The organism is Clostridioides sp. ZZV14-6150, from assembly GCF_020657875.1.
In the GTDB taxonomy this organism is placed as follows: Bacteria; Bacillota; Clostridia; order Peptostreptococcales; family Peptostreptococcaceae; genus Clostridioides.
The window spans coordinates 230,687-288,357 of the sequence record NZ_JAGWDA010000001.1; the positions used below are offsets into that span (position 1 = coordinate 230,687).

The following is a 57,671-nucleotide window of genomic DNA, read 5'->3' on the forward strand; positions in this document are numbered from 1 at the left end:
TTACTTATTTCTCTTAATATATCAGTCATCAAGTCTATACAACTAAGACCTTCTCTTTCGCAATATCTTTCAACAATACTGCATAATTCTTCATCAACTAATGTATATACAATCAAAGCGTTTTCAGCTTTTGCATTTTCTAACGTTTCAAGTAATACTCCCTTATTAATCATATATGGAAATCTTTTTATTTCATAAGTTTCATTTACATAAAATTGTGACATACATGCTTTTGCAACTTGTTGTGCAGTCTCCCCTACTGAGTCTGATACTGCATATATAATTAGGTTTTTCACCAGCATACCTCCTTAATTGTCAACTATTTCTAAAAATAGCTTAGTTATGTTGGTTTTTGATATTCTCCCAACAACCTTCATATGATTTTTGTCTTCTTCTTTATATTCAACAATTGGAATCGAATCTACTTCATGTTCTATTATTTTTTTTGAAGCCAATAAAACACTCGCTCCCTTATTCAAAGTAACTACGTTTGGGGTTCTTGTCATTATCATACCTATTGGCATCTTATTTATATCAGAACCTCCTATAGTTGCTTTTAATAAGTCCTTTCTAGAGACAACTCCACATAATTCTTCATTTTCATCTATAATAACTATACTCCCTACATCAGATAAAAACATAGTGACTATTACATCATATATACTTTCATCTTTCTTAGCTAGTACAGGCATGCTCATTATATCTTCTACTGTTTTTTCTTTTATACTTTTACCAATTAGATTAATTTCACTAACTCCTGAATAAAAATATCCAACTTTTGGTCTTGCATCTAGTATTCCTGTCATTGTTAATATAGCTAAATCAGATCTAAGTGTAGCACGAGTCACATTCAAGCTGGAGGCAATACTTTCACTCGTTATTGGTTCATTTTCCTTAACTATATCTATTATTTTTAGTTGTCTTTCATTAAGCTGAATAATAATCACCTTCTTTCATTGTGCTATACTTTTTATCTTTTTGTATCTTATATAGTATATTATATAACTATATATACCATTCTGTAAACAGATTTTTTACTGAATACGATATATTTTTTACTAAGTTCTTTTGCTTAAAGATATTTATTATATATTAATGGGGGATATTTCTTTAATTAATAGAACTATATTAGTATTACAGTTAATATTATAATACATAATTGGCTAATTTAATTCATTTTATATTAAAATTTTTAATTATATTGTCTTAAATATGAATATAAAATTGCAGAATTAATTTAAATTAAACCTACTAGTAAGATTTGCAACTGTAAACAAACTATAAAATAAGATTTAGTAAAACACCCTCTCAAAAAATATAAAAAAATTTAAAAGGGCTGATTTTAAAATAACCATCAACCCTCTTTTAAATAACATCATCTATATTATATTATTCTGCAATAAATTTTATCCAAATATTTTTTCTTGTAATTGTCTTAAATGATATAAAGTAGTATCTTTTTCTATCTCTACCATATCATATGTTATAACTTCACCCTTTTTAATATCTTTAATAACCTTAGTCTTTTTACTAATTAAACCAATAGGCACAGCATTCATTTCTTTTGCAACATCATATTTTTCTATAGTACCATAGCATGTATATGCACCATATCCATCCATATACTCACCTTTTTTCAAGTCTTTCTTAGCTATAGTCATAACTTCTGCAACTAATCCAGCTTTAGGCACTATTGTAGCCTTATGCTCTAAAACTGCCATTGCTGCTGATAAAGGAGTTTCTAAACTGCATAAATGATATGGTCTATATAATATGTAATTAGGTCCATCACCCATACTTAAGTATTTTAATTCATCATTAACTGCTTTTAATTTATGAGCAACTACAACGAAAACACCAGGTGCTATACCATTTACAAAATCAACTACACCATAATTATCTAATACTCCACCCTCGCTCTTTAATGCATATTTCTTAGGTACTTCATTAACTGTAGCTTCAATACCATGTCCACCTCTTACATCAGGTACAAATCCAGTTGCATTACACATTAAAGCCATTTCTACCATTGTTTTAGTACCTTCTTTAAAAGAAGCTATCATATGAGGTGAAGCTCCTTTTCTTTCTGCTTCTTCTTTAACAGTATCAGGATTACAGTCTAAATCTAATTTATTGTTTTTACCTTTACCTACTACTCTAACTTCAAATCCCATTGCATCTGCAAAATTAAATAGACCCATTACTGCCCCTGGTTCATCTCCTGCAGAACCTGTAAATATTACTCCTGCGTCATCTGCTAATTTTTTAAGTATTGGCCCAACAACACAATCAGTTTCAGCGTTTAACATTACTATGTGTTTTTTATTTAAAATAGCATTTAGTGCTATTTCTGCACCAATTGCAATACCTCCTGTTGCATCTATAACTACATCTATTGACTTTGTTTTACAAGCTACAAGAAAGTCATTACATGTTAATACTTTTCCTTCTTGTAATTTTAATTCTGCATCTGTTTCATTTGTTACATTATCTATAATTTCTTCTTCTATACCTGCATCAGTAAATGCTTTACGAGCTAATTCTAGATTTATATCTACAACAATAGATGCTTCCATTCCTTTCATATTTGCCATTTGACTTACCATTCCATTACCCATATGACCAGCACCTATAAGAGCTACTTTTATTTTTTTACCTTCTTCTTCTAACTTTGCAAGTTTTCTGTTTAAATCTAACATATCAATTCCTCCTGTTATAATAATTTTATTTTTTCAAATTAATAAATAGTTATTAAATCTCCAATCTTTATATCTGGTTTTCCAATTTCTACATGTATTTCTCCAGGTAAATTTACTTTATCTTCTCCATCAAATTTAATTGTACAGTGACCAATTTCTCTAAGAGTATTTTGAGCAATATCACCAACTGAAACTATACAATAATCTCGATTTCCTATTGTAAGTGTATCCCCTATTTCAACATCACTTTTTAATGTTGATATTGAATGAATTACAGATATATCTTTCAAATCTTCATCATTAATAGTTTCATTGTATATAATAAGACAGTTGCTTTCATTTATTAATTCTTCAACTAAACTGCCTATCCCACTTATCTTAACTTCATATTTCATGATATCCCTCCTGATAATTTATATTAGATTAATTAAAAGAAATATTTATTTTTTCTTTTATAAATTTTATAGCTTGTACAATACTTTCTTCATCTTTAAATTTTTGCTCTGCACTATATATATCTAATCCTTTTATATCTTCAATCTCTTTAAACTTAGCCATTACTGTGCGACCTTTTAAAATTTCTCCACACTTTATAAATCCCTCTGAATCTGAAGATATAATAGCTATACTTCCTTTAGAAAAATAACTTTTCTTTTTTCCTGTAGACACTATATCGCCCATTTTTTTAGCTTTATTTAAAGCTTTGAAATATAGTTTATTTTGTTTCATTACAAATAAAGTATTTAAAACATAAACAACAAATAAAATTATAAGTAGTTTCATATTTACACACCTTTCATAAATTAATTTGTTTTTTAAATCCTATACAAAACCTATATAATATTCTCAATCAATACTTTTTTAAATTCTACAAAGCTTCTACATTTACTTATCTTATTTGTTAATTTTACATTTTGTCCTATTTTTAAAACTTCTTCATAAATCTTTACCAATAAATCTGAATCCACCTTGTCCTCACATGGAAACATCGTCATAAGTATTATTTTTATACTTCTATTTGCATAAACTATTGGCTCTTCTAAAATCCCAACTGCCATTAAAAATTTATCTGACTTTTCATTTACAGCATGAGGAAATAACAAACCTTTATCAAAAACTGTAGGAGATTTTTCTTCTCTTTTGATTATATTTTTTCTAAAATTATCATCAATACATCCTAAATCCATAAGATTGTCCATCATTTTCTCTAAGGAAGCAAGTATCGTTTTTTCATTTAATATCATAAAGTTATTTTCATTTAATAAATTATTTATTAGTAAATTTGGAGAATCAGTAGTATCTATGTTGCCTTCTCTTAGGCATAATACTGTTTTTAATTCTTCCCTCAATTTATTTTCATCAAATATTGTATTGATTTTTAATACTATTGTATTTATATTTGATGTATCTAAATCAATAGTTGTAAAAACTATATCGTATTCATCTAAATTAATATTTCTCAAGTTAAAACTTGAAAGAGTATCAATTTTAGGATTATTTCCTATCAACTTTTCAACTCTTATTTTTAATAGTTTTGCTGTTCCAAGACCTGTCCCACATATAATTGCTATTTTCTTAATTGAATAAAATCTACTACTATTTCTTTCTAAATATCCACTGAAATGAATTGCTATATAACCAATTTCATCCTCTGAGACTTCTAGATTATATTTTTTCTCTATTACTTTTCCTGCTATTTGTGCCAGCTTAAATGGAAGTATATAGTTTTGTTTGATTTCTTCTAACAAGACATTTTTTAATTTTATATTAAATAATAGCCTATTTAGTGTAAAACTAAGATGATATCCAAGTCCTACCCTTAATTCATCCTCATTTATAAAAATACCCATATCAACATATATCTGATTAAATATGCTTTCCATTAAATCATCAATATTTTTATTAATTCTACTACTATTTAAAGCGCATTCTGATGCTGGTGCATTTCCACTTACTAATGGTATAGTTAAATAAATAATTTCTTCATCATTTAAAATATGTTCAAATTTTTCTGATAAAATATTCTTTATTTCCCTAGCAATAAGATACTCATCATATGACTTAAGTAAATCAAATTTTACATCGTACTCTTTTATTATCTTCTGTTCTTTTACTCTATACATTAAAACTACTATATAATTAAAAATTTCTCTGAGCATTTCATCTGTAACATAAAAATTATTATTTTTAAATAAAGTCAATAATTCTTCTTCTAAATTTACAATTTCTTCTTTTTTAATACATTTAAAGTACTTAGAATTATTTAAATCTTTTCTTGAGTCTTTATACAACTGATTTAATATAAGTAACCTAATATCAAGTTCACTGCCATGTAATTTCATTCCTGTATTTTGCTTTTTTACTAAATTCAAATTATAAGAATTTAATACCTTTTCTACATATTGAAAGTCATTTACCAAGGTAGTTCTTCCTATACACATCTCATCTGCTAGACTATCCAGTGTAATAAATCCATCTAGTTCTATCAAATAATTTAGTATAAACTCTGCCCTATCTTCCTTTGAATTTAATGAAAATACACTTTTTTTATTCACATCAATAATCTTATTGAGTATTCGCTTATCTTTTATCTCTAATTTATAGCCTTGACCTTTTATATATTTTATTATTGCTATGTCACTTCCTAAATCTTTATTCAATTGCTTTATATATGTTCTTACACTTCTAGTTGTAACATTCAATTCGTCTGCTATTGAATTAATACTTACAAACTCTTTTTTACTACACATAATCAATATCTTAAATATTTTGCGGTCAATAGAAGGAATTTTCTCAGTTACATTCATTTTGTATCTCCTCCTTGATTTCATTCTAGTACAAACTTGAAACCAAATTAATACATAAAATTTCACTTTGCTAGAGGAAAATTTAGTATTAATCTAAATCAATAATCACTCCTAATTAATAATACAAAAGCTAGTCTTTCATTAACTAAAATTTTGACTAGCTTAAGTTTGTATTTACAATTTTATTAATCAAGTTTAAATCTTATAGTAATGTTAAATACTATCTCAATGCAAATACTGCGACTCCATACGCAATAATGACAGATATTGGCCCAGTTATTAAACGAGAGTAAAATAATGCTGGTACACCATATTCCACGGTTTCTGGTTCTGCTTCTCCTAAACTTAATCCTACTGGGACAAAGTCACAACCAGCTTGCCCATTTATTGCAAATAAAGCAGGAAGTGCTAAATATGCTGGTATTGCACCAAGACCAATTTGTGTTCCTACAAGAGTACCTACTACCTGTGCTATAACTGCTCCAGGGCCTAATATAGGTGATAAAAATGGAAGTGTACAAATTATTGATATAACTAACAAGCCACCAATATTTCCTGCAAGTGGTGATATTACCTTTGCAATCCAATCACCTAACCCAGATGCCAATATAATTCCCATAAGCATACTTACAAATGCCATAAATGGTATTACGTTATTCATTATCATTTGGATAGTATCTCTACCTGCATCATAAAACTTTGATACTACCTGTCCTGCTCCTTGTCCAATAGAAAGTATTATGTTTTTCTTCGCATATTCTTCTTGAGCTTTTGATTTTACTTCATTATAATTATCAGGCTTTCTAATAGAGCTTTGGCTTTCATTTTTATTTTCTTGAGATTTTTTTGGTGTTTCTTCCCCATCTACAATACTTATGCAATTAGTATTAACATCTGATACATAGTATTCTTCAGTTATAAATTTTGCTAAAGGGCCTGTTTTTCCCACTGGATTTACATTAATTGTAGGTATTTTCTTCTTTGGATAAACCCCACATCTTGCTGTTCCCCCACAATCAATAATAACTACTGCCACCTCTTCATCAGGAATTCCAGTTTTAAATCCATCTATAACCTCACAATCCAATAATTCTTTTATTTTTAATGTCACTTCATGAATACCACCAGCAGTCATTGACAATATTTTATTTCTAGTTGCTTCTTTTTTTATGTACAAAGGTCCTCCCCAACCAGAAGTTCCCTTTTCTATTTTTAATATTCTATTTTCATCCATTTTAAATCCCTCCTAAGCCTTATTTGTTACTTTATTTTTTCTTGTTAAAAATGCATACATTTTTTCTGTTACTACACCTCTTATAAAAATCACAATTAGACCAACTATAAAATACCATAATGCTAATGTAGTTGTTTCCTTACCTAATGTAGTTAAACCTGCTGAAATACCTAGCCATACAAAAAGTTCTCCTGCATTTGCATGTGGGAAAAGTCCTGTAATTGGATGTACAAATGAAACAGCTGCATCATAAAATCCTGCTTTATGTTCCTCTTTTAGAAATCTACCAAATGTATAACACATAGGATTTCCTAAGAAAAATACTGACACTAATGGAAGTAAAGTATACCTTGTAAAAGCATTTCTTCCAAGTTTAGAAGCCCATTTATTTACTCTTTCTTCACCAACTATTTTAATCAATGAGTTAATAGCTACCATTAAAACAATTAAGGTTGGAAGAGTGCCTGAAATAAGACCTACAAATTGTTCTCCTCCCTTTTGAAATAAACCAATAAACCACTCTGCACCTTTACTTAGACCTGTAATAACGTTTTCCATAAGATTATAACCTCCCTATAATTTCTTTAAATTTTTAATTTGATTAACCAGCTTTAATTCTACAAATTACATTCTTTTTCTGTAAGATATACTATTATTATAAATGTTTTTGTTTGATTAATATCATTTTAATATAATATTTTTGATAAATTAATACATCTTTTTTCAACTTTGCAAAGGAAAAAGTTGTACTAATTAGAATTTTCAGAAATATACAAATTTTATTTCGACTATATTTTAAATTTTTCTTAAAAATTTAAGAACTTGTTTTTATTTATTTTATTATCAAAATCGTCTATAGCTGATATAAATAAAAAAATAGATGCCCTTTTCTGAGCATCTATTTTCTATTTCAATTTATTTTTAGTTTTATTTACAGTTATTTTATAGGTATACAAATATCAATCTGTGAATCTACATTATCAGGTCCTAAAAATCTTTCATCATATATTTCGAAATCATCTCTTATATCAATTTCTTCCTTTGTGCTTAAGAACCAAGTTCCCCATATATATTCATAAGTTTTATCTAGCTTGTCCAAGCTACCAGTATGAGTGAATACAGCGTATTTTCCTCCATCAATATTTTTTGAAACAAATAAACTTGGTATACTTTCATAGCTACTAACTTCAAGCCCTATTATTTCGTTAAATTCCATAGTTTCACTAAGTAGATGTATTTGTGGAGCTGCTTCACAAATTCCAAATGCTCTATTTGATGGCAAAGTGTTTGGTACCATATGATGTATTTCTCTAAATCTTTCCCATAAGCTAGGTAATGAGTCATCTTCTAATATTACTTTATCTCTTATACCAATTACTTTTATTGAATCTATCTTTTTTATAACTGGTTTGATTGTTACATTCTCGACTAAGTGTTTCATAAAATCTAATTCTAGCTTTTTCTTCTTCCCAACAAATACATCTATTCTATTTTTTCTATATTCTATAGGGCTGACCTTGTATATAGCTTTAAATGCTCTACTAAATGCTTCTGAAGATTCAAAACCACTATCAATTGCTATATCTATTACCTTTTTATCACTATATAAAAGTTCTTTTGAGCTATTAACTAATCTTCTTTTTTTTATATAGCTTCCTACACTCTCACCAAACATGGACTTAAATAAACGTGTTAAATGATAATACGAGTATCCAGATTCTTTTGCTACATCATTTACACTTATATCTTCTTTTAAGTTATTTTCAATATATATTATAGCTTTTTCAAAATATTTTAAGTAATCCAATATTATACCTCTATCCTCTTTAATATTCTCAAATATTATAATATTTCAAGTAATACTATTTTGTTTACTATACTAAAATATAATAAACAATTCAACATAATATATCACTTTCATTTTATTTTGTATACTCTAACTATCTAAGATAATTAGAGTATTTCTTATTCAATTAATTTAAAAAAATCAGCTGGTACTTTCTCTATATTTATATTTATAAGTTGCGTTGTACACTTAAAATTGTCATTTAGATAGTAACTATTCCATCCATTATCTTCTAATCCACCCCATAAGATATTAAATTTTCCCGTATTTAAGTCCATAACTATACTTTTTAAAGTTCCAAAAAAATCATTATAATAATTACAAGATAGACCTTTTGGATATTTTGAAGTCAATAAATTCATTAAATCTCTCTCGCCAATCTTTTTAGAACTCTCTATATATTCTTTAATTAATTTGTATCTATGAATAGAATTGCTCATTGATTGTGGCTCAAATTTATGAAGTTCATCAATATGGACATGATTTGTAGAATGTAAAAATGATTCTCTTTTATCTTCTGCCTTATTTATTCTATTTACTTCTTTTCTTCCATCTAAAGTTTCTACAAGTGCAATATTTCCAGACTTATCTGCAATCAATAAATTAATATTATATGCTATTGGCATATCTTCTATATATACCAATGCTTCATCTACATCCTTACAGTTTTCCAACAAATATCTAATAACAGCCCAAAATTGTAAACCTACAATAGCTGGCTTTCTCAGTCCTTCTGAATTACCTACAGGTAAACCACAAGATGACTGACTTACACCTAAACCACATTCATTCATTCCCTCAGTTCTACCAAACTGCATTACTGTAGTCCCAATATGTGCATATTTCCCAGTTACCTTAGTTTCGCATAACACAAAATCCTCCATCTTGTGTGAAAAGTCAAAATTACGTGCAAATAGTACATGACCACTTTCAGTTAATTCTGGTGCTAGTGCAACTTGACTACAACCTGGTCTAAGATATGTCATAGTATAGTATAAAATTTGATTCTGATTTACATGAATAGCATCAGCAAAACCTTGTAATTCTTCATTAAGACCTGGGCAGTATTTATCAAATATCTCTTTCATATACTTTTCTTCTTCTTTAGTTAAAACATTAGGTTTACCAATTTGACTTCCTATTAATTCTGGTATATCTACAATTGATTTTCCAAGTTCATATCCTATTTCATAATTCGTTCCACATAATTCAATATTTCTTACTTTTAAAGTTTCCATATATCTTCCTCCTCTAGTATCTATGTATATTTGATTTTAGCACCTAAAATATATCTTTTCATGATATTTTTTGCTATAACAAATTTATAAATAATAAATGAACTTATTTCTGAATTAATAGACATTACTAAACTAGTCAAAGTTATAAATACACATTTAAATAAAAAATAGTAAACTAAAACGGTGAACTTTACAAAGTTCACCGTTTATTTTCGAGATTCTATTTAATTTAAATTTAGCAAAATATATTTTAATTTAAAAGACTCAACTTTTAATATATTCTTTCTTTAAAGCCTCTATAAAAATATTTATTATCTAAAAAGGACCTAAATTAATTTGTACTGCAATCATCAAAAATACAAACCCTAAAACTAATTCCATAAGTATTATCTTTGATGCAAATTTAAACCATCTTGTATAAGGGATATGAGCAATAGATATTCCAGCCATAAGAACTCCTAGTGTTGGTACTATTCCATTTGCAAATCCATCACCCATTTGATAAGCTAAAACTGCAACTTGTCTAGGTATTCCAATAACATCTGCAAGTGGAGCCATAAGTGGCATAGTTACCATAGCTTGACCTGTACCTGAAGGTATAAAGAAATTGATTACAGACTGCATAATCATCATTGCTCCTCCACTAAAAATCCTAGGAACATAATTTAATACTAATGACAATCCATGAACTATCGAATCTAAAATTACTCCTTGCTCTAATATAACTACTATACTAGATGCAAATCCTATCAAAATAGCTGGATAGACCATCTCTTGCATTCCTTTTACAAATCCAGAAGCAATTTTATTTGGACTCATACCATAGACTATTCCACATAAAATTCCTAGAGCAAAGAAATAAGCTGATAAATCTGACATTCCTAAAGAAAATTTTACAATCAATATCATCAGAACGAGTATCCCTCCAAAGAATGTAACTAATACTCTAATATTTCCAGAAGACAACTTATCCCCAACAGAAGACTCATCAATTTGCCAGTGACTATAATCAATATCTGATACTAAGCTTTTACTTGGGTCTTTTTTTATCTTTTTACAATAAGAAATTATATATGCAGAAAGTAAAATCATTGTACAAATCCAAAATATCCATCTAAACCACATTCCTGAAAAAAGTGGTAATCCAGAAATACCTTGAGCTAATCCTACTGTAAAAGGATTAATTGTAGCTGAACCATATCCTGATGCAAGTCCCAATAAGAGAATAGCCGCAGCCACTAAAGCATCATAACCTAAAGCTATACATAATGTCATCAAAATTGGTAAAAATGCTATGCATTCTTCATACATACCTACAACTCCACCAGCTAATCCAAAAGTAAGTACTAAGCAAGTAATAATAATTTCCCCTCTTTTACTTCCCTGACTCTTAGAGATAACCCTTCCAATTAATGCGTCCAATGAACCTGTAGAATTTACTATACCAAATGCACCACCAATAATAAGTACAAAGAAAACTGTTACAGAATTTTTTCCAAGCCCACTTGGTATAGCTCTAAACAAGTCTATTAAACTAACTGGATGTTGTTCTCCATATGTAAAGCTTCCCGCTTGTACAATCATATTTCCATTATTTAAATCTTCTATTCTGTTATAGGTTCCAGAGGGAACAATATAGGTCATAATTGCTGCAAATATAATTAAACCTATCATCAAAACATATGCATCTGGGAATGCTAATTTTTTCTTTTTGCTCTCACTCTTATTAGTCATAGCCTAATCCCCTTTGTTAGAATTTACTCTTCTTTCATTTTTTTTAGTGTTTCTGGTTCTTCAAATAAACGTAATCCTGTCAAAGCTAATACTTTTATTCCATCAATTACTCTATTTTTTGCATATGGCTTTATAGCTGCTTCTAAAAATTCTTTTGTATGTAGTTCTTCACCATTTTCAGAGAATTTTATCAAAGGATGTATACATGGCATAATTTGACTAAGATTTCCCATATCAGTAGAACCAAGCATTACTTGTTCTTCTTCATCAACAATCCCAAATTCTTGCATTATATCTTTAAATATATTTATTAAAACTTTATTTTCATTCAACCCTTGACATGTAGGTTCAAAATGGTAAAAATCTAGTTCACATCCAGTTGCTATTGCTGCTCCTTTAGCACAGTTCTTTACTTTTTCTACAACCTCATCAAAATAGTCTTGTTCTTTTGCTCTTATTTCTAATCTAACTTTTCCTCTATCAGGTATTACATTTGCAGCGGTTCCTGCTTCTAATATTATACCATGGATTCTAGTTCCATCTACTAACTGTTGTCTTAGCGCATTAACATTGTTATATAATAGTACAACTGCATCTAGTGCATTTATTCCATTATATGGCTTAGCTCCTGCATGAGATGCTTTACCAGTAAATACAAAATCTAATCCACCAATAGCTATAATTTCTGGACTTACACAAGTTTTTGAATTTGGATGTATCATCATTGCAGCATCATAACCATCGAATACACCATGTTCTATTAAGTAAGGCTTTCCATCCCCAGTTTCTTCAGCAGGAGTTCCAATTATACTCACTTCTCCCTCATAAGTATCTAATATACTTGAAAGAGCTATTCCAGCTCCAACTCCCATAGATGCTATCAGATGATGACCACATGCGTGACCATTTCCTGGAAGAGCATCATATTCTGCTATAAAAACTATTCTTGGACCATCACCATTTTTCTTAGTTGCTTTAAAAGCTGTAGCCATACCTGCTAAATTTTCTTCAACCTCAAAACCTTCTTCTCTTAAAAATTCTGATATTTTTTTAGCAGATTTATACTCTTGTAGAGCAATTTCTGGTTCATCATACAAAGATTGACATAGCTCCAAAACTTTTTCTTTCTTTAAATCCGCCACTTGTATTATTTTTTCCTTCATATCAACCTTACCTCCCATTAAAATTAATTTATATATTTATTCATATAAGATAGAACAAATTTATATTTACTGCATTAAAACGATTTCTACACTTATTGTAAAACCTAACGACTTATTCAACAGTATAAATTTTTCTATCTATTATTTTATCTATTAAAATAAACAATCTTACTATATATACTATCCTTTAAAATAACAGTTTTAAATATAAATATATATTTCTACATGTATAAATCAAACATTTAATAAGTAAAAATATAAACATATCAATCAAAACTTATAATTCTACTATTATGTATTATATTGAACTTATATATCTGTGATATCTATTTTGAAAATTTAATTAAAATATCTATATAAAATACTTCACAAATAATTAATTTAATTTATGCTCACTCTCTTTTAAGCATCTATTTTCCCAAAATTCAGCATTTTTTATATCTAATTCAACAGGATTAAAAATCCTATCAGCTCTCTTTATTCCTAATTTTTTCTGTCTTAGGTAATCATAATATGCTTTTATAGCTGGCTTTTGCAGTGTAAAGATAGCAATTAAATTTATATATGTTAAAACACCTATACATATATCGCCTAATGCCCAACTTGTAAGTGGTTCTATAAAACAACACATTGCTGCACATATTATAAGCATAAATCTACAGACATTTATTATGTGCTTTTCATGTTTTTGTGCTTTAATTCTAGTTACCAAATAAGATACATTGGTCTCCATCATATATGAGAATGCTAATAATGTTGTGAAGGTAAATAATAATAAAACTATTGCTATAAAAATATCACCCAATTGAGGATGTAATGTATTTATTGCACTCTGCACATATTGTGGACCTGGCTCTACACCTGGTAGTGCAGTTAAAACTCCTGTAACATTGTATTTTCCTGTTATTATAATCATAATACCTGTAGCCATACATATTAATAATGTATCCACATAAACAGAGAAAGCTTGAACCAATCCTTGTTTAGCTGGATGACTTACTTCTGCTGCCGCTGCACCATAAGTTCCAGAACCTTCGCCTGCTTCATTTGAATATATACCTCTTTTAACTCCCCAAGATATTGCTGCACCTAACATGCCTCCAAACATTGAACCAAACCCGAATGCAGATTTAAACATCGTTATAATAGCATCTGGAACTAAATTTATATTTACTATGATTATCACTATTGTCATGATAAGATATGCTCCACCCATTATAGGTACTACTTTTTCAGCAAATAAACCAATTCTTTTAATTCCTCCAAAAATTATTATTCCCAATGCAATAGAAGATGCAACTGCAATTGTCATTCTTGAAAATCCAAATGCTTGATTCATTGCTAAGTATAGAGTATTTGATTGCGTCCCAGGCATAAAAAATGTATAACTTATAATTGCAACTACTGAAAATAAAATTGAACATCTTTTCCATCCAAGACCTTTTTCAAAGTAATATGGAGGACCACCTCTGTACTGCCCATCATGTTCATCTTTATATATTTGAGCTAGAGTAGATTCTACAAATGCAGTTGCCGATCCTAATGTAGCCATTATACACATCCATACTAATGCTCCTGGACCTCCCATTGCTATTGCTACAGCCACACCAGCTATATTACCAGTTCCAATTCTACCAGCCATTGATGTAGCAAACCCTTGAAACGATGATATACCAACTTGAGAACTATCTCCTTCAAGTAAAAGAGTAAACATCTCTTTTATGTCTTTTATTTGGAAAAATTTTAATTTCAGTGAAAAATACAATCCTATGCATAAGCACATTGCAACTAATACAGGTGACCAAACAATTCCATTAATGGTGTTAACTAAATCGGTCACTCAACTCACCACCATTCATTTTAATTTATAGACAATAATTTAAACAGCTATGTATTAATATTTTGTATAAACTTTATTTAACTCAACATATCTTATAGACTTATTTTTTATTTTATTTATCTTATTTCTATCTTCTAATATGTAAACTACAGCAATTATTACCAAAATTAAGAATATCAATTGATACATGAACATAAGTATATAAATTTTTTAACGATATGTGTTTGAAAAACAATCAAACAATATAAATTGAAATACATATAAGGAAAGCCCAATTCTACTACATAAATAGCATAAACAGTACACTATTAATACGTGGTTAGATAATATATAGTTAGATTTCATAATTTTCTTATTCATTATTAGATATAAAATTGAGTGCAAATATCATCTATTACTAAAATCCATGTAAAATTTATATTAAACAAGCTTATGTAAATATACAAATAGGTGATAATTGCTACTCAATCTTATACTTTTAGGGGTAACTTTATGCTAAAACTATATTAAAAACACTTGATAACATTTTAATTTTTCCACACTTTATTCATTAAATATAACTATAAATTTTAATTTAGTATTACTTTTTATACAGTATTTATGTCAGTAGATTATACTGAAAAAAATACTCTATTATCAAATGAAACTTTTAAACTTTTAACTTATCCAATCTTCTCTTTTTAACTTTTAATATATATAAACAAGATAATATTCCTATTACTAAAATAGCTATTTGGAATATAAATGTATACGTGTATCCTTTGTTACCATAAGTATCTATCCAATGCCCTATTAATGCAAATTGGAATACATCTGGTGAAAAACCTAAAGCTGCTGCTATACCTATAGTAGTAGCTGAATATTTAACTGGAACATTTACTTCCTCTTGAACTGCATAGTATATACCTTTTCCCATATAACCCAATATACCTACTACAAATGTTAATGCTATAAATAAAGTCATTGGTGTTGATGAAGGCAATACTAAGAATAAAATTATTACTGCTATACCAAGTACATATATTGGTAAAAGTACTTTAGTAGGTGATTTTACTTTGTCTGCACAGTACCCTCCAAATGGAGCACCAAATAATTTTAATCCATGTTGTCTTATTATAGCTAATGCTCCAGATAGTGCGACTGAACCTCCAAGTACTGATGTTATATAAGGTGTAAAGTAAGACATTGTAACTGTAAATGAATATACACAGAATATACTTATACCTACTAACCAAGTATTTGGTGATTTTAAAACTACCATAAAGTCACTAGCAGCCATTTTTTCATTTTTACCTTCTTCTTTTTCTTCGCTAATATCTACATCTTTAATGACAAACCATAATACTGGACACATCACTATAGATAATATTCCTAAAGATATCATTACCCATCTCATCCCTAAAACAGGAGTTGAAAATAATGTATAAATATATAAGAATATAGCTCCCATTACTACTCCAGAAACTCCAACCATAGCTTCATTAAATCCATAAACTTTACCTTGATTTTCTTTTCCTATAACTCTAAGTATCTTTACCATAGAAGGATAGTTCATAACTAATGATGTAATTGCACAACCTACCCAAGTTATAACAGCAAATGTATAGTTCATGTTAAATGCAAATAAAAATGATACTATTCCATTAAGAAATACAGAACCTAAAATTATCTTTCTATAATCAAATCTATCTGCTAACCATCCTCCTATAGGAGCTCCAAATATATTACCTAAACCATAAATAGTAAGTAAAAAACCTAGTTGAGTATTTGAACACTGTAATGCTTTTAAAATTGGATCATACAATGTGTATTGGATAAATGGTATAATATAAACTAATTCCCAACATATAGCTATGATAACAAGTTGAATCATTAACTTTCCAAACTTTAGCCCGTTCCCTTTTTCTCCCATAATTAAGCCCTCACTTTTAATATTTATTCACAAGCATAATTGAGTTCTTTTTTTATAACTTCTGCAAGTATTTTAATCCCTTCAACTATTTGCTCTTCTGACATTGTTGTATAATTAAGTCTCATAGTATTTTTTGGACCATTATTTGCAAAGAATGATTCTCCAGAAACATAGGCAACTCCAGCATCAATAGCTTTATCTAGTAAATTATCTACATTTATACTTTCAGGAAGTTCAACCCATATAAACATACCTCCATCTGGCTCTGTATATTTAGCTTCTTCTGGAAAATATTTTTTCATAGTTTCTAGCATCAAGAAGCATCTTTTTTTATACTCAGCTCTTATTTTTTCTACATGTTCATTTAAATTATATTTCTTTAAGAATTCTATTACTTGTACTTGAGAAAATTGATTTGATTGTAAGTCGATACCTTGCTTTAAAAGTTCTGCTTTATCTATAATATCTATATTCCCACACATCCAAGCAACTCTAAATCCTGGACATAACACTTTTGAAAATGACCCTAGATATAGTACTTTATCTTTAGTATCAAGTGATTTAAGTGTAGGTAGTGGTTCTTGTGTAAATCTTATCTCTCCATAAGGATTATCTTCTATTACTATGACATCATACTTGTTTACAACTTCCATAAAATCTTTTCTTCTTTGTAGAGACCATGTTTTTCCTGTAGGATTTTGGAATGTTGGTATTACATATATCACCTTTATGTTTGAATTTTCAGATAATAATTTATCTAAATCTTCTGTTACCATTCCTTCTTCATCTGTATCTACTCCTAAAAAATCACATTCATAAGGTCTAAATGCATTTATTGCACCCAAGTAACTTGGATTTTCTGTAACTACTATATCTCCTTTTTCTAATAAAATCATAGCACTAAGAGCTATACCTTGTTGTGAACCAGTAGTTATTATAATATTTTCTGGTTTTGTGTCAATATTTTCTTCTTCTTTCATTCTCTTAGCTATTATTTCTAACAACTCATCTTCACCTTTAGTAGGTCCATAAGCTAAAGCAAATTTTCCTCTTTCATCAAGTACTTGCTTAGTTACTTCACTTATTTCTTTTATTGGAAATAAGTTTGGGTCAGGAAGTCCTGCTGCAAAAGATATAACAGTTCCACCACTTGCCACTTTTTGAGCTATCTTCTTTTGAGAGTCTCTTATAGCTGAAGCCTTTACCATATCCATTCTTTTTGCATATTTCATAATAATTCATCCCCTTTTAAATAATTTCTTATTGTGATGCTAAGCAGGCTAATGCTATTGAATTTATTTTAATTTCGGCTGTATCAGAACGTGAACCTAAAATTATTGGATTTGTTGCCCCCAAAACTATCCCTGCCCACTTAGCTTTATTGAATCTAAGCCATGACTTTCCTAATATGTTTCCTGCCTCTATATTTGGAAATACAAGTAAGTCAACATCGCCAGCAATATTACTTTTGATACCTTTATGCTTTGCTGCATATGCATCAAATGCAACATCAAAGGCTATTGGACCTTCTACTATACAATTTGGTATTTCTCCTGATTTTACCATCTCTACAAGTGAATTAGCATCTACTGTAGATTGTATTTTGGGGTCTACCATTTCATTTGCAGTGAGTATTGCAGTTTTAGGATTTTCCATACCTATACTCTTCATAGTAAGAAGTGAATTTATCATTATATCCTTTTTCTGATTTAAATTTGGAGATACATTTATCCCACTATCTGTACAATAAAGAAGTTTATGGTATTGAGGTAATTCATATACTGCAAGTAAACTTAAAAGCCTTCCTGTTCTAAGACCAAACTCTTTATTTAATATAGCTCTCATATAAACACTTGTATTTACTAACCCCTTCATAAGAACTTTAGCATCCTTATTTTTAACTACCTCTACAGCTTTTTTAACTGATTCATCAGGATTTTGACATCCTATTATTTCATATGCTTTTAGTCCAATCTCTTTTGATATATTTTCTATTTTATCTTTATCCCCTACGAGAATTGGCTTTATAAGATTTAAATCTGTTGCTGATTTGACAGCTTTTAACACTTCTTCATCTTCTGCAACAGCAACACTTACAATAACAGGTTCAAGCTTTTTAGCTTCTTCTAATAAATTATTAAAATCTTTTAACATATTTTTTCTCCTAAATATTAATAAGTTTTTGCCATTTCTTCTCCATTAAGAACTCTAAGAGCTCCAAGAGCAAGTGCTTCCATTTCCATCTCACCTGCCACTATCTCTACTGGTGCTAAATATGAAACTTTTTCTATTATTCCTTTAGTTACCATTTCCGAATGTGATATTCCCCCTGTTAAAATAATCCTATCTATATCTCCAGAAAGTGAGGCTCCATACATAGAAATTTCTTTAGCTGTTTGATAGATAAACGCATCCATTATAAGTTTAGCTTTTTCATCACCATCTTTAATTCTATTTTCGATTTCTATCATATCTTTTGTTCCTAAATAATCGTACATACCTCCAATTGAACTTACTTTTGCAACCATTTCATCATGAGTATATTTTCCTGAGTAACATAATTCTATAAGAGGGTATGCAAGTAATCCTCCACTTCTTTCTGGCGAAAATGGACCATCAGACCTTCCACCACTTCCATCTATCATTTTTCCTTTTTTATGTGCTACAATTGATATTCCAGAACCTAGATGTGCTACAATAAAATTGTAATCTTCATATTTTCCACCTAGTTTTTGTGCTATTTTTCTTGAGACAGCTTTATGATTTAGTGCATGCAACCAGCTAGCTTTTTCTATATCTGATATACCTGTAATCCTTGATACATCATCAAATTCATCTACAGAAACTGGGTCTACTACAAATGATTGAACTCCTATTTCATCTGCTATAGTCTTAGCTAACAAGGCACCTAAGTTTGATGCATGTTCTCCATTTATTTCATTTCTCATATCCTCAATCATTTCTTTACTTACGATATAAGTACCACCTTTTATAGCCTTCATAAGTCCACCACGACCTACTACTGCGTCAAAAGAATTTATATCGTGATTTTCACTACTTAAAACATCCACTATTAATTGCTTTCTATAATCGTATTCATCAAATACCTTAGAAAAATTTTTTAAATCTTCTCTTGTATGAGTTATATTTTTCTTCAAAACTTCATCTTTATCTTGAAATACAGAAATCTTTGTAGATGTACCACCAGGATTAATTACTAAAATTTTCACTTCAACGCCTCCTCGGTTTCATACTGTAGAACGTCGTTCTGTTATTTTTTTAAAAATTTTGTCGTCCTATCACTCAGAACGACGTTCTATATTTTATTAATTAAATACTAACACATAAAAATGAGTATTTCAATAATAATTTTAAATATTTAAAATATTCACTCATAATCATATCCAGCTTCAAATGCTTCCACATTTTTTGCATTAAACTTTCCTTTACCTTGATTTTCAAAGTACTCACACATACCACTTTCAAATTCTTCTTTTGTAAATAAATCTAAATTCTTCACCATAGCACCCAACATACAAATATTAGCAGATTTTTCATTGCCTAAATTTTGAGCTATTTCAGTAACAGGTACTTTTATAACATTAATATCTTCTCTATATTTTCTATCCTTATTTACTAGTGATTCATTGACAAACATATAACCATTTGCTTTCATTAAACTTTCATACTTATCTATTGATACACTATTCATTCCCAATAATATATCTGGATTTTTTACACAAGGATTTGCAATTTTCTCATCACTTACAACAACATTACAATTTGCACTTCCTCCTCTCATCTCATTTCCATAAGATGGGAACCATGTAATCTTCTTTTCTGCCTTATATGCAACATACATTATAATTTTTCCTGCTGTAAGAACTCCCTGTCCTCCAAAACCAGCACATATAATTTCATTTAACATATTATTTCCTCCCTAATCAATAAATTCTCCAAGTGGATACTTTGGAACAAGTTCGTTTTCTATTCTCTTCATAGCATCTACTGGCTTTAATCCCCAGTTTGTTGGACATGGTACAAGTATTTCTATTAAGCAAAAGCCTTTCTTATCTTTTTGTTTTTCAAGTGCTTTTTTGATATATCTTTTTGTTGTATTTATTTCTTTAGGGTTAGTTATTGTTCCTCTTGCCAAATATGCTATATCTAAATTTCCCATAACTTTTACAACATCAAATGTTGAACCATGGTCTTCATATGTTCTACCTGCTGGAGTAGAAGCTGTATGTTGACCTTGTACAGTAGTTGGAGCCATTTGCCCACCTGTCATTGCAAACATATTATTATTCATAACTAAAAATATTACATTATCATTTCTAGTAGCAGCTGACATAGTTTCTCCAAGCCCTATTGCATAAGCTCCACCATCTCCAGCTATTGTAAATATATATTTATCTGGTCTAACTCTTTTCATAGCTGCCATAGCTGCACCCATTTTACCATGAGGAGGAACAACAACATCTACATTCATACTAAATTGAAACATATGATTACAGCCTATATCTGAGCATATAATCGTATCTTGACATATATTCATTTCTGTTAATACTTCTCCAATAATTCTATCGACTATAGAGTGTCCACAGCCTCCACAGAACATATTTTCACACATCATTATTGCTGGTGCTTTTTTAGCCATAATTAAAATACCTCCTCTTGCTTAGCTTTTCCATCTATAATCTCTTGAGCAAAATCTATTAATTGATTTACTTCTGCCATATATTGAGCTGTTGCTACTGAATATACTGGGAATCTATTATTACATGCTATAATGACATCTTCCTTCATTTGTGCCATCATGTTCATTTCAACTGTTACAAGCCCTTTTAATGAATCTTTTAATTTTTTGAAAGCTTTTCTTGGGTAAGGCCACAATGTTTTGGGTCTTATTAATCCAAGTTTTATACCTCTTGCTCTTGCATCTCTAACTGCACCTTCTGCTATTCTTGAAGAAATTCCATATGCAACAAATACCACATCTGCATCTTCTATCTCTATTTCTTCCCATCTTTGTTCATTTTCTTGAACTTTTCTCATTTTTTCTATATAACCTTTTTGCCATGTATCTTGGTCTTCAAAATATGTTATATCAGTTATTACTTTATTTTTTTCTCCAACAGGAGTTCCTTTTGCTGCCCATGGAGCTTTATCCTTATCATATTCTTTCATTGGTGGTGCCATACAAGGTTCTACCATTTGACCTATTGTAGCATCAGAAAGTATAAGTACTGGATGCATATATTTTTCAGCTAACTCAAAAGACTCATATGCCATATCCATATTTTCTTGAACACTATTAGGTGCCAATACAATTAAATGATAATCTCCATTTCCTCCACCTTTTACAGCTTGCCAGTAATTATCTTGACCAGCTCCTATAAATCCATCTCCTATACCATATCTTTGTACACATGCTACAACTGCTGGTAAACCAGCTGATACCCAATATGCAATTCCTTCTTGTTTTAATGAAAATCCAGGTCCAGATGAAGACGTCATAGCTCTTGCTCCAAGTGCACTTGCCCCCATAACCATATTTACGCTGGCTATTTCAGATTCACCTTGAATAAATACTCCTCCAACCTCTTTTTGTCTCCAAGCCATCATTTCTAATATTTCTGATTGTGGTGTTATTGGATAACCTGCATAAAATCTACATCCACCACGTATAGCTCCTTCTGCTAAGGCTTCATTTCCCTTAATTAATAAACTTTGCATACGTTTTCTCCCTTCCAATAAAAAGTTATTTATAATATCTCAAATACTAAATCAGGACACATTGTATAACAAGCGCCACATTGAACACACTTTTCTTCATCGACTTTGACTGTTACAAAACCTTTTTTATTTGTGTAATCAGAAAGACTTATTGCTTCTTTTTTGCAAGCTTCAATACAAAGATAACACCCCTTACATCTTTCAACACTCAACTTGACTTTTTCCATTTTTCAAATCTCCCCTTTTATGTAGTAATTTTTTTACTTAATTTTAAATATATAATATTTATGTGGGTTTATTATATATATTTCATTGTTGTTCTATTCTTTAGAACGCTGTTCTGTTTTGTATTGCTTAATTAAAAGATATCACATTCGCTTATATATTTCAATAATTTTTTCAATTTTAAAAATATTTAATTTTTATATTCAATAAAAAAGAGACCCTATCTAAACTGGCATTTACAAATAACAATTTAAATTTAGTCCCTTTTTATTATTCAAATTTATTTTTTAAAATTATCTAAAAAGTTCAGATATACTCTTTGCAGTTTCTATAACTCTTTTAATCTTATATTCAAGGTCTCCTTCTTGCATTCTTATAGTAGGACCTGATAGACTTATTGCTGCTATAGCTCTATTATTTTTATCCAAAATAGGTGCTCCAATACAAGTTAAACCATGTTCTAGTTCTTGGTCATCTAGAGCATATCCTTGCTCTTTTATTTTTGCCAAAAAAATCATCATATCATCCCAATTATCAATTGTATGCTCTGTATATTTGTGTATTGGAGTTTTTCTGTACTTTTCAAAATCTATAGAATCATTAAATGCCATAAGACATTTTCCAACTGCTGAACAATAACATTCACTACTGGAGCCAACTGACGGATTTACTGAGAGTAATTGATTTGAACCATATTCTTTATGTATTATGATACTTCTTGGAGAATCTTGAGCTCTTTCTTCTAGTATAGACACATTCACCACTTCGTTAAATTCTTGATTTAATTTTTTCGTATATGGTTTTACTATTTCAGTCAAAGACATTTGTTCTCCCACAACCATACCTATTGCATATAAATTTATTCCCAACCAATACTTACCATTTTCAGTGTTTTGTATAACAAAACCTTTGTTTTCAAGAGTTACTAAAGTTCTATGTACAGTACTCTTATATACTCCCATAACCTTACTTATTTCAGTTATTCCCATCTCTCTCTTTTCATGATATAATAGCAAAATTATGTCTAGGGCTCTATCTAATGCATTTATTATTTCTCCCATATACAAATACTCCTCCTGCGAATATTAAGCGTTTATTCAACACTATACTAAATATTATATATTAAAATCACAAAATTATCTATTTATCTTAATTATATTTTATAAAACAAAAATATTATACTTATTTAACAAAATAAAGAGTCATACTCAGTATATCTTCCTTATTTTGACTTTTGATAGTATTCTACTGTTATATTTTTACCATATCTAGATAATAATATATATATAATTATACAGTATATTTATTTTTATACAAGTCTAATAATGAGGTGAAATAATGGATAATTTAAAAGAGACATTGTTAAATGAACTACATAATTTTAAAGAATATTCTTTAAAATTATTGAATGGAGAAATAAATAAAATGCAATACAAAGGATTTTCTGGTGGATATGGAGTTTATGCTCAAAGAGACAAAAAATCATTTATGATAAGACTTCGAGTATCTGCTGGAGTATTGTCGAAATCTCAACTTGAAAAAATTTACCAAATGGCTACCAAACATAAGCTAGATAAGATACATTTAACAACTAGACAAGCTATACAATTACATGACTTGTCTATAGACTCTATAGTTGATGTTATGGAAGAGGGAATAAAAAATGATATCTTCACTAGAGGCGGTGGTGGTAACTATCCTAGAAATATAGGTTTATCTCCATTATCAGGAGTTGACCCTGACGAAGCTTTTGATGTTACTCCTTATGCAGTTGCTACTGATAAATATTTTATCAAAAATGCTACTACATATCACTTGCCTAGGAAACTAAAAGTTTCTTATTCTAGTTGTTATACAGATGCTGCCCATTGTAGTATACAGGACTTAGGATTTGTAGCTACTCTAAAAAATGGCGAACCATATTTTAGAGTTTTCTTAGGCGGAGGTTTAGGTAAACAACCTAAAGTTGCTTTAGAACTTGATGAAGTTATAAAACCTAAAGATGCATTATATTGTGTAGAAGGAATGATTAAATTCTTTATGGCTTATGGTAATTATGAAAATAAAAACAAAGCTAGAGTTAGATATATGGTTGAAACTCTTGGAGAGGAGATGTTTTTAGAAAAATTTAAAGAATACTATAAATTAGAAAAAGAAAAAGGTAATCTTGAACTTAATGTTGAACAAATTGATTATTCTAAGCCTGGAATTAAGATAGATTTACATGACTCTAGATTAATCCATCAAAAACAATCTGGCTTATACACTGTATATATACATCCAATAGGAGGTCTATTATTGACTAAAGATTTAAAAATTTTACTTCAAGAGTTAGATAATATTAAAAATCCTATGATTAGATTAGGTATGACAGAAGGATTGTACATCTTAAATTTAGATGGAAATGAAGCAAAAAGAATATTAGAAATAAGCAAGACTATTAGTTGCAACTCTCAATTAGAACAGAGTATCTCCTGCATAGGTGTTCCTATTTGTCAGATGGGTATACAAAATAGCCAAAAAATGTTGCATGAGATAATAGATTATTTTAGATTACAAAACAATGAAGAAATTTTAAACAAAGCTCCTAAATTATATATTTCAGGATGTCTAAATTCATGTGGTGTTCACCAAATTGGTAGTATAGGATTATGTGGTAAAAAGAAGAATGTCAATGGTGTATCTACTGATGCATTTGAATTATTTGTTGGAGGTAGTTTTGAAATAGGTAAGACTAAACTAGGAAAATCTCTAGGAGATTTTAAAGCTAGTGACCTTCCAAAGATGCTTTATGAAATAGTTGAGGTTTCATCAGGAAATTTTTATGAATGGATAAATTTAAATGATGATTTATTAAATAACATAACTGATAAATATAAAATATAAATTGATTAAAAAAATGAGATAGCTTATCGCTATCTCATTTTTTATAATCAATTGTATTTTATTTATAAACTATTTTAGATAAATCGCAAATTTCTAGCATAGTATCATATATTTGTTTAAGTAAACCAAGTCTGTTATTTTTAATAGATTCATCATTATCCATAACCATAACTGAATCAAATAGGTTATCAACTACAGGTCTTAAAGATGCAAACTCATCTAAAGCAGTACCGTATTTCTTGTCTTTTAATAATTCTTTTACTCTTACTTTTACTTGCTTAAATTCATTATAGAGCTTAATTTCAGCATCTTCTTTTAATAGATTTTCATCAATTCTATCACATTCTGCTTTTTGAGCCAAAGTAGAAACCCTATTAAATGCAGTAAGCATTTCCACTAATTCATCTTTTTCTAGCCAATTATTAAGCTCTAAAGCTCTCATATGCATATCAGAAATATCATTTATATCAGAGCTTAAAACAGCATCAACAACATCATATCTTATCCCTAAATCTTTAAATAGATTTTTTACTCTTTCATTAAAGAAGTTCATTATTTGCTCAACAACTTCCTCTTTATTAAAATCTAACTCAGAATAATTATCTAAAGCATGTTCAATAAGTACTTTTAAGTCTACAGCTACTTTTCTATCCATAAGTATACTAAGTATACCTAAAGCTTGTCTTCTTAAAGCATATGGGTCTTGAGAACCTGTTGGTTGTATTCCTATGGCAAAAAATCCTGCTATTGAATCTAATTTATCAGCTATTGATAAAGCTACTCCTGCATTAGTTTTAGGAAGAATATCTCCTGCAAATCTTGGTAAATAATGTTCAAAAATAGCCTCACTTACAACATCATTTTCTCCTCCAACCTTCGCGTATTCTTTTCCCATAAAACCTTGTAATTCGTCAAACTCTCCTACCATTCCAGTAACTAAATCTGCTTTAGATAATTTAGCAGCTCTTATAGTGTCTGCCTTTTCATCTGCTAATCCTAAACTATCAAGTATATCAGCACTTAGTTTCTCAAGTCTTAAAGTTTTGTCATAAATAGTACCCAATTTTACTTGGAAAACAACAGTTTTTAATTTTTCTATGTAGCTTTCCAAGTTTCTCTTAGTATCTTCTCTATAGAAAAATAAAGCATCAGCAAGTCTTGCTTCTAAAACTTTTTCATTTCCAGCTTTAACATTATCTATTCTGTAAGAGTCTCCATTTCTAACAGCTATAAAGTTAGGTAACAGTTTTCCTTCTTTAAGTACTGGGAAATATCTTTGATGTTGTTTCATAGGAGTTATAATAACTTCTTTTGGTAGTTTTATATAGTCTGTATTAAATTCGCCATAAAAAGCAGTTGGATATTCAACTAAGTAAGTTACCTCTTCAAGTAAATCTTCATCAAACTCAACTTCGCCACCTAAAGAGTTGGCTACTTCTATACATTGTTTTCTTATAATTTCTTTTCTCTTATTTTGGTCTAAAACTATATAATTTTTCTCTAATTTTTCAAAATATTCTTCTATAGAATTAACTTCTATTGTACTTTCCCCTAAGAATCTATGTCCTTTTGTTACATTAGAAGATATTATTCCTTCTAAATCAAATTCTAATACCTTATCATTTAACAATGTAACTATCCATCTTATAGGTCTTGCAAATTTTAGGTTTTTTCCTCCCCAACGCATAGCTTTTGGGAATACTACAGATTTTATAGTTTCTGGTAATATCTCTTTTAACACTTCTGAAGTGTCTTTCCCTGCTTGCTTTATAGTAGCAAAAATATATTCATCTTTTCCAACTTGTTTAAAATATATGTCAGATTCTCTTAATCCTTTACTTTTTATAAATCCTAAAGCTGGTTTTGTGAAATTATTTTCTGCATCAACAGCAATCTTCTTGGCAGGACCTTTTATTTCTTCTTCTAAATCACTTTGCTTATCACTTAAGCCTTCAACTACTAAAGTCAATCTTCTTGGTGTTCCATAGGCATCTATTTTATTAAAAGATATTCTATTTTCCTCAAATAATTTATTAAGATTGTTTTTTAATTGTTCTAGTGTACTACCCATAAATCTTGATGGCATTTCTTCAACACCGATTTCAAATAAAAGATAATTTTTCATTATTTGTCACCGTCCTTTAAAAGAGGGAATCCCATTTCTTCTCTTTGTTTTACAAAAGTTTCTGCAACAGTTTTTGCCATATTTCTAACTCTACCTATAAATGAAGCTCTTTGACTAACACCTATTGCTCCTCTTGCATCCAATGTATTAAATGCATGAGAACATTTTAATACATAATCATATGAAGGTATTACAAGACCGCTTTCCATAAGTCTTAATGCTTCTTTTTCATATATATCAAACAGATTAAACAACATATCTGCATCACATAATTCAAACGCATACACTGAGTTTTCATACTCAGCTTTATTAAACACTTCGCCATAAGTTATTTTATCATTCCATTTTAAATCATAAACACTATCAACTTCTTGAATGTACATAGCTAATCTTTCTAATCCATATGTAATTTCTCCTGTCTCAAGCTCACATTCAATATTACCTACTTGTTGGAAGTATGTAAATTGAGTTATTTCCATACCATCTAACCAAACTTCCCATCCAAGTCCCCAAGCACCAACTGTAGCAGCTTCCCAGTTGTCTTCAACAAATCTTATATCATGTTCACTTGGGTCAATTCCAATTTCTTTTAAGCTCTCTAAATACAATTCTTGTATATTATCTGGAGATGGCTTTAGTATAACTTGGAATTGATGATGTTGATATAATCTGTTTGGGTTTTCACCATATCTTCCATCTGCTGGTCTTCTTGAAGGCTCTACATAGCATACTTGCCAAGGCTCAGGTCCTAATGATCTTAAAAAAGTATTAGGATTCATAGTTCCAGCACCTTTTTCAACATCGTAAGGTTGCATCATGATACAACCTTGCTTTGACCAGTATTTTTGCAATGCCAGTATCATTTCTTGAAAATTCATAAAAATCCCTCCTATAACAATAAAGCCTCTCGTCTACACGAAAGGCTATTTTAATAGTTCTTCTACAACTTTTAGAATATCAAATTCTATAAAATTTGTCAATGTTAGTGATAATTCTTATAATTATCTTCTTTTCATTTTTTAAAAGTCACTTTATATCTATTTATTTTCGTCTTCGTTTTCATTATTCTTTTCAGATTCTTCTTTCATAAGATCAGCAGTTACGTCTTTATCATCTTCTTTTTTATCAACTACTACATCTTTTACATCTTTAGCTGCATTAGTTATCATATTCTTCAAAGCATGAAGTTTTTCTTCATTTAATTCACCTAAGTCTACAACTTCACCATCTTCTTCATTTTGAACTTTTATACGATATTTACTTATAACAGCTGCTGATAAACCAACTAGAGTAGCTAATGGTACAAAAGCTAATCCAACAACTCCTACTGTTAAAGGAATATTCATCATAGTTTTTCCATCTTTTTCAACTATTACTCTTACAACACTACTTTTTTTAAGAAGTTCTTTTAATTGATATTTTATATTTTCTCCATCTTTACCAAATACTTCTTCCATAGTTTCTTTAGCAGATTTAGCTTTACAATTACAAGTATTCTTTTTATTTTCTAAATATATTACTGCCTCAATTACATCTCCATTACATTCCACTAATGCTTCTTTTGCTTCTGCATAAGTTGCTCCTGGAACTCTTTCAAAGACTGAATCAACCATTTCAATAGTTATATTACTACTCATTATTATCCACTCCCTTATTATTTTTTACACTTTGCAATACGTGTAATGATTTTAGATTAATATTATCAACATAAACCTTCAAATATTTTTCTAGTATATTTTCGAGTTCATGTGTTATATATTTTGATACTTTAGCTTTGCTACATGTTAAAATATCATTCCTTAATACATATTCCATTAGACTAACAGTTGTTAAATCCAATTTTATATTATTATCAAAAAGTGTATTACACTTACTACATAGTATACCACCTTCATAAATATTAAACATAGAATTTTGCAAAATTTTACTTCCGCAATTAATACATTTATTTACTATCGGTTTAAATCCTATATAGTCCAAGAACTTTAACTCAAATGCAGCTGTTACAAATCTATTATCTGTATTCTCTTGTGTATATAAATACAGCGTCTGTGCAAGTAATATAAATAACCTATTATTAGTTTGATTTTCAAGTATAGAATTTTCAACTAATTTTGTAATATATGTAGCATAAGAAAATGCCTCTATATCGTAGGATATATTATAAAAACTTTTTATGATTTCACTTTGGGTAACCTTGTACATATTTCCTTGTTTTTTTAAAGTAAAATTGCTATAAGAAAATAACTGTGATGATGAAAGTAAAGAGCTCTTATTTTTTTTGGCTCCTTTTGCTATTGCAGATACTTTTCCAAGCTTTCTCGTAAACAGAGTAAGTATTATATCACTTTCCTTGTACCTTATAGCTTTAAGTACTATCCCCTGGGTGTTCAGGATTATCATCGTCTTCTTTTTTCTCCCTTACTTCTTCGACTTCTTCACTTAGGTTTTTGCAATCACAGAAATATAGATATGCATCTACACTACCTGTTTTTTTAAAAACTTCCCAACTGATATTGTTCATTTTTAAAAAACCCCCTTCTTACATTTATACTTATATTTTTAGTAAGAAGAGGATAAATCATACATAAAGTTATTAAACAATTTTTGACAATAATGCTGTCGTTATTATAAAATAAACTGCTATACCAGTTATATCAAGCGCTGTAGATATAATTGGTGATGAAACTGTAGATGGATCTGCATCCATCTTTTTTAATAAAACAGGCATAAATGCACCTATCGTTGCACCCAAAACCATATTTATAAATAATGATATTGAAACAATTAATACAATATCTAATTTTTTCATGACAAAGTAAATTACAATACCTGTTATTATACTACACAAAAGGCCTGTAATAATTCCTACAATACCTTCTCTTACTACATTGCTAAAATTCAAATCTTTGTTAGACAATGTTATTACTGTAACAGATGATGATTGTGTTCCAATATTACCACCCATACCTATTACTACAGGTATAAAAAATACCAACGGAGCATATATAGGATTCATTATATAATCTAAATTAGAAAGTATTAAAGAAGCTAATAGACCTCCAATTAATGTAATAATTAACCATGGCAGTCTACCTCTAAGAGCTGATATTGTCTGCTCTTTTAATGTAGGATTGTCCTTTTCAGCCACTTCTCTTTCATGCTCTGAACTTCCTGCAAATTTATACATATCTTCAGTTGCTTCTTCTTCCATAACATCTATTATATCATCTACTGTTATTATCCCTTTTAGCTTTTCTTGTCTATCTACTACTGGAATTGCTATTAAATTGTATTTCGATACTAACCTAACTGCTTCTTCTCTATCTTCATCTACATAAACAGAGATTATATTTTCACTCATTAAGTCTTCTACTATATTTGCATCTCTCGCTATTATTAACTCTCTTAACGATAATACTCCAACTAGCTTTTCTTCATCATCAACTACATATATATAATAAATAGTCTCAGCTTCATCAGCTTCTTCTCTCATATGTTCTATTGCCTCAAGAGCTGTCATATCTTTATTTATAGAAATATATCCAGTGGTCATCGTTCCACCTGCAGAGTCTTCATCATAGAATAATAATTCTTTTACATAGTCAGCGTTTTCTTGATTTAAAAGATTTATTATATGTTCTCTTTCTTCTTCTTCAAGCTCACTAAGTTTGTCTGCCATATCTCCAAGAGACATAAGTTCAAGTATGTTTTTTGCGTGTTCTACATCTAACTTAGATAAAATACTAATAAAAAACTCTACACTACCTTCTTCTAATATAGAAGATGCCATATCCAGAGGAAGTACTTCAAACAGTTGAATTTTCATGTCTTCCTCTAAATTTTCCATTATATCGAATATATCAATTATATGATATTCCTCTATTAATTCTCTTAACTCCAATACTTTATTATTATCAATTAATGATTTTACTTCATATAATAAATCTTGGGAAGCATCCAGTTTCCTATCCATATAACCCACCTTTATTTATCATTATATCCAAAATTATTTATATAATTTTGTAAATTTCTCCAATTTTCTTTAACCTTAACCCATAATTGGAGATTTATTTGTGAACCTAAAAGTAATTCTATATCTTGTCTTGCTGATTTACCTATTCCTTTTAGCTTCCTACCATTCTTTCCTATTATTATTCCCTTATGTGAATCTCTTTCACAATATATTACAGCAGATACATCTACTATTTCTTTATCATTTCTTGCTTTCATTTTTTCAATTTCAACAGCTACACCATGAGGTATTTCATCATTAAGATAATGAAGAACTTTTTCTCTTATAAGTTCTGCTATTAATACTCTCTCTGGTTGGTCTGTAATCATATAATCTGGAAAATACTTTGGTCCTTCTTCTAAGTAATTTTGTATAACTTTTATTAAAGTATCTGTATTTTGCCCTTTTAATGCTGATATTGGTACTATCTCTTTGAAAATACCTTCTCTATCATACATTTTTATTATATCAAACAATTCATCTTTTTGGCCTAGTTGGTCTATTTTATTTACAACTAGAATTATTGGTGTCTTAACAGATTTTAAATCCTCTATTATTTTTCTGTCTCCAGGACCTATTTTTTTAGAGTCATCAACTACAAATAATATTAAGTCTACATTTTTAAAAGCTTCTGTTGCTGCCTTTACCATAAATTCACCTAATTTATTTTTAGGTTTGTGAATACCTGGTGTATCTAAAAATACTATTTGAGTTTCTTCATCTGTATAGACTGCTTGTATTGTATTTCTTGTAGTCTGAGGTTTATCACTCATTATAGCTATCTTTTCCCCTACTACATTATTCATTAAAGTAGATTTCCCTACATTTGGTCTACCTACTATACTGACAAATCCTGATTTGAACATTAACTGTCTCCTAACTTTTACCTTCTTGTATTTAACTACTTTAAATTCATTTTAATTTTTTAATTTATTTTAAATCATTTCCAGAGAAATAGTTTGGTAGCAAATCTTTTATATCATGCTCAAACACCTCTCCTTTAGTATATCCTGTTATTATTTTTATATCAGAACCAAACTCTATAATTACTTGTCTACATATTCCACAAGGATATGTTTGCTCATTATTTTCTGAGTTATCACTTGCTATAGCTATTTTATATATATCTTTGTCACCTTCTGATATAGCCTTAAAAATAGCTGTTCTTTCTGCGCAATTTGTTCCACCTAATGATGCACATTCTATATTACATCCAGTATAAACTTTTCCACTCTTAGTTAAAAGAGCTGCACCCACTCTAAAACTTGAGTAAGGAGCATAAGAATGTTGTCTAGCATCTTCTGCCAACTTTAACAATTCTATGTTGTCCACAACATCTCCTCCTGTATACACTTATTAGAATTTCTTTTTATTTAATACTCTACATTATATCATAAAAATTTAATTATCACAGATTTGTTTCATTTTAAATATTTTATGTACATTCATTTTAATTATAAAACATTCCAAGCTGAAATACTAATATTGCTATTAACACGCCTAACAAAGCTCCTGCTATAGTTTCCCAGAATGTATGTATTTTTCCCTCAATCCTACTTTGAGCAACCAATACAGCCATTATATATGCAAGAGTAGATGCAACTACTCTTTCTGTCATAAGCGTAATTGCAGTTGCTATAGCAAATGCTAAAGCAGCATGACCACTTGGCATACCTCCTTTTAAAGGTGTCCCTGTTGAAGTCAATGCTTTTACTACTACTACAGCTATAAGAACCAATAATATACATATCAAGGTTATATGCAGTTCTGATTCTCTTATCTTATAAATTAGAATCCCAGATATATCTGTCAATTTATCATAAAATAAAATATATCCAACCACCACTGAGTTTAATGCTGCTACTAGTACACCACCTGCTGCAACATCTTTTGCTATTTTTGCAAGTACATGATATTCATCAGTTACCAAGTCTACTGCTTTTTCTATAGCTGTATTAAACATCTCAGCAACTACAACTAAACAGATAGACATAAGTAACATTATCATTTCCAATTTTGAAAAGTTAAAAAATAAACTTATTATAAGCACAGCAACTGAACCTAAGTAATGTATTTTCATATTCCTTTCAAATTTAAATGTATATAATATTCCTTCTATAGCTGCGTTAAAAGCTTTAATTATACCTTGACGAGTTTTTCCTGTTTTCATAAGAATTACTCCCTTGTTATGTTTAACTTATTTAATATGTATTCTTCTTTTTCTCTCATTTCCTTTGTATTTTCATCTGTATCATGGTCATACCCTAAAAGATGAAACATACTATGACATATTAAAAAACATACTTCTCTTTCAAAACTATGATTATATTCTATGCTTTGCTCTAAAGCTCTCTCAAGAGATACTACTATATCTCCTAAAGATTCTTCTTCCAATTCAATATCTTCAAAATCATCACTTAAAAGAGGAAATGATAAAACATCAGTTGGTCTATCAACCCCTCTATATTCTCTATTTAATTCATGAATCTCTTTATTATCTACAAAAGAAAGACTCACTTCATAATTATCATCATATCCTTCATAATCCAAACACTCTAAAATTATATCTTTTATTTTTTCTATTAGTTCTTCATTTACTTCTAATTTATCTTGTCTATCATCTAATATCAAATCCATTAATTACACCTACTTTTTATTCATTAATAATGCTATACATCTATATTACTACACTTTTACTTTCTTTTGAAAGTCTTTTCCTGTATTTTCATTTTTTTGCGCTCTTCTTTTTTAAATTCTTCTTTTTTATCATGCTTCTCATAAGCTCTTATTATTCTTTGTACTAACTCATGTCTTACAACGTCTCTGTCTGTTAACATTATAGAGCCTATCCCTTGAACGCCCTTAAGAATCTCTGTAGCTTGTATAAGACCACTTTTTTTATTTTGTGGCAAATCTGTTTGTGTTATATCACCTGTAACTACAGCCTTAGAACCAAATCCTAATCTAGTTAAAAACATTTTCATTTGCTCAGAAGTTGTATTTTGAGCTTCATCTAATATTATAAAAGAATTGTCAAGAGTTCTACCTCTCATAAATGCAAGTGGTGCGACTTCTATAGTACCTCTTTCTAAATATTTATTAAACTTATCAGCACCCAACATTTCAAATAATGCATCATATAATGGTCTTAAATATGGGTCGACTTTATCTTTTAAATCTCCTGGTAAAAATCCTAAACTTTCTCCAGCTTCCACTGCTGGTCTTGTAAGTATAATTCTACTAACTTCATCTCTTTTAAAAGCTTTCACTGCCATAGCCACAGCAAGATAAGTCTTTCCTGTTCCAGCCGGTCCAACACCAAAAGTTATATCATTATTTTCTATAAGCTTTATATACTCTTTTTGCCCTAAAGTTTTAGGTTGAACAGCTTTACCTCTTTGAGTTATAACAATTGTACCTTCAAGTTCTTTTATCTTTTGCTCACTGCCTTCAAGTAAAAGAGATAATGAATAAGAAATGCTTTGTTTATCTAAATGCTTACCATTTGATACAGTTTGATGCAATTCATTCATAAGTTTTAATGCAGAATCTACATTTTTTTCCTCTCCTATTAAAATTATATTACCCTCTCTAAGTATTACATCTATATTTAAAGTTTTCTCTATTAATTTTACATTTTCATCAAAGTTGCCAAATAACTCTCTTTCAAAATTGCCATCTGCTATTGTAAATTTTTTTTGTATTATCAATTGAATTAATCCTCCTCAAGTTTTAGGTTAAATTTTATTAATTGTTGTTACTATTATTATTTTGACTATTGTTACTATTTTGATTGCTATTATTTCCATCAGAATTATTTTGGTCGTTATTATCTTTATTATCCTCATTAAACTCATTTCTTATATCATTTATGGGTCTTTTTTGTGGATTAGAAGGAACTTCCTCTTCTCCTTCTTTCGGTTTACTATCTTCCTTTATAAATCTTTCTGCCTCTGATTTACTAAGAGGATAAATTTTAGCGATATTTTCACTAGTTTGAACTGTTATTAAATATTCTAACATATTTTTATTAACCTTATAGCTATGTTTTACATCTATTATTCTAGCCGAAGCTGGTATTATGTATTCTAATTCTTTTAAAGCTTTTTCAGATAGTTCTTTTTTCAACTCTTCTTTATTCTTTTTCACTTCAACTTTTTTGGTTTCATAAAAAGTACTCGTCTTTATTTTTATAGGGAAAGTATAGTCTCCCATTGAAAGTCTTTTTTCTTTATTTTCAACAACATAATTCTTATATTTTATATTTTTTCTAATTGTAAATTCTTTATCATAAAAACTTATTGTGTGTACTTTTTTCTTTTCTCCAGTTTTTTTATTTACAGTATCTACATAGCTTGCCTTTTTAGTAGATTCATAGAAAGTACTTGCCCATACTTCTGGTATTGATTTTGTATTAGCACCATTTAGTAAGACATCTCCCTTTTGGACTATATCTCCAGATTTAACAACAGATTTACCACTTCTAGGGATTACCTTTTCTATTATACCATTTTTTAAAGCAATTACATTACAATAATTTGATTGGTCTGTAGATTTTAAGGATTCAGCCTTTTTTGTAACAGTAACAAATATATTGGTTCCCTTTACATTAATAGATAAATATGCAACATCATTAAATTTTGACATCATATGGTCTCTAACTTCTTTTCTATCAACACTCTTTTTGTATACTCCTGGTCTCACTCCAACTTTATAAAGTTCACTTCTAAGAGCTTCTTTTTTTATACCTTCTGGAGATTGTATATACACATCCGTTACAAATTGTGATGTTGACATCAATAAAAGTAAAGAAACAATAGCACAAATCCACATACCTTTGTGCTTATAAATTCTTTTAATAATAAAAGGAACTCCTGTTTTTTGTTTTACCTTAATATCAAACTTACTCCCTCTATAAATATTCTTAAATTCTTTTATATCTTGTCTATTTATATTAAACTCGATTTTAGTATTTTTTATTCTAGTTACATTGTAAACATTTATCCCGTTTCTTATAAGATGATTTAAAAATTGTTCAAGCCCTACTCCTTCCACAACTATAACATAGTATCCCCTTATAAAACTTATCAAGTGTATCTCCTCCTAATCAACATACTCCACATTGTATATAATTCCCTTTATACCTATCTCACTGTCAGTAATATACTTAAGTGAAAGTTTATCCCCAGATATTTTAATTGTTTTTACCTTAGTCTTTATTTTTATTAAATCAACTTCATATTCTAGTATTGATAGATAATTTTCTATACTCATAAAAGTATTACTTGTAACAGTAACAACTGGTTGATTTACTTGTAAATCAGTGGATATTTCTAACATGAGCATTACCCCCTTAATTAATTTTATGCTTAAAATAGGTATTTATGCACTTTATTGATACTATCATGGAGTAGTTTTAAAATTTTTTAGACAGTAAATACCTAATATTTAATATATTATTTAAACAAGAAAAAGGTAATCATATTGATAAAAATCAACATGATTACCTTTTTACTTTTTTTTATATAAAATCTAAAAAGTATACAATTTTTTTATTAGTCTTGCTCTATTAAACCATATCCACCTGCTTTACGCTTATATACTATATTTATTTCAAAATTATCTTGATTTCTAAACATATAGAAATTGTGTCCTACCAACTCCATCTGAAGAATTGCCTCTTCTGAACTCATAGGTTTTACATTAAATTTCTTTCTTCTTTCTATAACTATATTTTCATCTTCCTCATCATCATAATCATAATCATTAAATTCGCCACTATTATCTATAAAGTCAATATTTTCAAATCTTATGCTCTTATTATTTTGAACTTTGTCTTTAACCTTAGTCTTATACTTTACAACTTGTCTACTTAATTTGTCACAAACAATGTCAATTGCTGCATATAAATCTTCTTCTACATCTTCTGCCCTTATTATTTGACCACTAATAGGAATTATTGTAACCTCCACTTTCTGTCTATCCTTTTTCGCACTTACTGTTACTTTCACTTCTGATTCAGGATCAAGGTATTTTTCTAACCTACTTAATTTTCCATCTACGTATCCTTTTATTCCGTCAGTTAATTTCATTTGTCTCCCAGATACTATTATTTGCATAAAAACCTCTCCCTTCGAGCCTTTCCAATTCTAATACTTTAATATGTTCATCTTTAAATATATTTTTGATACATTTATTATATTTAAATTAATATAATTGTATATGAAAATGATTATTTTTAATAGTCTATTTATTTTTTATTTGATATGATATTATTAAAAGTACGGGGTAATTTACAAAACCTTTACATTCTATTTATTAATAAACCATATAAAATAATTCAAAAATCCAGCATAAACCAACCACATTAGATAAACCAAATTTATATATCCAGCTCTCTTATCTATTTTAGAAAATTTCAAAATAACTACTATAGAAACCATAATCATTATTATGATGTCTATTAAAGCTGTAAATCTAAGTCCAAATCCAAAAAATAATATACTCCAGACAAAATTTAATGCAAGTTGTAATCCATAATAAAATACTGCATCTCTTACTTTAGGCAAGTTGTAACCTTTTTTTAATATTAGGTATGAAGATATACCCATCAATATGTACAATATAGTCCAAATTATAGGGAAGATAAAAGCTGGTGGTGCAAAACTTGGTTTTGTAAGTTGTAAATAGTACGTTGAAATATCTGTTCCACTAATCAACATGGTCAAAATACTACTTAAATAACCTATTATTAATGGTATTGATATGTTTATCAAAAAATTTCTAATTTCCTTTACCGATATAATCAAATTTTTCCCCTTCTTTCAAAATTTTCTTTGATTATAGATATGCTTAGATATGACTTGTTATTCTCAAAAATTATAAAAAGCCTAGAGATTTCTCTCTAGGCTATATCAATCTATTGTAAGTTTTGTTTTACCAACTTATTTATAAGTTTTCCATCAGCTCTACCCTTAACTTTTGGTTGAATAACTGACATTATTTTTCCCATATCTTTCATAGATGTTGCTCCTACTTCAGATATAGTACATTTTACAATTTCTTCTAACTCTTCTTCGCTTAATTGTTGAGGTAGGTACTCTTTTAAAACTTCAATTTCAGCTTCTGTTTCTTTTATTAAGTCTTCTCTTCCAGCTTTTTCAAATTCAACTAATGCATCTCTACGTTGCTTTAATTGTTTTGCTATTACATCGATAATTCCATCTTCATTAAGTTCAGTTCTATTATCAACTTCATACTGCTTTATGGAAGCTCTTATTAAAGTTACTACAGATTTTCTCACTGTATCTTTGTTTTTCATCGAAGATTTCAAATCCTCTTGTAACTTTTGCTTAAGGGACATCCCCTTCACCTCTTTATTCTTATTTACTACTATTTTTTAGCGTTTTTTCTTCTTGCTGCTTCAGCTTTTTTCTTACGCTTAACGCTTGGCTTATCATAGTGCTCTCTTTTTCTTACTTCTGACATGATGCCAGACATTGCACATTGACGCTTAAATCTTCTTAAAGCGCTGTCTAATGTTTCATTTTCTCTAACTCTTACTTCTGACATTTCTTTTTCCCTCCCTCCAATAGCGCAATTATGCTGGGACTGTAACTATGTTCTTTTTGCATAATATGCATTACAACCTAACACTTTGTTTATTATAAACTAAATTTTTACTTTTATCAAGTATTTTTATCAAGAAGGAACTCAATTTTTCAATAATTTAGTTTAGTTTTGTTCTGCTTCGTAATTAGGAAGCTTTTTACCTGCTAAAATATGATAGTGCAAATGCTTAACTTCTTGCCCTCCATCGCTTCCACAATTATTTATGATTCTGAATCCAGTTTGGTCAAAACCTTTCTCTTTAGCTATTTTATTAATAACAACATGAATATGTGACACAATATCCATTTCTATATCAGGAATATCAATTACACTATCATAATGTTTTTTAGGTACAACTAATATATGATATGGAGCAACTGGGTTCAAATCATTAAATGCCAATACTCTTTCATCTTCATAAACTTTAGTTGAAGGTATTTCTCCGTTCGCTATTTTACAAAATATACAATCCATTTCCTTCCACCTCCTATCTTATAAATATTATAATTTCTACATGTTATAGCAAAATTCCTTCTACATATTCATTTTTTACATCATTTATTTTTACTTTTAATATCTGACCTTGTATGTTTTTGTCACTTTCAACAACAACTCTTATATAATTTGAAGTTAGTCCCTCAAACTTATTCCCCTCTATATTTTGTTCAAATAAAACATCTAATTCACTGCCAATAAATTTAGTTGCAAACTTATTAAAGTTTTCTTTGCTTAAATTTAAAAGTTGTTCACTTCTAAAGTGTTTTATTTGAGGGTCAATTTGATTTTCCATAGTTGCAGCTGGAGTTCCTTTTCTTGGCGAATATTTAAAAATGTGCATTTGTGAAAGCTCTATATCTTTTAAAAACTCGTATGTTTGTTTAAATTCCTCATTTGTTTCTCCTGGAAAACCTACTATTACATCTGTAGTTATTGCTACATTTGGCATTTTATCTCTTAATCTATCCACAATAGTCTTATACTCTAAAGTTGTATATCTTCTATTCATTCTTTTTAGAGTTTCATCACATCCACTTTGAAGTGATAGATGATAATGAGGACAAACCTTCTCCATCTTTAAAACTTCATTCACAAATTCATCAGTAAACAAAATTGGTTCAACAGAGCTAAGTCTAATTCTCTCTATTGCATCTATCTCATTTATTTGTTTTATTACATCAAGAAGTTTAATATTCTTATCTTTTAAATCTTTTCCATAAGATGCTACATGTATTCCTGTTAATACAATCTCTTTATAGCCATTTTTAGCCAATTTTTTCACTTCATCAACTATACTATCAATATCCCTACTTCTAACACGTCCTCGGGCATAAGGAATGATGCAATAGGTACAAAATCTGTCACATCCATCTTGAATTTTCATAAATGCTCTAGTCTTTCCATTAGTCTGACTAATTTCTATTTCTTCAAATGCCTTTACCTTCATTATATCATCAACTGTGCTAACTTTTTTACTTGCATCTATCTTTCTAATCTCTTCAACAATCTTTCTTCTATCATTTGTACCCATGACTAGGTTTACTTCTTCTATATCCAAAATTTCTTCTGGCGATACTTGCGAATAGCATCCCACAACAGCTATTATTGCATCTGAATTTTTCTTTTTAACTCGTCTTATATATTGACGAGATTTTCTATCACTCATATGAGTTACTGTACATGTATTTATAACATAAACGTCTGCATATTCTTCACTATTAACTTGTTCATATCCATCTTTTTCAAATAGTTCTAGCATAGCTTCAGTTTCGTATTGATTGACTTTACACCCAAGTGTATAAAAAGCTACTTTTTTCAATTTATTATTCTCCTCCTAAATCACTTAGCTCATACAAAGCTATTGTTGATGCTACAACAGAAGCTGTCTCAGTTCTCAATATTCTAGGTCCTAATGATACAATGCTGCAATTATTTTTTTGAACTTGTTCTATTTCTTCCTCAGCAAAACCACCCTCTGGACCTACAAAAATTCCAACCCTATCTATATTAGAATCACAACTTTTAAGTGCCTGTTTTATTGAGACAGTTCTTTCATTTTCATAAGGGCAGATATTTACATCATTTTTTTTCATATCTTCTAAAGCTTCTTTGAAACTTAAAACACCTCTTAAATTTGGTATTTTACCTCTTTTACTTTGCTTTGCGGCTTCATAAATTATTCTTTCCCAACGTTCAAATTTTTTATCTTCTTTTTTATCATCAACTTTAGCAACACTTCTCTTAGTTTGAACTAATATTATTTCATCTACACCAACTTCAGTTAATTTTTGAAGTATCATTTCCATCTTTGGAGCTTTTGGAAGACCTTGATATAACTTTACCCTCAGTTTAGATTCTCTATTTATATCAACTTCTTCTAAAATTTTTAAATTAACCATATTTTTTTCTATATTTGTTATCTCACAAATGTACTCATTATTATCTTTATCACATATCTCAAGTTTTTCCCCTAGTTTACACCTTAAAACTTTTGAAATATGTTTTACATCTTCACCTTCTATAATGCAGGCTTTGTCTTGTAAATTTATATTATTTTTTTCAACAAAAAATCTATCCATTACACTCCACCCTGCCTTTTACTTTTTAAGTTTAGAAACTATTGCCGACCATTCGCCTAGTTTTTGAACCTCAACTATTTCAAATCCATTTTCGATTAAACTTTCTTTAACTTCCTCTACTTTGTCCAAAATTATACCTGAAGATATAAATATAGCATCTTCTTTCATAAAATTTTGTACATCTTTTGCAAGTATTTTTATTATATCAGCTATTATATTTGCAACTATAACATCAGCTTTATCCTTTATTACATCTGTTAAATTACCATGCATTACAGATACATTCTCTTCAACTTTATTTTCAAGCACATTTTCTTTTGCAACTTTTACTGCAACTTCGTCTAAATCTACAGCTACAACTTCTTTTGCCCCTAATTTAGCTGCTGCTATTGCAAGAATTCCGCTACCACAGCCAATATCAAATACTTTAGAATCTTTATTTACATATTTCTCTAATTCTCTAATACACATACTAGTAGTCTCATGTGTTCCTGTACCAAAAGCCATACCAGGGTCAAGTTCTATTATCAAATCCCCTTCTTGCATATTATAATCTTCCCATGTAGGTTTTACTACTACCCTTTGTCCTACTTTTGTTGGTTTATAGTATGCTTTCCATGCATTTGCCCAATCAGCTTCATTTACTTGGTCTAGTGACACACTTCCTTCACCTATATCTATACCAAAATCTCTTAAGCCTAAAACTTTTTGTTTTATAATTTCGACAAATTCCATCACATTTTTTTCTTCTGAAACATAAGTCTTTATTAATACATCTTCTTCTTCGTTCTTTTTAAATACTTCTTCTTCTACATAATCCCAATCTAATTCATTTTTCTTTTGAAATAAGAAATCTTTTGGGTCTTCTATTACAGCTCCTCCAGCTCCTTGTTCATATAGTATATTTGTTATTGCTTCAACTGCTTCTGTTGTTGTTTTTATAGTTACTTCTATCCAATTATTCATAAGTTTACCTCTCTTTTCTATATTAATTTTCCTATTTTTCCATAACTTTTATTATATCATAAATATCATACTTTTTTGTTTTATAAATTTTTTATTAGTTTATATCTATATTATAGTAAATTTACTTAATTTATAATAAATTGTCTAGCTTATTTTTAGCACTTTATTTGATTATACTTTTTCCTAAATGCATTTTAAACAGTGAGCATTATATTTATTACATACAAATCACCAAAATGTACATTTTAAACAAAAATTTTTAGTTATTTTATATGTTTCCTACAATAAAATCATCTGATATTATATAATTAAAATTTAAATTATTAAGGAGAACTATAATGTCAGAAGTAATATTAAAAGATATATCAAAACTTTATTCTAATGGATTTAATGCAGTAAAAAATATAAATATAGATATTAAAGACAAGGAATTTATTGTTTTAGTAGGCCCATCTGGTTGTGGTAAATCGACAACGCTTAGAATGATTGCTGGTCTTGAAGAAATATCTTCTGGAGAATTATATATTGGAGATAAACTTGTCAATGATATAGAACCAAAGGATAGAGATATAGCAATGGTTTTTCAAAATTATGCTTTATACCCTCACTTATCTGTTTATGAAAATATGGCATTTGCACTTAAACTTAGAAAAATGCCAAAAGATGAAATAGATAAAAAAGTTAAAGAAGCTGCTAAAATATTGGATTTAGTTCCTCTTTTAGATAAAAAACCTAAAACATTATCTGGAGGTCAGAGACAAAGGGTTGCTCTAGGACGTGCAATAGTTAGAAACCCTAAGGTATTCTTAATGGATGAACCTCTATCTAACTTGGATGCAAAACTGAGAACTGCCATGAGAACAGAAATAACTAAGTTACATCAACAACTTGGAACTACATTCATCTATGTAACACATGACCAAGTTGAAGCTATGACTATGGCCGATAGAATAGTGGTAATGAAAGATGGAGTGGTACAACAGATTGCAACTCCACAAGATGTATACGACTATCCAGCTAATGTGTTTGTTGCAGGATTTATTGGAGCTCCACAGATGAATTTTATTGATGTGACATTGATAGAAGAGAATGAAGAAATATATGCTAAAAACGAATACATTAAGATAAAATTAAATAGAGAAAAACACTATGATTTAATAAAAGACAACTATATTGGAAAAGAAGTTATTATGGGTATTAGACCAGAGGATATACATATAGAAGATACTTTTATTAAAGCTAATCAAGATACTTGCTTTAAGTCAACAGTTGAAATAAAAGAACTTATGGGAGCAGAGACTTATGCTCATTTAAAATTAGATGTAAATACAATAACAATTCGATTTGACAGCAAAAATAGAGTTGATGTTGGTGATAACTTAACACTTTCAGTTGATAATAATAGAATACACTTATTTGACAAAGAAACTGACTTAGCTATAAGATAAGAGTATAATCTTATTTCTAAGGAGACTTTATGGAAGACTTGAAAAGTTTTTTTGAAAAACAACTCAATAAAAAAATAAATATTTACCCTTATAAAAATCAAAGTTTAGATGCCAATAGTCATTTAGTTACTTTTAATGATACTGTTTATGTTATTGATTTTTTAGATGAAAATAACTTAGATAATCTAAATGGTCACTTTTATTTAATTTATCAGCCACATATAGATTTTGAATATTTAAAAGGTATTTTTTATAACTTATATGATGATATAAATATAATGCAACATAGTAGTTTTTTTGTAGTAAACTCTAAATATAACTTAGATATTAATGTAACTACACAAAATATAATTGAAACTGAAACTTATCAAAGTACTTATATTTTTTATCTTGGTGAGTTAGATAACAAATCTGATTTTAATTTTAGATTACAGTTATGCTCTGATTTACTATCTCATATTGTAAAAGATAATGCTAAAGATAAATTTTTAAATTTATTTGACCTTATTAGATATAAAACTTTAGACTTAATTAACAAGGACGATGTACTTAATAGACTGATAGACTTCAATAAGATAAAATCTATTGATGAAGAGCTTCTATCTACAGGAATAAAATTTATAAATAATGACTTAAACATCTCTAAAACATCTAGTGATATGTTTTTACATAGAAATACACTGGTGTATAGGCTAGAAAAAATTAATGAAATACTCAACCTTGATTTAAAAAACTTTGAGAATGCAATGATTTTTTATCTAAGTGTAAAATCTTATTTTCTATATAAAAAAATTTAACTACTAAATTAAGCAGAAATTTTGTATATTAGTTCAAATTTCTGCTTAATTTTAATTCAAAATATTGTATACCTATAAAGTATTCTGTACTTCAAGTTTATGAATATCCAATCAGTCATATTTTGCAAATAGTATTTTTAAATTTATTAAATACTAGACCTATTAAATAAATCCACTATCTTACTTTTCCTAATTCTTTCTTTAAAACAAAATTCAATAAAAAACTTATTGTACCTAAAATCACCATAACATATCCTAATATTTTAAATTGTCCTGATGTTATGGTTGCTTCAAATACCATTCCAAGTAGTACAGTAGCAAAAATAGAACCTAAATAACGGCTAGTTTGAAACAGACCAGAGGCTGTACCTATGCTCTCAGGAGGACTTTCTTTAAACATTGAAGATTGTAATGCTACATTACCAATTCCATAACTAACACCTGCTAATGATAAAATAATTCCCTTACCTATTACTGGTATATAAACAAAAATTACTGAAAGAAGTACTGCACTAATCAGCATAAAAATTGATGACATCATAAGAGGCAATCTAGTTCCAGATTTGTCTATCCATCTTCCAGTCAATGGAGATATAAATATACCTATACCAGACATGAACAACATAAATAGACCAGTTGCTTTTGCACTATAATGTAATGCATCTTGAAAATAACTAGGAAGACCAAAAAACAAAATATAATTAAAGAAATTTAATATAATAAACTGTAAGTAAACCTTTGACAATTTAGGGTTATTTACAAATAGTTTAATATCTATAAATGGTAATTTTGTTCTCAGCTCATGCCAAATAAAAAGACATATCAATATTACACCTAATACAAGTTGTTCTAAATTAAAAGACTCTTTCATAGATAGCAAGAATAGTAATAAAAAAATCATAGCAATTGAAAATAGAAGTATACCAATAATATCTAATCTTGATAAAACATTTTTTAAAGTCTCCTTTACACCTTTTTTCTCTTTTGCTTCTTTTGGAAATAAAAAATATCCTAAACATATAGAAACCACAACAATAGGTATATTTATGAGAAATATAGCATGCCATCCTCCTAAATCCAACAATAATCCCCCAAGTGTTGGACCTAATCCTGCTGTAGTTGAAGCAAAAATGGTTAGGACTGCTAAGGCAGAAGATTGTCTTTCCTTTATATTATTTTGTATAAGAGCAACCCCAGATGGATATAGGGTACTTGTTCCAATTGCCTGAATTACTCTTATAAAAATCAATATAAAGAATGATTGAACAAATGATACTATAGATGCTGATAAAATTACCAGTATCAAACCACTCAAAAATAAGATTTTTCTACCTATTAAGTCTCCTATCTTACCTGAAACTGGTTGTGCAATAGCACTAGCTAAATAAAATGCTGAAACAATCCAAGATACAGTTGTAAAACTAATATGAAAATCATTTTGTATACTATGTAAAGCAAGTGAAATCATAGAAGAATTAAGAGGATTCAGCATAGTTCCTGAACCTATTGCTATCAAAAAAAGTGTTCTTCTAGTGTTTGTTTTACCCATATATCACGCCTCCAATAAGCAATTCATTTCCCTTATAAAAAAGCAGCTCCTATAATCCCTGCGTCTGAACCTAAAGTTGCACATACAATTTTTGCTATATCTTCTTTTTTGTACAATATGTATTTTCTTACCAAATCTTCTATCCCATCAAGTATTATATCACTTGCTTTAGAAACGCCTCCTCCAATTGATATAATTTCTGGGTCTAATGTATTTATTGTATTTGCAAATGTTTTTGCTAAATAAGATTTAAATCTAGTTATTACTTCAATTGCAACTATGTCGTTTTCTCTATATGCATCAAACACCATCTTTGCATTTATTTTTTCTAAATCTCCTTCTGCTAAATCTAAAATCCTGCTTTTTCTACCTTCTTGTATAAGTTTTTGAGAATATTTTATAATGGCAGTTGCTGAACAAAAAGTTTCCACACAACCATTATTTCCACAATTGCAATCAAAATAGTTTTCTCCTATTACTTGATGACCTATTTCTGAGCCTAATCCATGTGCTCCAGAAAAAACTTTTTGATTAATTACTATTCCTCCACCTACTCCAGTTCCTAAAGTATATAAAACTCCAACATCTGCACCTTTCATACTTCCAAACTTTGATTCTCCAAGTGCTGCTACTGTTGCATCATTTTCTCCATGAATTTCAACATTTGGAAACCTTATTTTTAGTTCATTCTCAAAACTTTCTCCATCCCATTTTAAGTTTACACAAGTTACTAAACCTTTTTTATTTATAAACCCAGGTACTCCAAATCCAATAGACTTTATCTCTTTCATATTTAGATTGTTTTCTTCTAACAGTTTATCAATCATTATTTTTATATCATCTAGTATTCCTTCAAAGCCCTTTTTAACCACAGTTTTACATTCTGTTCTAAAAAGTATCTTTCCTTGATTATCAACCACACCTGCTTGTATGCCTGTTCCTCCAATGTCTACACCTATATAATACATCTTTTTCACCTTTCTCTTTTAAATTTTATTAATATATATATTTTATCATGTTTATATTATATTAAAATGTAAAACCATGCAAATTTTTAATAATATCTTTAATACAAAACAAAAGCACCTTCCCATAGTATATTTTCACTATGAGAAGGTGTCTATTTTTATAAATTATTTCAATTTATTAGATGTCAAAACAAACTATATTTAAATCAATTATTTTAAACTCTTATCTTGACTTATTTTTTTGTACTAAACAATATTTTTGCAACTATATATCAACCAAATCTTAAATATATTTTTTACAAACATAAATTAGTTTTCCATAACATAATAAGTTGCTTTTATTATTCACCAATCTATACTAAAAATCTTATACACATAATATATATTTCTTTACATATACATATATTTGACTAAATACATATTTCTTTACATACATATCTAGCCTATTACCTAACCATACATACATATTTCTTTACACATGCACATATCGAAAGCAATTTTTTACGTAAATTTTTCTAACTAAATTATAAGCAAATATGCAATTTGCAAAAGTTTTAATTCTTACAAATAACTTTAAAACTTAGATGCTTTGGCTATACAATATGACTACTTTACTACCAAAATTTTAAGTCTAGGCAATTCCAATAATTATCCCAGCTTTTGAGTTTTTCCAGTACTTAATATAGCACTAAAAGCATCTAACTTTATTTCATAGATTATAATTGAGTTTTCTTCATCATTTGGCTGTGCCACATCCGTTCCCACTGGAATCACCCCTTTCTCTTATTTGATTATATTATAGCATATTATATATGTAGGGACAAGCATTTTTCAGAAAATTATTTATATTCAGTTTTATTTTTTTTAATAAAAACTATTTTTATATATTTATAAAATTAAAAATAGCCAATATAAAAATCATATTATATTAATTCAAAATCTTATAACTAAATAATTTAGATTCTAAAGAATATGATTACATTATATTGGCTATTTTAACTACTTTTTCTTAAACATATCTTCTATTTTCTGTCCGAATGTTTTTTTCTTTTCGTGGACGTTCGACCCGCACTCCTTCGCAAATTCTCTTAATAGATCTTTTTGCTTATCATTTAATTTTTTAGGAATCTCGACTACAACTTTAACATATTGGTCTCCTCTTGAATTACCTCTAATTCTAGGAATTCCTTTTTCTTTAAGTCTAAATACAGTTCCAGTTTGTGTTCCTTCTGGCACACTATACTTAACTTTTCCATCCAAAGTAGGTACTTCTATCTCATCACCTAAAGTTGCTTGAACAAATGTAATTGGCATTTCAAAGTAAATATCATTTCCATCTCTAGTAAACAGTGGATGAGACTTTACATTAACTACAATGTACAAGTCTCCTCTTGGAGCACCTTTTTCTCCCACTTCACCTTGACCAGCAAGTTTTATCATTTGACCATCATCTATACCTGCAGGTATATCTACTTCTATAGTCTTAACTTTTCTTGTATTTCCAGTTCCATGACATTTGCTACAAGGAGATTCAATTACTTCTCCAGTTCCATTACAAGTACTACAAGGTCTTGAGCTTGCTATATTTCCAAATGGAGTTCTTTGAACAGTTCTAACTTGACCAGTTCCATTACAAGTTGAACAAGTTTTCTTTGATGTTCCTGGTTTTGCTCCAGTTCCATCACACTCATCACATTCTTCACTTCTATTTAACTTTATAGACATTTTTTTACCAAATGCAGCTTCTTCAAAAGATATAGTAACATTTTGTCTTATATCTGCACCACGTTGAGGACCTCTTCTTCTTTGTCTTCCACCTCCGAAGCCTCCTCCAAACATGTCGCCAAATATATCTCCAAACATATCTTCAAATCCACCAAAGCCTTGGCCATTAAATCCACCTTGGCCTCCAAAGCCTCCTTGACCATTTAGCCCATCATGTCCAAATTGGTCATAAGTCTTTCTCTTTGTATCATCTGAAAGTACTTCATAAGCTTCATTTATTTCTTTAAACTTTTCCTCAGCCTCTTCATCACCAGGGTTTCTATCTGGATGGTACTTCATTGCTAACTTTCTGTAAGCTTTTTTTATCTCTTGAGCTTCTGCACCTTTACTGATACCTAAGACTTCATAATAATCCCTTTTTGTACTCAAAAATTGACACCACCTTCATTTTACAAAATGATAGCTTGTAGAATAATAAACTACAAGCTATCATTAATTCTTATATTCTACTTTAAGTTATATAATCTATGATATATTATATTCTTTATGATGTATATTGTCCATATATCTTTAATATCTATATGATTTTCATAAATAATCTATTCTTCAATTATCATTTGATGTTATATTATATAGCTTATTTATCTTCATCTACTTCTTTAAAGTCAGCATCTACTACATTGTCATCTTTAGGTCCATTATCTTGAGCTTGCTCTGCACCTTGGGCTGCTTGCTGTTCTTGTGCTGCATTTTGGTACATTTCTTGAGATACTTTTTGGAACTTAGTCATTACTTCTTCTGTAGCTTTCTTAAGCTCTTCTGCTGTAGCATCTTGATTGTCTTTTACAACTTTTAAGTCTGCTATTGCTTTTTCTATATCTTCTTTATCACTTGCACTTATTTTATCTCCAAGTTCATTTAAAGTTTTTTCAGTTTGATATATAGTAGATTCAGCTTGGTTAAATGCTTCTATTTTCTCTTTCTTTTGTTTGTCAGCTTCTGCATTCATTTCAGCTTCTTTTATTTTTTGTTCTATATCTGCTTCTGATAAATTAGTGTTTGACGTTATAGTTATTTTTTGTTCTTTTCCTGTACCTAAATCTTTAGCTGAAACATTAACTATACCATTTGCATCTATATCAAATGTAACTTCTATTTGAGGTATTCCTCTTTGTGCTGGTGGTATATCAGTTAATTGGAATCTTCCTAAAGTTGTGTTGTCATAAGCCATACTTCTTTCACCTTGAAGTACATGTATATCAACAGCTGTTTGATTATCAGCAGCAGTTGAGAATACTTGTGACTTCTTAGTTGGTATTGTAGTGTTTCTTTCTATTATCTTAGTCATTACATTACCCATAGTTTCTATACCAAGAGATAATGGAGTAACGTCTAGTAGTAATAAGTCTTTAACATCTCCTGCTAAAACGCCTGCTTGTATAGAAGCTCCTGCTGCAACACATTCATCTGGGTTTATACCTTTATGAGGATCTTTTCCTATAAATTTCTTAACAGCATCTTGAACTGCTGGTATTCTTGTAGAACCACCAACTAGTAATACATCATCTATTTCACTTGTAGAAAGTCCTGCATCTTGTAAAGCTCTCTTAGTTGGTTCCATAGTTTTTTCAACTAAACCTCTAGTTAATTCTTCAAATTTAGCTCTTGATAAATCTATATTCAAATGTTTTGGACCTTCTGCTGTAGCAGTTATGAAAGGTAAGTTTATGTTTGAATTCATTGTTGATGATAATTCTTTCTTAGCCTTTTCTGCTGCTTCTTTTAATCTTTGAAGAGCCATCTTATCATTTCTTAAATCTACACCTTCAGCCTTTTTGAATTCATCTGCTAAATAGTCTATTACTATTTGGTCGAAGTCATCTCCACCTAATCTATTGTTACCAGCTGTAGCTAAAACTTCAAAAGTACCATCACCTATTTCAAGTATAGATACGTCAAAAGTTCCTCCACCTAAGTCAAATACTAATATTTTCTTTTCTTGGTCTAATTTGTCCATACCATAAGCAAGTGCAGCTGCTGTTGGCTCGTTTATTATTCTCTTAACATCTAACCCTGCTATTCTACCAGCATCTTTAGTAGCTTGTCTTTGAGCATCTGTAAAGTACGCTGGAACTGTTATAACTGCTTCTGTTACTGTTTGTCCTAAGTAACTTTCTGCATCTGATTTTAATTTTTGTAATATTATTGCTGATATTTCTTGTGGAGTATATGATTTTCCATCTATATTTACTTTGTAATCAGTTCCCATGTGAGTTTTTATTGAAGTTATTGTTTTATCTGCATTTGTAACTGCTTGTCTTTTTGCAGGTTCTCCAACTATTCTTTCACCATCTTTTGTAAATGCCACTACTGATGGAGTAGTTCTCATACCTTCATTATTTGCTATTATTTGTGCTTCTCCACCTTCTAATACTGCAACACATGAATTTGTTGTTCCTAAATCTATTCCTATTATTTTTCCCATGACTAAAAATCCTCCTTGAGTAATTGTATAATTAAATTTTACTTATTTGTGTATTTTATATTAGGCTAAATATTTTAACCTTAATTTATATACTTAGCAAGAAACTTTAACCATTGAAGGTCTTATAACTTTAGTTCCTAGTTTATATCCTTTTTGAAGTACCATCACTATTTGATTTGCTTCTACTCCATCTACACTCTCTTGCATAACTGCTAGATGTAAGTTTGGGTCAAATTCCTTAGATTCTGCTTCTATTTCTTCTACTCCAAATTTTACTAGAGTATCTATTAATTGCTTATGTACAAGGCTTATACCCTTATACATAGTATCTTCCTTATCTTCACATGCATCTAAGGCTCTTTCCATACTATCTATAACTGGTATTAACTCAGTTATTATTTTCTCATTTGCAAACACACCAATTGTTTCTTTTTCTTGTTGAGTTCTTCTTCTATAGTTTGCATATTCGGCTTGAAGTCTTTGATATTTGTCATTTAATTCATCTACTTCATCTTTTAATTTTTTTTCTGCTAATTTAGAATTTATATCTGTTACATTTTCATCATCAGCTTTTTCTTCATCAGTTTTTTCGCTTGACTCTTCACATTCTTCATTAACAACTTCATCTTCTAACTCTACTTGAGTTTCAGATTCTTGGTTAATAGAAGTATCATTTTCTTCTTTTACTTCTTGTTGCTCATTTTTTTTATCCAAGACTTTACACCCCTCAATTTAAAATTTCTTTACTTTCTATTAATTAATAAACTCATATAATTTATTATAGAGTAAATTCTAGCGTAATCCATTCTTGTAGGTCCTATGAAGCTTATTCGCCCAACTAAGTCTCTGTCTACATTATAAGTTGCTGTAACTATACTACAATCCTGTGCCAATTTACAATCATTATCACTACCAATTATTATATTTAGATTTTCTTTTTGTATTCCCTTTGATTTAATTATGTCAGCTATTGTTTCCTTTCTTTCTAACATATTTAAAAATGACTTTGCTTTTAACACATCATTGAATTCTGGATAACTAAATATATTAGTGGCTCCATTTAATGATAGAGAAAAATCTTCTTCTTCCATATTTGAGTTTAGGGCATTTAAAAGTTCATCTATAAACCCTGAATACTCACTTATTTCATATTTAATAAAAGCAATCAGATTATCATCTAAATCTGTTATACTTTTTCCTGAGAGCTTCTTTGTAAGATTATCAGAAATCAAATTTAACTTAGATTGATCTAAATATACATTAGTTGTAAGGTTAGCTTTTTTTAAGTCCCCTTTATCTGTTACAACTATAAGTAAAATATTATTGTCATTCATAGCAACTAACTGTATATGCTTTATGACGCTTTGATTTATCAAACTCTTAGTAACTGCTACAGTTGTGTAGTTAGTTAATTGAGATAATAGCTTAGACGTTTCATGAATTAATTCTTTTATATGATTTATGTTATGATTCATACATTGTTCAATAAGAATCTTATCATTATCATCCAATTCACTTTTACTCATAAGAGAGTTTACATATAACTTATAGCCTTTTTCAGATGGTACTCTACCCGCAGAAGTATGTGGCTGAATTAAATATCCTAATTCTTCAAGGTCAGCCATTTCATTTCTTATGGTGGCAGCACTAACACCTAAATCATGCCTTTTAGATATTGTTCTAGAACCTATAGCTTCAGCTGTTTCTATATAATCTTTAACTATAGCTTTGAGGATATTTAATTTTCTTTCATTTAATTCCATATTATTATACCTCCTAGCTGTTAGCACTCACTAAGTTCGAGTGCTAAAAAGATTATATATATTATATACCATTATAAATTTATTTTGTCAATACCTTAAAAATCATTCCATAAATTCTATAAATATACTATTAGATATTTCTCTTCCCTTTTGAGTTAATTGTATGCCCTCAAAGCTTTGGTTTATAAGGTTTCTAGCTAGTAACATTTCTATCTGCTTACTGTATTTTTCTCTAAAATCTATTCCAAATTTTTTTTCAAAATCTTTAAATTTTATTCCCTTATTCATTCTAAGACCCATAAATATCTTTTCTTCTATCATATCTTTTATAGAAAGATTTTCACTATCTTCTATTGGCTTCTCTCTTTTAATCAGACTTAAATGATAATCCTCTAAAGATTCTAAATTATTATATCTATTATTATCAATATAACCAGAAGCTCCTGCTCCAAGACCTATATAATGTTCACATTCCCAATATAAAATATTATGTTTACAATTATAGCCTTCTTGTGAGTAATTTGATATTTCATATTGGTTGTATCCTTTTGACTTTAAATAGTTTATTGTATACTCATACATTTCTATATCTATATTTTCATCTATAAGGTCAAATTGATTATTTTCATACATATTATATAGTTCAGTACCTTCTTCTAATATAAGAGAATATGCTGATATATGTGTTGGATTTAAATCTGTAACTTTTTCAAGAGTTTCCTTCCAATCACATAGTGTCTGATTAGGAAGACTATACATTAAATCTACATTAATATTTTTAAATCCTACACTCAGTGCATCCATATAGTTTTTCTCAAATTCTTTATAACTATGTATTCTTCCTATAAAGTTCAAATGCTTTTCTTGGACAGCTTGTAACCCTATGCTAAGTCTATTGATACCAACTTCTTTCATAGTTTCTAATTTTTCTAGTGTAAGTGTACCAGGATTACATTCTATAGTTATTTCTGCATTTTTATCTATATTGAATTTTTCTTTTATACTTACAAATACTTCTCTTATTTCTTCAGATGTCAAAATACTAGGTGTTCCTCCACCTATAAATATACTTGTTATTATATTGTTTTTGTCTAAATTGAAATCTTCTTTATTTTTGTATTTATCATCTCTATTTAATTTATTGCTGTGTAACTCCATTTCTATTTTCAAATCTTCTATATATCTTTTTTTTGAATCTAGGTCCATTTTATAAGAATTAAAGTCACAATACTTACATTTTTTCACACAAAATGGTATATGTATATAAAGTCCTAACATTTTATATTCCTCATTTCTTAAAATTATCTTAAAGCATCAGTTATTAAATTATAAATCAAACAAAATAACTCATCAAGCCACATATAAAACATTTTCACTATGTAATATCATAAAAAATTTGGATAAAAGTAGATTTTTACTTTTATCCAAATTTTTTAACTTAAAACAAATGATTATCTTTTCTTCATATAATAATAAACTGGTAATCCAAGTATGGTTATGAATATACCACCTAAGGATATTGCTGTTGAAGTCAATATTTGATTTATTATTACAAATAACCCACCTAATATAGCTATAATTGGTATTATTGGATATAAAGGAACTTTATATGGTCTGTGTAAATCTGGTTGTTCTCTTCTAAGCCTTATAACCCCAACAAAAGTCAATACGTAAAATACCCATATTGAAAATATAGTTAAGTCTGTCAAAAGATTAAATTGACCAGATAAAGCATATATACATGCTAATACAGTTATAAGCAGTATTGAATTTACAGGAGACCCACCAGAATTTACTTTTAATAAAACTTTAGAAGCTGGCAAAGTTCCTCTTTCAGCTAATGTATATGGTATTCTTGACCCTGTTAATAAATATCCATTTAATGTACCAAACACTGATATTAATATACCCACAGTTATTACTTTTCCACCTAAATTTCCAAATAATTTTGTTGCAACTAATGTTGCTGGTGAAGTAACAGTTGCTAATTCACTTGCTGGTACAACCCGAAGATATGCTACATTTATTATAATATAGACTGCCATAACTAATGATAACCCACCAACTATTGCTCTTGGTAAATCTTTTTCTGGCGATTTCATCTCGCCTGAGATAGCCCCAACATTTATCCATCCATCATATGCAAACAATGTTGCTATTAATACTTGTCCAAGTGCGCTTGATACATTAACTCCATCACCTACAAATGGATTTAATACTTCACTACTTTGACCTTTAATAAATCCAAAGATTATTATTAGAGCTAATGGTATCATTTTTCCAATAGTAGCTACAGTCTGAACTTTTCCTCCCAATGATGAACCTATTATGTTAAGTAATGATAAAAACAGTATTACTCCAATTGCTATTGGAAGCACAACTGACATATTGTTCGGACTCATATTTAAAAGTTCAGATGCTTGTTGGGCAAATATTACCCCTAATGCGGCTGATGTGCCTGGAAAAAATAATACAGTTTGCATCCATCCAGTTAAAAATCCTAGTTTTTCTCCATATATCTCTTCAATATAAATCATCATACCGCCAGTTTTTGGGATAGCAGCTGATATTTCTGTAGCTGTAAGTCCAGCAGTTATTGTTATAAATCCACCTAAAAGCCATGCTATAATACCTAGACCTGGAGCTCCATTAGTTGTAGTATATATTGCCTGTGGCTTAAAAAAAACTCCCGAACCTATAACCATACCTACAACAGTAGAAAGAGCTGCTGAAAGACCAATAGTCTTTTGTAGTTGAGTACGCATGATGTCCCTCCTCACTGTTTTATAAGTGCATAAAATATTAATTTTATAAATTTATGGTTTTAGTATTCCCAAAGTTTTTTTTTATATTAATTTACTAATTTTATATTAACTTACTAGTTTTATATTAATTTGCTATACATTTAAAATTATAGAATATCAATCTTTAAAGATTGTCTATTTTTTAAATGTGGATTATATTTTCTATCTTAAATTAAAGTTTAATCTTCTAGCTTAAAATGTGTATATATCTAATACTCTTTCTTTTAAAATTTCTTTTTCATTTAGTTCTGGATTATTGATGACAATTTCAAGCATCTTATTTAATAGATACCCTATATCTTTACCTGGTTTAACACCTATAGACATTAAATCGTTTCCATTAATAGCTAAGTCTTTAATATGAAAGCATTCATTTTGGCTTATTATATGTTTAAATTCCTTTTCACTCTCAATAAGGTTTAATATTTTCTGTTTTGCATATTTTGGGTTTTTAGCAAGTGTGTCAGCCCAATTAACTTTTATTAAATCTTCAAATAGTTCAATGTCTCCCAGTTTATTTAATAACTTTTTAATAATTTTTCTTTTTGGTTCTATTCTATAATCATGATATTGTATTAATATTAGAACTTTATTAATAGTATAATTATCATACTTAAGCCTCTTTAAAATTTGCTTTGCTATTTTAACAGACTCCCTACTGTGACTATAAAAATGGTCAATTCCATTTTTATCAGTCGTTTTAGTAATTTTTTTACCCAAATCATGAAATAACATTGTAAGCTTTAGATATAATTCATCTTCAATTACTTCAGTAGCTATCAAAGTATGTTTCCCAACATTATAAATATGATATGGATTATGTTGAATAACATCTTCTAAATCACATATTTCAGGAATTATAAATTTCAATAATCCTGTTGAAATTAATAAATTTAACTTAGATGAATCAGATACTAGCATTTTATTGAATTCTACTTGAATTCTTTCCATAGACACACATTTTATTAAATCTGCTTTTTTGTATATGCTTTGTTTAGTACCTTCAGCTATTTTAAAATTAAGCTGTGCAGAAAACCTAATCGCTCTAAGCATTCTAAGTGCATCTTCTTCAAATCTGTCTATTGGATTTCCAACGCAACGAATACACTTATTTTGTATATCCTCACAGCCATTAAATGGGTCAACTAATCCAGTCTTTGAATTGTATGCAATTGCATTAACAGTAAAGTCTCTTCTTGACAAATCCTTAACTATATCATTTGTAAATTCTATTGAATCTGGATGTCTACCATCACTATAGCTTCCATCTATTCTATATGTTGTCACTTCAAATGGCTCATGTTCAATCATGACTGTTACAGTACCATGTTGTATACCAGTTGGAATAGTTCTTTCAAATATCTCTACTACTTTTTCAGGTCTTGCACTAGTTGTTATATCCCAGTCATTTGGAATTCTTTCTAATAAACAATCCCTCACACATCCTCCAACTACATATGCCTCATAACCATTTTTTTCTAATTCTTTAATTATATAATCCACTTTTTTAGGAATT

At 29.0% G+C, this 57,671-nt stretch carries 55 protein-coding genes (2 of these 55 running past the window's edge); 3 read left to right on the forward strand and 52 right to left on the reverse strand.

Annotation, left to right across the window (positions count from 1 at the left end; genetic code table 11):
- The 22 genes from KGF41_RS01040 to KGF41_RS01145 form a co-directional block, all read right to left on the reverse strand.
- On the reverse strand, positions 1-302 hold the 5' end (the start) of the coding sequence (locus tag KGF41_RS01040) for a pyruvate, water dikinase regulatory protein (RefSeq protein WP_227432627.1). Its footprint begins 541 nt before the window's first position; only the first 302 of its 843 coding nucleotides appear in the window; it begins with the start codon at positions 300-302; its stop codon lies off the left edge, out of view.
- Positions 303-308: 6 nt separating this feature from the next.
- On the reverse strand, positions 309-947 hold the full coding sequence (locus KGF41_RS01045) for a helix-turn-helix transcriptional regulator (RefSeq protein ID WP_227828242.1): 639 nt from the start codon (positions 945-947) through the stop codon (positions 309-311).
- A gap of 459 nt (positions 948-1,406) precedes the next feature.
- Complete coding sequence (locus KGF41_RS01050) at positions 1,407-2,699, reverse strand: NAD(P)-dependent oxidoreductase (protein WP_227856272.1); 1,293 nt, start codon at positions 2,697-2,699, stop codon at positions 1,407-1,409.
- 38 nt (positions 2,700-2,737) lie between these two features.
- Positions 2,738-3,094 (reverse strand): PTS glucitol/sorbitol transporter subunit IIA, encoded by a 357-nt coding sequence (locus tag KGF41_RS01055; protein WP_227828241.1) that lies wholly within the window; start codon positions 3,092-3,094, stop codon positions 2,738-2,740.
- A 28-nt stretch (positions 3,095-3,122) separates the two neighbouring features.
- The gene (locus KGF41_RS01060) at positions 3,123-3,482 is read right to left on the reverse strand and encodes a transcriptional regulator GutM (protein ID WP_227828240.1); all 360 of its coding nucleotides are present in this window, start codon (positions 3,480-3,482) and stop codon (positions 3,123-3,125) included.
- 50 nt (positions 3,483-3,532) lie between these two features.
- Entirely contained in the window at positions 3,533-5,506 is a 1,974-nt protein-coding gene (locus KGF41_RS01065; protein WP_227828239.1) for a BglG family transcription antiterminator, read from the reverse strand.
- Positions 5,507-5,726: 220 nt separating this feature from the next.
- The gene (locus KGF41_RS01070) at positions 5,727-6,740 is read right to left on the reverse strand and encodes a PTS glucitol/sorbitol transporter subunit IIB (protein ID WP_227828238.1); all 1,014 of its coding nucleotides are present in this window, start codon (positions 6,738-6,740) and stop codon (positions 5,727-5,729) included.
- Positions 6,741-6,752: 12 nt separating this feature from the next.
- A complete protein-coding gene (locus KGF41_RS01075) occupies positions 6,753-7,298 on the reverse strand; it encodes a PTS glucitol/sorbitol transporter subunit IIC (protein WP_227828237.1) in 546 nt (181 codons plus the stop codon).
- A 379-nt stretch (positions 7,299-7,677) separates the two neighbouring features.
- Positions 7,678-8,547, reverse strand: coding sequence for an AraC family transcriptional regulator (locus tag KGF41_RS01080; protein ID WP_227828236.1), 870 nt, complete (start codon positions 8,545-8,547; stop codon positions 7,678-7,680).
- Between the two features lie 158 nt (positions 8,548-8,705).
- Positions 8,706-9,824 carry a C45 family peptidase gene (locus KGF41_RS01085; protein ID WP_227856273.1) on the reverse strand — a complete coding sequence of 373 codons (1,119 nt, stop codon included), beginning with the start codon at positions 9,822-9,824 and terminating at the stop codon, positions 8,706-8,708.
- A 315-nt stretch (positions 9,825-10,139) separates the two neighbouring features.
- Complete coding sequence (locus tag KGF41_RS01090; RefSeq protein WP_227856274.1) at positions 10,140-11,558, reverse strand: YfcC family protein; 1,419 nt, start codon at positions 11,556-11,558, stop codon at positions 10,140-10,142.
- Positions 11,559-11,581: 23 nt separating this feature from the next.
- The gene (locus KGF41_RS01095) at positions 11,582-12,721 is read right to left on the reverse strand and encodes a M20 family metallopeptidase (protein WP_227828234.1); all 1,140 of its coding nucleotides are present in this window, start codon (positions 12,719-12,721) and stop codon (positions 11,582-11,584) included.
- Positions 12,722-13,097: 376 nt separating this feature from the next.
- Complete coding sequence (locus tag KGF41_RS01100) at positions 13,098-14,561, reverse strand: alanine/glycine:cation symporter family protein (RefSeq protein ID WP_227828233.1); 1,464 nt, start codon at positions 14,559-14,561, stop codon at positions 13,098-13,100.
- A gap of 649 nt (positions 14,562-15,210) precedes the next feature.
- Positions 15,211-16,473, reverse strand: coding sequence for an MFS transporter (locus KGF41_RS01105; RefSeq protein WP_227828232.1), 1,263 nt, complete (start codon positions 16,471-16,473; stop codon positions 15,211-15,213).
- Positions 16,474-16,496: 23 nt separating this feature from the next.
- Positions 16,497-17,705, reverse strand: a complete 1,209-nt coding sequence (locus KGF41_RS01110) for a PLP-dependent aminotransferase family protein (RefSeq protein ID WP_227828231.1) — start codon at positions 17,703-17,705, stop codon at positions 16,497-16,499.
- Positions 17,706-17,733: 28 nt separating this feature from the next.
- Positions 17,734-18,627, reverse strand: coding sequence for a bifunctional enoyl-CoA hydratase/phosphate acetyltransferase (locus tag KGF41_RS01115; protein WP_227842153.1), 894 nt, complete (start codon positions 18,625-18,627; stop codon positions 17,734-17,736).
- 17 nt (positions 18,628-18,644) lie between these two features.
- Positions 18,645-19,703 carry a butyrate kinase gene (buk, locus tag KGF41_RS01120; RefSeq protein ID WP_227828229.1) on the reverse strand — a complete coding sequence of 353 codons (1,059 nt, stop codon included), beginning with the start codon at positions 19,701-19,703 and terminating at the stop codon, positions 18,645-18,647.
- Between the two features lie 158 nt (positions 19,704-19,861).
- Entirely contained in the window at positions 19,862-20,401 is a 540-nt protein-coding gene (locus KGF41_RS01125; RefSeq protein ID WP_227828228.1) for a 2-oxoacid:acceptor oxidoreductase family protein, read from the reverse strand.
- A 12-nt stretch (positions 20,402-20,413) separates the two neighbouring features.
- Complete coding sequence (locus KGF41_RS01130) at positions 20,414-21,133, reverse strand: thiamine pyrophosphate-dependent enzyme (RefSeq protein WP_227432607.1); 720 nt, start codon at positions 21,131-21,133, stop codon at positions 20,414-20,416.
- A 2-nt stretch (positions 21,134-21,135) separates the two neighbouring features.
- Positions 21,136-22,212, reverse strand: a complete 1,077-nt coding sequence (gene vorB / locus KGF41_RS01135; RefSeq protein ID WP_227828227.1) for a 3-methyl-2-oxobutanoate dehydrogenase subunit VorB — start codon at positions 22,210-22,212, stop codon at positions 21,136-21,138.
- Between the two features lie 29 nt (positions 22,213-22,241).
- Positions 22,242-22,439: a 4Fe-4S dicluster domain-containing protein gene (locus tag KGF41_RS01140; protein ID WP_227432605.1), complete on the reverse strand. Its 198-nt coding sequence runs from the start codon at positions 22,437-22,439 to the stop codon at positions 22,242-22,244.
- A gap of 291 nt (positions 22,440-22,730) precedes the next feature.
- Positions 22,731-23,498, reverse strand: coding sequence for an IclR family transcriptional regulator (locus KGF41_RS01145; protein WP_227828226.1), 768 nt, complete (start codon positions 23,496-23,498; stop codon positions 22,731-22,733).
- A gap of 277 nt (positions 23,499-23,775) precedes the next feature.
- Between KGF41_RS01145 and KGF41_RS01150 the strand changes: the two genes are divergently transcribed.
- Positions 23,776-25,323 (forward strand): nitrite/sulfite reductase, encoded by a 1,548-nt coding sequence (locus tag KGF41_RS01150; RefSeq protein ID WP_227856275.1) that lies wholly within the window; start codon positions 23,776-23,778, stop codon positions 25,321-25,323.
- Positions 25,324-25,381: 58 nt separating this feature from the next.
- Here the strand turns inward: KGF41_RS01150 and glyS are convergent, their stop codons facing one another.
- From glyS to prmA, 21 genes are all read right to left on the reverse strand, one after another.
- A complete protein-coding gene (gene glyS / locus KGF41_RS01155; RefSeq protein ID WP_227828224.1) occupies positions 25,382-27,448 on the reverse strand; it encodes a glycine--tRNA ligase subunit beta in 2,067 nt (688 codons plus the stop codon).
- A complete protein-coding gene (gene glyQ, locus KGF41_RS01160) occupies positions 27,448-28,326 on the reverse strand; it encodes a glycine--tRNA ligase subunit alpha (protein WP_227432601.1) in 879 nt (292 codons plus the stop codon). The genes glyS and glyQ overlap by 1 nt, the downstream gene beginning before the upstream one ends.
- A 159-nt stretch (positions 28,327-28,485) precedes the next feature.
- Positions 28,486-29,085 (reverse strand): DUF4342 domain-containing protein, encoded by a 600-nt coding sequence (locus KGF41_RS01165; RefSeq protein ID WP_227842150.1) that lies wholly within the window; start codon positions 29,083-29,085, stop codon positions 28,486-28,488.
- Positions 29,078-29,851, reverse strand: a complete 774-nt coding sequence (recO, locus tag KGF41_RS01170; protein WP_227840734.1) for a DNA repair protein RecO — start codon at positions 29,849-29,851, stop codon at positions 29,078-29,080. The genes KGF41_RS01165 and recO overlap by 8 nt, the downstream gene beginning before the upstream one ends.
- The gene (locus KGF41_RS01175; RefSeq protein ID WP_227828222.1) at positions 29,817-29,972 is read right to left on the reverse strand and encodes a YqzL family protein; all 156 of its coding nucleotides are present in this window, start codon (positions 29,970-29,972) and stop codon (positions 29,817-29,819) included. Before KGF41_RS01175 ends, recO begins: the two co-directional genes overlap by 35 nt.
- A gap of 72 nt (positions 29,973-30,044) precedes the next feature.
- Positions 30,045-31,424: a magnesium transporter gene (mgtE, locus tag KGF41_RS01180; protein ID WP_227842148.1), complete on the reverse strand. Its 1,380-nt coding sequence runs from the start codon at positions 31,422-31,424 to the stop codon at positions 30,045-30,047.
- 11 nt (positions 31,425-31,435) lie between these two features.
- The gene (gene era, locus KGF41_RS01185; protein ID WP_227828221.1) at positions 31,436-32,329 is read right to left on the reverse strand and encodes a GTPase Era; all 894 of its coding nucleotides are present in this window, start codon (positions 32,327-32,329) and stop codon (positions 31,436-31,438) included.
- 64 nt (positions 32,330-32,393) lie between these two features.
- Positions 32,394-32,795, reverse strand: coding sequence for a cytidine deaminase (locus tag KGF41_RS01190; RefSeq protein ID WP_227432595.1), 402 nt, complete (start codon positions 32,793-32,795; stop codon positions 32,394-32,396).
- 118 nt (positions 32,796-32,913) lie between these two features.
- The gene (locus KGF41_RS01195) at positions 32,914-33,633 is read right to left on the reverse strand and encodes a diacylglycerol kinase (RefSeq protein ID WP_227828220.1); all 720 of its coding nucleotides are present in this window, start codon (positions 33,631-33,633) and stop codon (positions 32,914-32,916) included.
- A 5-nt stretch (positions 33,634-33,638) separates the two neighbouring features.
- Positions 33,639-34,100, reverse strand: coding sequence for an rRNA maturation RNase YbeY (gene ybeY, locus KGF41_RS01200; protein WP_227828219.1), 462 nt, complete (start codon positions 34,098-34,100; stop codon positions 33,639-33,641).
- 56 nt (positions 34,101-34,156) lie between these two features.
- Positions 34,157-35,173 carry a PhoH family protein gene (locus KGF41_RS01205; protein WP_227482837.1) on the reverse strand — a complete coding sequence of 339 codons (1,017 nt, stop codon included), beginning with the start codon at positions 35,171-35,173 and terminating at the stop codon, positions 34,157-34,159.
- A gap of 37 nt (positions 35,174-35,210) precedes the next feature.
- Positions 35,211-36,554, reverse strand: a complete 1,344-nt coding sequence (gene yqfD, locus KGF41_RS01210) for a sporulation protein YqfD (protein ID WP_227828218.1) — start codon at positions 36,552-36,554, stop codon at positions 35,211-35,213.
- Positions 36,555-36,566: 12 nt separating this feature from the next.
- The gene (locus KGF41_RS01215; protein WP_227432590.1) at positions 36,567-36,803 is read right to left on the reverse strand and encodes a YabP/YqfC family sporulation protein; all 237 of its coding nucleotides are present in this window, start codon (positions 36,801-36,803) and stop codon (positions 36,567-36,569) included.
- Between the two features lie 215 nt (positions 36,804-37,018).
- On the reverse strand, positions 37,019-37,582 hold the full coding sequence (gene hpf, locus KGF41_RS01220; protein WP_227828217.1) for a ribosome hibernation-promoting factor, HPF/YfiA family: 564 nt from the start codon (positions 37,580-37,582) through the stop codon (positions 37,019-37,021).
- A gap of 192 nt (positions 37,583-37,774) precedes the next feature.
- Positions 37,775-38,272: a TspO/MBR family protein gene (locus KGF41_RS01225; protein WP_227828216.1), complete on the reverse strand. Its 498-nt coding sequence runs from the start codon at positions 38,270-38,272 to the stop codon at positions 37,775-37,777.
- Positions 38,273-38,382: 110 nt separating this feature from the next.
- Positions 38,383-38,826: a GatB/YqeY domain-containing protein gene (locus tag KGF41_RS01230; RefSeq protein ID WP_227828215.1), complete on the reverse strand. Its 444-nt coding sequence runs from the start codon at positions 38,824-38,826 to the stop codon at positions 38,383-38,385.
- 29 nt (positions 38,827-38,855) lie between these two features.
- On the reverse strand, positions 38,856-39,035 hold the full coding sequence (gene rpsU, locus KGF41_RS01235; protein ID WP_003416618.1) for a 30S ribosomal protein S21: 180 nt from the start codon (positions 39,033-39,035) through the stop codon (positions 38,856-38,858).
- Positions 39,036-39,197: 162 nt separating this feature from the next.
- A complete protein-coding gene (locus KGF41_RS01240; protein WP_227432586.1) occupies positions 39,198-39,548 on the reverse strand; it encodes a histidine triad nucleotide-binding protein in 351 nt (116 codons plus the stop codon).
- A 43-nt stretch (positions 39,549-39,591) separates the two neighbouring features.
- On the reverse strand, positions 39,592-40,890 hold the full coding sequence (gene mtaB / locus KGF41_RS01245) for a tRNA (N(6)-L-threonylcarbamoyladenosine(37)-C(2))-methylthiotransferase MtaB (RefSeq protein ID WP_227856276.1): 1,299 nt from the start codon (positions 40,888-40,890) through the stop codon (positions 39,592-39,594).
- A gap of 4 nt (positions 40,891-40,894) precedes the next feature.
- Entirely contained in the window at positions 40,895-41,650 is a 756-nt protein-coding gene (locus KGF41_RS01250) for an RsmE family RNA methyltransferase (RefSeq protein ID WP_227828213.1), read from the reverse strand.
- Positions 41,651-41,668: 18 nt separating this feature from the next.
- Positions 41,669-42,616: a 50S ribosomal protein L11 methyltransferase gene (gene prmA / locus KGF41_RS01255; RefSeq protein ID WP_227828212.1), complete on the reverse strand. Its 948-nt coding sequence runs from the start codon at positions 42,614-42,616 to the stop codon at positions 41,669-41,671.
- A gap of 338 nt (positions 42,617-42,954) precedes the next feature.
- Between prmA and KGF41_RS01260 the strand changes: the two genes are divergently transcribed.
- Both KGF41_RS01260 and KGF41_RS01265 read left to right on the forward strand, forming a co-directional pair.
- On the forward strand, positions 42,955-44,064 hold the full coding sequence (locus KGF41_RS01260) for an ABC transporter ATP-binding protein (protein ID WP_227828211.1): 1,110 nt from the start codon (positions 42,955-42,957) through the stop codon (positions 44,062-44,064).
- Positions 44,065-44,093: 29 nt separating this feature from the next.
- Positions 44,094-44,861, forward strand: coding sequence for a PucR family transcriptional regulator (locus tag KGF41_RS01265; protein ID WP_227842142.1), 768 nt, complete (start codon positions 44,094-44,096; stop codon positions 44,859-44,861).
- A gap of 175 nt (positions 44,862-45,036) precedes the next feature.
- On the opposite strand, the gene KGF41_RS01270 is transcribed toward KGF41_RS01265, so the two are convergent.
- The 9 genes from KGF41_RS01270 to KGF41_RS01310 all read right to left on the reverse strand — a co-directional run.
- Positions 45,037-46,410: an MFS transporter gene (locus tag KGF41_RS01270; protein ID WP_227856277.1), complete on the reverse strand. Its 1,374-nt coding sequence runs from the start codon at positions 46,408-46,410 to the stop codon at positions 45,037-45,039.
- Between the two features lie 32 nt (positions 46,411-46,442).
- Positions 46,443-47,378 carry an ROK family protein gene (locus tag KGF41_RS01275; protein WP_227856278.1) on the reverse strand — a complete coding sequence of 312 codons (936 nt, stop codon included), beginning with the start codon at positions 47,376-47,378 and terminating at the stop codon, positions 46,443-46,445.
- Positions 47,379-48,377: 999 nt separating this feature from the next.
- Positions 48,378-49,532: a molecular chaperone DnaJ gene (gene dnaJ, locus KGF41_RS01280; RefSeq protein ID WP_227432574.1), complete on the reverse strand. Its 1,155-nt coding sequence runs from the start codon at positions 49,530-49,532 to the stop codon at positions 48,378-48,380.
- A gap of 208 nt (positions 49,533-49,740) precedes the next feature.
- Positions 49,741-51,588, reverse strand: a complete 1,848-nt coding sequence (gene dnaK / locus KGF41_RS01285) for a molecular chaperone DnaK (RefSeq protein WP_227828207.1) — start codon at positions 51,586-51,588, stop codon at positions 49,741-49,743.
- A gap of 93 nt (positions 51,589-51,681) precedes the next feature.
- Positions 51,682-52,302: a nucleotide exchange factor GrpE gene (grpE, locus tag KGF41_RS01290; protein ID WP_227432572.1), complete on the reverse strand. Its 621-nt coding sequence runs from the start codon at positions 52,300-52,302 to the stop codon at positions 51,682-51,684.
- A gap of 29 nt (positions 52,303-52,331) precedes the next feature.
- Positions 52,332-53,351 (reverse strand): heat-inducible transcriptional repressor HrcA, encoded by a 1,020-nt coding sequence (hrcA, locus tag KGF41_RS01295; protein WP_227828206.1) that lies wholly within the window; start codon positions 53,349-53,351, stop codon positions 52,332-52,334.
- 102 nt (positions 53,352-53,453) lie between these two features.
- Positions 53,454-54,629 carry a radical SAM family heme chaperone HemW gene (hemW, locus tag KGF41_RS01300; protein ID WP_227842140.1) on the reverse strand — a complete coding sequence of 392 codons (1,176 nt, stop codon included), beginning with the start codon at positions 54,627-54,629 and terminating at the stop codon, positions 53,454-53,456.
- 173 nt (positions 54,630-54,802) lie between these two features.
- A complete protein-coding gene (locus tag KGF41_RS01305; RefSeq protein WP_227828204.1) occupies positions 54,803-56,116 on the reverse strand; it encodes an amino acid permease in 1,314 nt (437 codons plus the stop codon).
- A 231-nt stretch (positions 56,117-56,347) separates the two neighbouring features.
- Positions 56,348-57,671: the 3' portion of a CCA tRNA nucleotidyltransferase gene (locus KGF41_RS01310; RefSeq protein WP_227828203.1), read on the reverse strand. Its footprint extends 14 nt past the window's final position; 1,324 of the gene's 1,338 nt are visible here — the last part of the coding sequence; its start codon lies beyond the right edge, outside the window; it ends in the stop codon at positions 56,348-56,350.

Bases quoted from the DNA above. Each gene is read 5' to 3' on its own strand.
- KGF41_RS01050 (WP_227856272.1), bottom strand. From the start codon at position 2,699: ATGTTAGATTTAAACAGAAAACTTGCAAAGTTAGAAGAAGAAGGTAAA.
- KGF41_RS01055 (WP_227828241.1), bottom strand. From the start codon at position 3,094: ATGAAATATGAAGTTAAGATAAGTGGGATAGGCAGTTTAGTTGAAGAA.
- KGF41_RS01060 (WP_227828240.1), bottom strand. From the start codon at position 3,482: ATGAAACTACTTATAATTTTATTTGTTGTTTATGTTTTAAATACTTTA.
- KGF41_RS01065 (WP_227828239.1), bottom strand. From the start codon at position 5,506: ATGAATGTAACTGAGAAAATTCCTTCTATTGACCGCAAAATATTTAAG.
- KGF41_RS01070 (WP_227828238.1), bottom strand. From the start codon at position 6,740: ATGGATGAAAATAGAATATTAAAAATAGAAAAGGGAACTTCTGGTTGG.
- KGF41_RS01075 (WP_227828237.1), bottom strand. From the start codon at position 7,298: ATGGAAAACGTTATTACAGGTCTAAGTAAAGGTGCAGAGTGGTTTATT.
- KGF41_RS01085 (WP_227856273.1), bottom strand. From the start codon at position 9,824: ATGGAAACTTTAAAAGTAAGAAATATTGAATTATGTGGAACGAATTAT.
- KGF41_RS01090 (WP_227856274.1), bottom strand. From the start codon at position 11,558: ATGACTAATAAGAGTGAGAGCAAAAAGAAAAAATTAGCATTCCCAGAT.
- KGF41_RS01095 (WP_227828234.1), bottom strand. From the start codon at position 12,721: ATGAAGGAAAAAATAATACAAGTGGCGGATTTAAAGAAAGAAAAAGTT.
- KGF41_RS01105 (WP_227828232.1), bottom strand. From the start codon at position 16,473: ATGGGAGAAAAAGGGAACGGGCTAAAGTTTGGAAAGTTAATGATTCAA.
- KGF41_RS01110 (WP_227828231.1), bottom strand. From the start codon at position 17,705: ATGAAATATGCAAAAAGAATGGATATGGTAAAGGCTTCAGCTATAAGA.
- KGF41_RS01115 (WP_227842153.1), bottom strand. From the start codon at position 18,627: ATGTTAAAAGATTTTAATAATTTATTAGAAGAAGCTAAAAAGCTTGAA.
- KGF41_RS01125 (WP_227828228.1), bottom strand. From the start codon at position 20,401: ATGTTAAATGAAATTATATGTGCTGGTTTTGGAGGACAGGGAGTTCTT.
- KGF41_RS01130 (WP_227432607.1), bottom strand. From the start codon at position 21,133: ATGGCTAAAAAAGCACCAGCAATAATGATGTGTGAAAATATGTTCTGT.
- vorB (WP_227828227.1), bottom strand. From the start codon at position 22,212: ATGCAAAGTTTATTAATTAAGGGAAATGAAGCCTTAGCAGAAGGAGCT.
- KGF41_RS01140 (WP_227432605.1), bottom strand. From the start codon at position 22,439: ATGGAAAAAGTCAAGTTGAGTGTTGAAAGATGTAAGGGGTGTTATCTT.
- KGF41_RS01145 (WP_227828226.1), bottom strand. From the start codon at position 23,498: ATGGGAGAAATAATAAATGCATTAGATAGAGCCCTAGACATAATTTTG.
- KGF41_RS01150 (WP_227856275.1), top strand. From the start codon at position 23,776: ATGGATAATTTAAAAGAGACATTGTTAAATGAACTACATAATTTTAAA.
- glyS (WP_227828224.1), bottom strand. From the start codon at position 27,448: ATGAAAAATTATCTTTTATTTGAAATCGGTGTTGAAGAAATGCCATCA.
- glyQ (WP_227432601.1), bottom strand. From the start codon at position 28,326: ATGAATTTTCAAGAAATGATACTGGCATTGCAAAAATACTGGTCAAAG.
- KGF41_RS01165 (WP_227842150.1), bottom strand. From the start codon at position 29,085: ATGAGTAGTAATATAACTATTGAAATGGTTGATTCAGTCTTTGAAAGA.
- recO (WP_227840734.1), bottom strand. From the start codon at position 29,851: ATGATAATCCTGAACACCCAGGGGATAGTACTTAAAGCTATAAGGTAC.
- KGF41_RS01175 (WP_227828222.1), bottom strand. From the start codon at position 29,972: ATGAACAATATCAGTTGGGAAGTTTTTAAAAAAACAGGTAGTGTAGAT.
- mgtE (WP_227842148.1), bottom strand. From the start codon at position 31,424: ATGGATAGGAAACTGGATGCTTCCCAAGATTTATTATATGAAGTAAAA.
- era (WP_227828221.1), bottom strand. From the start codon at position 32,329: ATGTTCAAATCAGGATTTGTCAGTATAGTAGGTAGACCAAATGTAGGG.
- KGF41_RS01195 (WP_227828220.1), bottom strand. From the start codon at position 33,633: ATGAAAACAGGAAAAACTCGTCAAGGTATAATTAAAGCTTTTAACGCA.
- ybeY (WP_227828219.1), bottom strand. From the start codon at position 34,100: ATGGATTTGATATTAGATGATAGACAAGATAAATTAGAAGTAAATGAA.
- KGF41_RS01215 (WP_227432590.1), bottom strand. From the start codon at position 36,803: ATGTTAGAAATATCCACTGATTTACAAGTAAATCAACCAGTTGTTACT.
- hpf (WP_227828217.1), bottom strand. From the start codon at position 37,582: ATGCAAATAATAGTATCTGGGAGACAAATGAAATTAACTGACGGAATA.
- KGF41_RS01230 (WP_227828215.1), bottom strand. From the start codon at position 38,826: ATGTCCCTTAAGCAAAAGTTACAAGAGGATTTGAAATCTTCGATGAAA.
- rpsU (WP_003416618.1), bottom strand. From the start codon at position 39,035: ATGTCAGAAGTAAGAGTTAGAGAAAATGAAACATTAGACAGCGCTTTA.
- KGF41_RS01240 (WP_227432586.1), bottom strand. From the start codon at position 39,548: ATGGATTGTATATTTTGTAAAATAGCGAACGGAGAAATACCTTCAACT.
- KGF41_RS01250 (WP_227828213.1), bottom strand. From the start codon at position 41,650: ATGGATAGATTTTTTGTTGAAAAAAATAATATAAATTTACAAGACAAA.
- prmA (WP_227828212.1), bottom strand. From the start codon at position 42,616: ATGAATAATTGGATAGAAGTAACTATAAAAACAACAACAGAAGCAGTT.
- KGF41_RS01260 (WP_227828211.1), top strand. From the start codon at position 42,955: ATGTCAGAAGTAATATTAAAAGATATATCAAAACTTTATTCTAATGGA.
- KGF41_RS01265 (WP_227842142.1), top strand. From the start codon at position 44,094: ATGGAAGACTTGAAAAGTTTTTTTGAAAAACAACTCAATAAAAAAATA.
- KGF41_RS01270 (WP_227856277.1), bottom strand. From the start codon at position 46,410: ATGGGTAAAACAAACACTAGAAGAACACTTTTTTTGATAGCAATAGGT.
- KGF41_RS01275 (WP_227856278.1), bottom strand. From the start codon at position 47,378: ATGTATTATATAGGTGTAGACATTGGAGGAACAGGCATACAAGCAGGT.
- dnaK (WP_227828207.1), bottom strand. From the start codon at position 51,588: ATGGGAAAAATAATAGGAATAGATTTAGGAACAACAAATTCATGTGTT.
- hrcA (WP_227828206.1), bottom strand. From the start codon at position 53,351: ATGGAATTAAATGAAAGAAAATTAAATATCCTCAAAGCTATAGTTAAA.
- hemW (WP_227842140.1), bottom strand. From the start codon at position 54,629: ATGTTAGGACTTTATATACATATACCATTTTGTGTGAAAAAATGTAAG.
- KGF41_RS01305 (WP_227828204.1), bottom strand. From the start codon at position 56,116: ATGCGTACTCAACTACAAAAGACTATTGGTCTTTCAGCAGCTCTTTCT.